This is a genomic window from Kocuria sp. GQ42 (assembly GCF_059758435.1).
This window is the reverse complement of record NZ_JCAXEN010000005.1, coordinates 165968-223036: the sequence shown is the minus strand read 5'-3', so window position 1 is coordinate 223036 and position 57069 is coordinate 165968. Positions and strand designations below refer to the sequence as shown.

The following is a 57069-nucleotide window of genomic DNA, read 5'->3' as shown; positions in this document are numbered from 1 at the left end:
CCGAGAAGGCGAAGGAGGCGAGGAAGACGGCGCTGAACACGCCGGTGGCCACCGTGGTGACGGTCCACCGGGTGCGCCCGGCGATCAGCCCGCACAGCGCGAGGAGCAGGGGCCACAGCAGGAACACCTGGCCCTGCACGGACAGGGACCAGAAGTGCTGGAACGGGCTGGCCCCGGAGGTGTCCGCGGCGTAGTAGTCGACCGCGTTGAGGGCGAGCACCCAGTTCTGGGAGTACAGCACCGTGGCCGCCGCCTCCTCGATCGCGGCGTACCAGCGGTCGGACGGGAACAGCAGCCGCACCACGACGAGGGTGCCCAGGACCGTGACGACGACGGGGGGCAGCAGCCGCGAGAACGTCCTGGTCCAGTAGCGGCCCAGCTGCGGCCCCTTCCCGGCCTCGAGCCGCCGGACGAAGGAGAGCGTCATGAGGAACGCCGAGATGAACAGGAAGACGTCCACTCCGCCCGAGACCCCGCCGATCCACACGTGGTAGACGGCGACCAGGAGGACGGCCACGGTGCGCAGCCCCTGGACCTCGGGGCGGAAGCGGTGGGCGGGGGCGGAGGCGCCCGCCGGGGGCGCGGTGCTGTTCGCGACCCCGGGGGAAGGGTCGGCGGGGAGGAGGCGGCTCATGGAGTTCTCTCGTCGGGCGGGGGTCGGACGACTGGCTCGGCACCATTGTCACACCGGACGGTGGCGTCTTCCGGTCACACCAGCAGGGACGCGGCCATGAACCGCAGCGGGGCCTCGCGGTGCAGGACCCTGCGCAGGTCGCGGGTGAGCAGCGTGCTGGGCCGGCCGAAGCGGCGGCGGGCGTCGTCGACCCGGAGCACGGCCTCCGCTGTGGCCCCCGGCCGGACCGCGAGGTCCAGGACCTCCCGGTCCGCGCGGGAGAGCACGGTGAGCGCGCGGGGGGCGCGCGTGTCGACCAGTGCGAGCAGGCCGCGCACCTGGTCCACGTCCTCCGGGGTCCAGCGCCCGGCCGCCGTCCGGGCGCGCACGGCGCCGAAGACCTGGACCCGGAGGATCTTGGCGGCGATTGCCGTCCGCTGCTCCGGGGCCAGCCCGGCGCACCAGGGACCGCCGAGCAGGTCGGTCGCCGCGGCGAGGTCGTCCGTCAGGGGGCGGGGCTCCGCACTGATCCGGTCGGCCGCCCCCTCCCGCAGCCGGTAGTGGGCGCCGCGGGGCGCGAGGTCGACCCGCCCCTCGCCGAACCAGGTGCGGGCCACCAGCTCCTGGTCCTCCCCGGTGGCGTACCGGCCGTTGAAGCGGGCCCCGTGGTCCACCAGCAGCTCCCGGCGGAGCAGCCCGAAGACGTGGGTGCGGTAGGCGAGCCGGTCCTTGACCGGCTCGAGGTCCGCGCGGCGGAAGGGCCGCGGCACGGGGGTGCGCACCGGCCGGCCGGAGTCCTTGACCAGGCGCGGGAGCACCGCCGCCGAGCCGTGGCGCTCGGCGGTCGCCGTCCAGGCCGCGAGGGCTCCCGGGGCGAGGGTGTCGTCGCTGTCCACGAAGGACACGTACCGGGCGCGGGAGCGCTCCAGGGCCAGGTTGCGGGGCCCGGCCGGGTTGGCGGTGCCGTCGAAGCACTCCACCAGCTCCACGAGCGGCCGGTGCTCGGCGGCGAGGCGGTCGCGGATCAGCGCGGCCCCGACGTTGTGGCACACCACCGTGATGTGCACCCCGCCGTGGTCGCCGACCGGGAGCCCGCCGGCCAGCACGGAGCCGACGGCCCGGTCCACGGGCCGGGCGGGGGTGTGCACCGGGATGATGACGTCGACGAGCGGCGTGGGGGCAGAGGACACGCAGGCCAGCGTACAAGACCGCGCCGGGGCGGCCCGCCCGGCGCGGTCCGCGCCTCAGCCCTGGGAGGCCAGGACGAACGGCAGCACGGGCCCGGAGCCGGCCCGGCGCAGCGCGCGGGCGGCCACGGCGAGCGTCCAGCGGCTGTCCACGAGGTCGTCGACCAGCAGCACCGGGCGTCCCCCGAGCCGGTCCAGCCCCTCCGCGAGCTCGGGGGGCACCCGGAACTTCTCCCACAGGGCCGCGAGGCGGTACGCGCTGTTGCCGCCGTGCCCGCCGGAGGGGAAGCCCTCGGGGACGTCGAGCTCCCCCAGATAGGGCAGGTGCCCGACCTCGGCCATGCCCTCCGCCAGGGAGCGCACGAGCCGGGGGCGCGAGCGGGACGGGATCGAGACGACGGCCGCGGGCCGGTCCGACCAGCGCCACTCGGCGAGCACCTGGACGCACGCCCGGCCGAGGGCGGGGTCCACCGGTCCGTCGACCGGCGCGCCCTCCTCGTCGGTGCGGAACACCTCGCGCAGCCGGTTGCCCCAGCCGAGGTCCGTGAGCCGGGCGAGCGCCCGGCCCTCGGCGCAGCGCTCCTCCTCGGGGATCCGGCCCTTGACCTCGACCCCGAGGCGCGGCATCCCGGTGGGCCACTGGGCGCGCGGCTCCACCACGACGCCCACGCGGGTCAGGGCGGCTCCCGCGGAGTCGGTGGCGGACTCGTCGACGGTCGTGGGGTACCAGGGGCCGGCGCAGCTGTCGCAGCGCCCGCAGGGCTCGGCCGTGGCGTCGTCGAGCTGCCGGGCGAGGAACTCCATGCGGCACCCGGTGGTGCGCTCGTACTCGAGCATGGCGTTCTGCTCGGCCACCCGCGCCGCGGCGATCCGGCCGTAGCGCTCGGCGTCGTAGCGCCACGGCACGCCCGTGCTCTGCCAGCCGCCCTGCACGCGCTCCACCGCGCCCTCGACGGCGAGCACCTTCAGGAGCAGCTCGAGCGGGCTGCGCCGGACGTCCACGCGGGACTCCAGCACGGCCACGGACAGGGCTCCGCCCGCGGCCCCCAGCTCGCCCAGGACGGCGGCGGCCTTCTGCTCGGTGGGCATCGACGAGGTGGCGAAGTACTCCCAGATCCGGCGGTCCTCGGTGCCCGGCAGCAGCAGGACGTCCGCGTTGTCCGTGGCGCGGCCCGCACGGCCCACCTGCTGGTAGTAGGCCACGGGCGAGGACGGCGCCCCCAGGTGCACCACGAAGCCGAGGTCCGGCTTGTCGAAGCCCATGCCGAGCGCGGAGGTGGCCACGAGGGCCTTGACCTTGTTCTCCTTGAGGGCGGACTCGAGCTCCTCGCGCTCGCCCTGGTCGGTGCGCCCGGTGTAGGCGCGCACGGGGATCCCGGCGTCGGCGAGCGCCTGGGCGGTGTCCTCGGCGGCCCCCACGGTCAGCGCGTAGATGATCCCGCTGCCCGGGAGGGACTCGACGTGCTCGAGCAGCCAGGCGAGGCGGGCCGTGGCCGAGGGCAGGTCCAGCACGCCGAGGCGCAGGGACGCCCGGGAGAGCGGGCCGCGGAGGGTGAAGACCTCCCCCGTGCTGCTGCCGCCGGGTCGCACGCCCAGCTGCTCCTCGACGTCGGCGACCACGCGCTCGTTCGCGGTGGCGGTCGTGGCCAGGACGGGGACCTGCTCCGGGAGCCGGGCGATGAGGTCGCGGATGCGCCGGTAGTCGGGGCGGAAGTCGTGGCCCCAGTCGGAGATGCAGTGCGCCTCGTCCACCACGAGCAGCCCGAGCCGGGCGACCAGCTGCGGCAGCTGCTGCTCGCGGAACACGGGGTTGTTGAGCCGCTCCGGGGAGACCAGCAGGACGTCGAGCTCGTCTGCCTCCAGCTGCGCGGCGATCTGCCCCCACTCGGTGGCGTTGGCGGAGTTGATGGCCGCCGCCCGGACCCCCGCGCGGGCGGCGGCGGAGACCTGGTCCCGCATGAGGGCCAGCAGCGGGGAGACGATCAGGGTGGGCCCGCGGCCCCGGGCGCGCAGGAGCAGGGCGGAGAGGAAGTAGACCGCGGACTTGCCCCAGCCGGTCCGCTGCACCACCAGGGCCCGCCGGCCGCGTCCCACGAGGGCCTCGACCGCCTCGAACTGCCCGGGGTGGAAGGCGGCGTCCGGCCGGCCCGTGAGCGCGCGCAGCAGGTGGAGCGCGTCCTCGTGCAGGGCCGGGTCCGGCGCGGTGTCGTGGGCGGCGATGTCGTGGGCCGGGGAAGTCGTCATGGCCCCAGTCTTCCAGGGCCCCCCGACGCCGCCCGACCCGAGGGTGGGGCGTGCAGTGGCGACGGGGCCCGGACAGAGCGATGCGCCCGCTGCCCATCCGTCGAACGGATGGCCCCCGCAGCGGGCGCATCGACCGGCCTGACGGCCGGTGGCGAGCAGAGACTCGCCTGGCGGGAGTACCGCCCCCCAGCGGTGCTCCCATTCGGTTCACCCCCCGATGAACCGGTTGCACCGGCACCCCCCGATGCCTGCGTGCACGCGGCCCATCCCCCGATGAACCGCAGTCGATCCGCCCCCCGGCGGATCGGTTGGTTCCGCCCCATCGGGTGAACCAATTGCCACCATGGTGGCAGGGTTTCTGTGACCTGTCACGGCCAGTGAAGTCACATTCGATCTGGGGGACACCCAGGCAAATTCATCTGTTTGCACTAGTCAACGAGGGGTCCCGTGGCGGCTTTTCGCTACCGGTGGGTATTCGACGGCGGCGGGCGTGGCACGAAGTGGGGACATCCGGGACCCTTGGCGTCCCCCGTTGGGCGCACGCCGGGCGCCGTGCGCGGCGTCACATTGCGGGCGCTCAGCCGCGCAGCCCCGGGAAGTCGGCCTCCGTGTACTCGACGCCGTACCCGTCGGCCCCGGGAGCCGCGGGGCCGGAGCGGTCCGCGGCCTCCTCCCGCTCGCGCAGCACCACCCGGCGGATCTTGCCGGAGATCGTCTTGGGCAGGTCCGTGAACTCCACCCGGCGCACCCGCTTGTAGGGGGCGAGGTTCTCCCGGGCGAAGCGCAGGATCTCCCCGGCGAGCTCCCGGGTGGGCTCCGCGCCGGCGGCGAGCACCAGGTAGGCCTTCGGCACCGCGTGCCGGACCGGGTCCGGCGCCGGGACCACGGCGGCCTCGGCCACCGCGGGGTGCTCGATGAGCACGGACTCCAGCTCGAACGGGGAGATCCGGTAGTCGGAGGCCTTGAACACGTCGTCGGTGCGGCCCACGTACGTGTAGACGCCGTGCTCGTCGCGGCGGGCGATGTCGCGTGTGTGGTACCAGCCGTCCTTGACGACCTCGGCCGTGCGCTCGGGCTCGTCGATGTAGCCGGCCATGATGCCGGGCGGGTCGTCGTCGACCCTCAGGCAGATCTCCCCCTCCTCGGCGGGCGCGCCCGTCTGCGGGTCGAAGAGGTCGACGACGAAGCCCGGCAGGGGCCGGCCCATGGCCCCCGGCACCACCGGCTGCCCCGGGGTGTTGGCGATCTGCAGCGTGGTCTCCGTCTGCCCGTAGCCGTCCCGGATGGTCACGCCCCACGCGTCCTGCACCCGGCGGATCACCTCGGGGTTGAGGGGCTCGCCGGCGGAGACGGCGGACGTCGGCGGGTCCTGCACGCGGTGCAGGTCCGCCTGGATGAGCATCCGCCACACCGTGGGCGGCGCGCAGAAGCTCGTCACCCCGGCCCGGCCCATCTGCTCCAGGAGACCCGCCGCGTCGAAGCGGGACTGGTTGTGGATGAACACGGTGGCCTCCGCGATCCACGGGGCGAAGAAGTTGGACCACGAGTGCTTGCCCCACCCCGGCGAGGCGATGTTCAGGTGGACGTCCCCGGGGCGCAGGCCCATCCAGTAGACCGTGGACAGGTGCCCGAAGGAGTAGGAGGCGTGGGTGTGCTCCACGAGCTTGGCCTGGGACGTGGTGCCGGAGGTGAAGTACAGCAGCAGGGGGTCCCGGGAGCGCGTGACGCCCTCCGGGACGAAGACGGGGTCCGCGGCCGCGGCCTGCTCGTACGGGTGCACGGGACGGCCGGGCAGCTGCGCGCGCGCCGCCTCGACCTCCGCGGCGGCGCCGACGACGACGAGCTCGTAGTCGCCGTCGACGCCCGCGAACTTGGGGGCGTTGGCGGCGTCCGTGACGACCCACGAGACCTTGCCGCGCTGCACCCGGTCCAGCAGGTCGGCCGGCGGCATCATCACGGCGGTCGGGATCAGGGGCGCGCCCAGCTTCATGCCGGCGAGCTGGGTCTCCCACAGCTCGAGCTGGTTGCCGAGCATGAGCAGCACGCGGTCGCCGCGCCGCACCCCCAGGCCCCGCAGCCAGTTCGCGGTGCGGGCCGAGGACCCGGCGAGCTCCCGGAAGGTCCGCCGGAGCTCCGTGCCGTCCTCCTCGACGATCCACAGCGCGTCCCGGGCCCCGCGCTCCGGGTCCCGGGCGACGTGGTCGAACCAGTCCAGGGCGTAGTTGAAGTGCTCCATCCGGGGCCAGCGGAACTCCTCGCGGGCCCGGTCGTAGTCCTCGCGCAGCGCCAGGACGCGGTCCCGTGCCGCCTCGTACTGCTCGGAGACGCCGGGGGCGGCGTCGGACGTCGCACTGGTGGGGACCGGCTCGGCCATCGGGGACCTCCATGGTTGTCGCTGCGGGCCGGACGGAACCGTCCGGCGGGCCATCCCGTGCAGTCTAGTGCGGCGCTCCTCCCGCCGTCCGGGGCGGGCCCGGTGCCGGCTCTGGAAGGATGGGGGCCGCACCCCCGCCCGGAAGGAGCCCGTCCGCCATGCTGTCCCCGGCACCCGACGTCCCGGTCCGCGCCGGCGCCCGCGAGTGGGCCGCTCTCGTGGTCCTGATGCTGCCGGTGCTGCTGATCTCGGTGGACAACACGGTGCTGAACTTCGCGCTGCCGGAGATCTCCCGCGAGCTGCGCCCCACCGGCACGCAGCTGCTGTGGATGGTGGACGCCTATCCGCTGGTGCTCGCCGGGCTGCTCGTGCCCATGGGCGCCCTCGGGGACCGGGTGGGCCGCCGCCGGCTGCTGCTGGTGGGCAGCACGGGCTTCGCGGCGGTGTCCGCGCTCGCCGCGTTCGCCCCGACCGGGGAGGCGCTCGTCGCCGCGCGGGCGCTGCTGGGCCTCTTCGGCTCGATGCTGATGCCCGCGACCCTGTCCCTGCTGCGCAACATCTTCCACGACCCGACGCAGCGGCGGACGGCCATCGCGGTGTGGGCCACGGGCTTCTCGGCGGGCGGGATCCTGGGGCCGGTCGTGGGCGGGTTCCTGCTCCAGCACTTCTGGTGGGGCTCCGTGTTCCTCCTGGCGGTCCCGGTGCTGCTGCCGCTGCTGGTCCTGGCGCCGGTGCTGGTGCCGGAGTCCCGCAACCCGGCGCCGGGCCCGGTGGACGTGCCCAGCGCCGCCCTGATCATGACCGCCATGGTGGCGCTGGTCCACGGCATCAAGGACCTCGGCGGCCACGGCCCGTCCGCCGGCGTGCTGGCCGCCGCGGTGCTGGCCGTGGCCGCCGGGGCGCTGTTCGTGCGCCGCCAGCTGCGCAGCCCGGTGCCGATGCTGGACCTGCGGCTGTTCCGCCACGCCCCGTTCACCGGCGGGCTGCTCAACAACCTGGTGGCCTCCACCACCTTCATCGGCTTCCTGTTCTTCGTCTCCCAGTACCTGCAGCTGGTGGAGGGCCTGCCGCCCCTGGAGGCGGGCCTGGCCCTGCTGCCGGGGGCCGTGGTCACGATCGTCTCGGGGCTGCTGGTGGTGCACGTGGTCGGCTTCGTGCCCCCTGCGCTCGTGCTAGGCGGCGGGCTGCTGGTCATGGCCTCGGGCTTCCTGCTCGTCCTGCTCGGGGACCTCTCCGGCGGGCTCGTGCTCGTGGTGGCCCTCGTGGTCATCGGGCTGGGCTCCGGCGCGGCCCAGACGATCGCGGGGGACCTGATCCTCACCGAGGTGGCCCCCGAGCAGGCCGGCGCCGCCTCCGCGATCTCGGAGACAGCCTACGAGCTGGGGGCCGGGCTGGGCGTGGCCGTCCTGGGCACGGCCGTGACCGCGACCTACGCCGCCCGGGTGGCGGTGCCGCCGGGCCTGGACCCCGGGCAGGCCGCCACCGCGTCCGAGACCCTCGGCGGGGCGGTCGACGTCGCCGCGGCCCTCGGCCCGGACGCGTCCGGGGAGCTGCTGGCCTCGTCCGTCGCGGCCTTCGAGGCCGGCGTGCACCTGTCGGCCGGGATCGGCGCGGTCCTGCTGGCAGGGACCGCCGTGGCCGTGGGCCTGCTGCTGCGCCGGGTCCCGCGGCTCCGGCGCCGGTAGCGGACCCGCTCAGTCGGCCGAGCGCATCCTGACGTGCTGCTCCACCCGGGCGAGGTCCCGGGGGTGGGGTGCGCTGTCGCGGAACCGGGCGAGCAGGACGTCGACGTGCTCGCGCGCCTGCCGCCGCACGGACGGGTGGACGCTCGCCGCCTCGATCCGGGCGGCGAGGTCCACGAGGGCCAGCAGGACGCTGACGTGCCCGGTGGCGTGCGGGCCGATCTGGTCGAACGGCATGTCCACGATCTCCTCGACCCCCACCGTCCCGTAGCGCAGCCGGTGCACACCGTCGACCACCACCGTGTTCCCCGGGAGCGGGCGGGCCACGGCGGCGACGATCCCGGACGCGACCTCCTCGACGGCGTTGACCGCGGTGTAGGGGTCGTTGGTGCTCGGGGAGAGGGCGCGCACGGCGAGCTCCACGACCTGCTGCTCCGCGAAGCGGACGTCCTGGAGCGCCGAGCGCGAGTCGCCCACCCGCACGCAGCGCCGCAGCCGGTCCTCCAGCTCCCCGGCCCGGTGCTCGGGCCACACCCGGACCAGCGGCTCCTCCGCCAGGACGTGGTCGCCCACCCGCGGCACGAGCTCGAGGACGACGTCACCGGCCGCGGCGTGGTCCCGGAGCCGCTCGTAGTCGACGCCGACGACGTAGCCCACGCTGCCCGCCCGGACCTCTCCCCCGCCGCTGCGGCGCCCCGCGGTCCGGACCAGCTCCTCCGGCGTCTCCTCCGGGTGCCACCGCTCGATCACGTCCAGCAGGCGCCGGCGCGCGCCGTGGACGAGGGTGTCCACCTGCACGGAGTCCGCGATGTGGTGGATGAAGTAGACGATCAGGGCGACGTCCGCGACCGCCAGCAGCACGCCGAGGTTGACCGCCAGGTGCGGGACGAACGGCTGGGCGAGGTCGTCGGAGGCCGAGCGGATCGTGCGCAGGACCAGCAGCGAGTAGATGAAGGTGGACACGAGCACGCCCAGCACCACCTGGTTGCCGCGGTCCGCCATGAAGTTGCGCACCAGCCGGGGCCCGTACGTGGAGCTGGCCGTGGCGATCACCGAGATGGTGATGGAGAAGGCGGTCGCGGCCACGCCCAGCATCGATCCGCCGATCGCGGAGAGCATCGACCGGGACCCGTCGATGCCGACGGCATAGACCCACGCGATCCACGGGGAGTCCAGGTCCTCGGGCAGCCACCGGTCCACGGCCACCACGGACTGGGCCAGGACGACGGCGGCGAGCACGCACACGGCGGGCACGAACCAGAACTTGTCGAACACCCGGCGCCACGAGCCGGAGAGCTTGTCCATGCGCCCACCCTAGACCTGCCCCTCCCGGCGGTGGCGGTAGGCTGGGCGCCCGGACCCGCGCACCCGCGGATGCGCCACCTCCCTGACGCCCCACCTGACCGCCCTCGAGGAGATCTCGCCATGCTCAACGCTTCGCGACCGCGCCGACGGACCGCCGAGGCGCAGGCCGCCCTCGACTCGGTCACCCTCCGCTGACCGGCCGGGACGGGAGCACGGACGTGGACGAGGTCCTCGACGTCGCGGTGGTGGGCGCCGGGCAGGCCGGACTGGCCGTGGGCTACCACCTCCGGCGCACGGGCCTGTCGTTCGCGCTGCTCGACGAGCAGGAGGCGCCGGGCGGGGCGTGGCGGCACGTCTGGCCGTCGCTGCGGCTGTTCTCCCCCGCGGCGTACTCGTCCCTGCCCGGGCACCCGATGCCGGACACGGCCGGGGCGGCCCCGGACGCCGCGCACGTGGTCGAGTACCTGTCCCGGTACGAGGAGCGCTACGGGCTGCCCGTCCGGCGGCCGGTCCGGGTGCGGGCCGTGCACCGTGACGGGGCGGGGTTCCGCCTGGTGACGGACGACGGCGAGCTGCGGGCGCGCGCCGTCGTGAGCGCCACCGGCACGTGGTCGCAGCCGTTCCGGCCCGCCCTCCCCGGGCAGCGGGAGTACCGCGGCGAGCAGGTGCACAGCGCCCACTACGAGGGGCCGGCGCGGTACCGCGGCCGCCGCGTGCTCGTGGTCGGCGGGGCGAACTCGGGGGCGCAGATCGCCGCCGAGCTCGCCGAGGTGTGCGAGCTGACGTGGTGCACCAACGCCCCGCCCCGCTACCTCCCCGACGAGGTCGACGGGCGCGAGCTGTTCCGCGTGGCCACGCTGCGCGCCCAGGCCCTCGCCGCGGGCCGGCCGGATCCCGGCGGGGTGGCGAGCCTCGGGGACGTGGTGGCCGTTCCCTCCGTGCGCCGCGCCCGCGACGCCGGGGTGCTCCACCCGCGGCCGATGTTCACGCGCTTCACCGCGCACGGCGTGGTCATGGCGGACGGCCGGGAGCAGCCCGTGGACGCCGTCGTCTGGTGCACCGGGTTCCGCCCGGCCCTCCGGCACCTGCGGTCCCTGCACCTGCGGGAGGACGACGGGCGGATCCGCACCGAGGGCACGGCCTCCACCCGGGTGCCGGGCCTTTACCTCGTGGGGTACGGGGACTGGACGGGCCCGGGATCGGCGACCCTCGTCGGTGTCGGCCGCTCGGCGCGGGACACGGTCGCGGCGGTGCGGAAGCGGCTCGCCGGCGGCTGGGACCAGCGCGCGGCCGCGCCCTAGACCGGGTCGTCGGGGCCGGTGTCCTCCGGGCGCCGGTCGCGCCGGACGAAGCGGACCACCCGGACGGCGATCACCCCGGCCCAGAGCAGCAGCAGCACGAACACGAAGGCGCTGAACACCCCGTCCTCCGAGGACCAGGTGAGCAGCTGGCCCGCGAGCAGCAGCACCGCGGTCGCGGAGAGCAGGATCAGCGCGGTGCGCTCGCTGCTTCGCTCGGGCATGGCGGCTCCTGCCGGTCGGCGTCCTGGTCCCCGGATCCTCGCACATCCCGGACGGGTGCGTCCTGCCGGGCGCCGGTCCGGGAACGTCATCCGCCGCTCTTCCCTCGACGCGGCGGGCCGCCGGGCTACCGTGGAGAGGTCCCCGACAGAGAGGCTCCCCCCGATGCGCCGCACCCTTCCCGCCGTGGCCCTGCTCGCGCTGACACTGACCGGGTGCGACGACCGGCCGGAGGAGGTGGCGAGCACCCCCGGTGCCTCCCCCACCTCCTTCAGTCCTCCTCCCCCGGTCACCGCCACGCCGACCCCGACGCCCGACGGTCTGCCCACGGACCCCGGGACCGGGTCCGCGGCTCCCGCCCCGGACCAGCCCGGTCCCGAGTCGGTCCCCACCCCCTCCGAGCAGCTCGACGGGCAGTAGCGCGGCCCGGGCGGGAGGACGCCGGCGTCCGGCCGGACAAAAGTGCAGGGGATGCCGACGGATGTCCACACCTCGATCCCTCGGCGACACGCGAGGGTCGCGGGCACCCCGGGGCGCTCACATGCATAAACATGGGCATACCCCCTCTCCCTGGAAGGTTCCCCCATGTACGAGAACACCGCTCTCGTTCCCCGCCCCCGCTGGGCGACCCATCAGGAGCTGACCGACCCCGAGACGGTCACCAACTCGCGGGAGCTGCCCGCCCGGTCCCTCGCCGGCCCGTCGGCGGTCGCGCTCCTGGAGACCTGGGAGGTCATCACCACCGCGGACGGCTCCTACGCCCACCGTGACGGGCTCGTCCTGCACATCGGCCACGAGGCGTGGACCGTGGAGCAGGCCAGGGCCCTGCACGACCGCATCGGCGAGGCCCTCGCCCTGCTCGACCGGTAGCACCACCGGCGCCGCCGGGCGCCCCCGCACACCGGGTCGCCCGCCGCGGGAGAGCAGAGAACCCCACCGGCCCCGGGCGCACCGGGAGCGATGGGGTTCTGTCGCGGGTGGGCCCCGTGGGGCTCGAACCCACGACCCATGGATTAAAAGTCCACTGCTCTACCAGCTGAGCTAGAGGCCCGTGCTCCACCGGCGAGCGCGCAGCGCGGCCGGTCCGGAGCGGGCACCACTCTACCGCACGGTCCCCCCAGGAGCCGGACGCCTAGAGTGGTGGGCAGTCCCGTGCCACCCATGCCGATTCGACCGGAGGACCGACCGTGCCGCACCCGAGCACCGAGGAAGAAGCACGCACGGAGACGGAGCTCTTCGGTCCGTCGGCCGTCACCGAGTACCTCGAGCAGGTGGTGGAGCAGCTGCGGGACGTCCGCGGCGGCGAGCCCAGCTCCTCCATCCCCGCCCTGGCCCAGGCCGACACCGAGCGCTTCGGCGTCGTCATCGCCACCGCGGACGGCCACGTGTACGAGGCCGGCAGCACCCGGGACGAGTTCAGCATCCAGTCGATCTCCAAGGCGTTCACCTACGCGCTCGCCGTGTCCGACCTCGGGGCGGAGGCGGTGCACGCGAAGATGGACGTGGAGCCGAGCGGGGACGCCTACAACGAGATCTCCCTCCAGCCCGGCACCGGGCGCCCCGCCAACCCGATGATCAACGCCGGTGCGATCGCCTCCACGTGGCTCGTCCCCGACAGCGACCGCGACCTGCGCCGGGACCGGATCCGCGAGGCCTACTCGCGGTGCGCGGGCCGGGACCTGGCGATCAGTCCCGAGGTCCTCGCCCAGGAGCACGCCGCCGGGGACCGCAACCGCGCCCTCGGCTACCTCCTGGCCTCCGCCGGGATCATCGAGGGGGACCCGACCCAGGCCCTCGAGGACTACTTCGCCCAGTGCTCGGTGCTGATCACGTGCCGCGACCTCGCCCTGATGGGCGCGACCCTCGCCAACGCCGGCACCAACCCGCTGACCGGGGACGAGGTCTTCGACGTCGACACGGTCTCCCGGGTGCTGTCCGTGATGAGCTCCTGCGGCATGTACGACGACGCCGGCGAGTGGATGGTCCGGGTGGGCCTGCCCGCGAAGTCCGGGGTGGGCGGCGGCATCATCGCCGTCCTGCCCGGGGAGCTGGCCGTGGCGACCTTCTCCCCGGCGCTGGACCGGCACGGCAACAGCGTGCGCGGGGTGCTCGCCTGCGAGCGGCTCTCCCAGGACCTCGACCTGCACTTCACGCACACCGCCCGGGTGGCCCGCTCCACGGTGCGCGCCAGCTACCCGATCGACCAGTCCCCCTCCCTGGTGCGCCGCAACGCCGAGGCCGAGGCGGTGCTGGCCGACCACGGCAAGGACGCCGTCGTCGTGGAGCTCCAGGGCGACCTGCTGTTCACGGGCACGGAGACCGCGATCCGCACCGTCCGCGACGTCGCCTACGAGGCCTCGTACGTGGTGGTGGACATGCGCCGGGTGGACGTGATCGCGGAGTACGCGATGCCGCTCCTGGCCAAGACCCGGGCCGAGCTGCAGGCGGCGGGCCGCACCGTGGTGGCGGTGGCCACGGACCCGGGCTTCGCCGGCTCCTTCGGGGGCGAGCCGCCGCTCGAGGTGTTCCCCAGCCGGGCCGCGGCCATCAAGTGGGTCGAGGACCGGCTGCTCGAGGAGCACGGCGGCCCGGAGTGCACCCCGTCCCGGGTGAAGCCCGTGGAGTCCGAGCTGTTCTCCCGGCTGGACCCCGAGGACGCCCGGGACCTCCGCGCCCGGACCGTCGAGCGGACGTGGGCGGCCGGGGAGAACATCCTGCGCACGGGGCAGAACTTCGCCGGCATCCACCTCATCGTCAGCGGCAGCGTGTCGATGTCCCTGCGCACGCCCACCGGCGAGCGCATCGAGCTGCAGGTCCTCGGCCCGGGGATGAGCTTCGGGGAGCTGGCCCTCGGCACCGGGAACAAGCAGCACGCGACCCTGAGCGCCGTCACCGACGTCACCGCGCGGGTGCTGCTCCCGCAGGCGCTCGCGGAGCTCGAGCAGGAGGAGCCCGCCCTGGGGCTGCGGCTGTGGAAGGCGCTGGCCCGGGACGGCTTCGAGCAGACCGACCAGCAGTGGCGGGACACGGCGGTGCACGCCTCGACCAGCGACTGGTGAGCGCTCCGTGGCCCGCCGCGGGCCACGGCCGTACGCTGGACGCATGAGCGACGCGCCCCGCCACCACAAGCCGGTGAAGTTCTCCCCGGAGCAGTTCGAAGCGCACGAGGGCGGCCCCGACCCGGCCCGCGTCTCCGAGGCGGCCCACCTCGCCGCCCACGCCCTGGTCTCCCGCGGGCGCGCCAGCGACGATCCCGAGATCAGCCGGCGGCTCATCGAGCTGACCGACGAGCAGGGCCTGGAGGGGATCGCCGAGATGTGGGCCGAGGCCCCGGCGGTGTCCCTGCCCGGGGCCCTGTGGCGGCTCTACGCCCTGCGGGCGGGGGTGCGCAAGGACCCGGTGCGGATGGGCCGCTACTTCACGGCGGGACGGGGCACCGCGCAGGTCTCGCACGTGGTGGCCGGCGTCGCGGAGCCCCCCGGGGCGGACGAGATCACCTCGATGGCGGACGCGATCCTCTCCGGCGCGTTCAACGGGGAGTTCGACGTCGCCCTGGACCGGTTCGCGGCCTTCTGCCGCGTGATCGCCCTCGGCCGGATCCGGCTGGCGGACACCGGGCAGATGCCGGTCGTGGACCCGGACGCGGCCCGGGCGCCGAGCACCGTGGCCCTCACCCAGCGGCTCGAGCGGACCGCGGAGGAGCTCGAGGCCGCGGCGCACCAGTGGCGCCGCGGCCACCTCGACTGAGCCCCGCGGTCCGGGCGTGCGGAGGTCCCGCCGTGCGGGAGCCCACAGCCGCAGGACTTGGCCCCACGAGCACGTCGACTACCATGGAACCCAGGTGCCGGGCCGCGGCAGCCCCGGGCTCCATCACATAGCCGCCACGAGCGGCCTTCCGCCGAGAGGCGCTCCCGGTCCGGCACCGCCCCCCTCCTCCTTCCGGGACCACGGGCCGCCCCCGGGCCACCCGACGGCCCCATGTACAGTGGGATCCGCCGTGCTCCGCGGCGCAGGTCACGACGCCCAGGACGGTCAACACATGGCGCTTCGCATCTTCCCGGAGGACGAGCTGGTCCTGGACCTGCTGGCCGACATGTCGGGACAGGTGACGGAGACCGTGCGGCTCCTGTCCGAGCTGATGGGCTCCCCCGAGGCCGACACCGCGACCCTCGACGCGATCCGCGAGTGCGAGGCCCGCTCCACCGACCTGTACTTCTCCGTGATGACCACGGTGCGCTCCACGTTCGTGATCCCCATCCCCCGGCAGGACGTCTACATCCTGGGCCACTGGCTCAACAAGGCCGCGGAGGAGCTGCTGGCGGTCGCGGAGGCGCACGTCGCCTACGCCCTCAGCCGGCCGCCCTCCTACGCCACGGACCAGCTCGGGGTGATCGAGCGGATGTCCGAGCTGACCACCCGGGCGATGCGCGACCTCGGCAGCCTCCAGGGCCTGGACGACTACTGGTACGAGATGCTCCGGCTGGGCAAGCAGTCCGAGCGCATCTACCAGCTGCACATGGGCCACCTGCTCGAGAACCACAAGGCGATCCCCGCGATGCGGCGCGAGCGCGCCGTCCGGCGCTTCGCCGGGGCCGCCCGGGCCCTGGTGCGGGTCTCGACCGAGGTGGGCCGCATCGTCGTGGCGGAGTCCTGAGCCCGTGCTGACGGCCCTGACCGTCCTCGGGATCGTCCTGGCCGTGACCCACACCGTCGTCAACGGTTTCCACGACGCCCCCAACGCCCTCGCCCTGCCGGTGCGCTTCCGCGCGCTCACGCCCCGGGTGGGCCTGGTGTTCACCGCCCTCGTCAACGTCGCCGGCGTGTGGGCCGCCGCGTACCTGCTCGCGGACTGGGTCATCACGGGCGTCCCCGTGCCGCACAGCGTGGTGGGCTCCGCGACGATCGTCTGCGCCCTGGTGACCACGATCGGCTGGAACCTGCTCACGTGGCGGTGGGGCATGCCCAGCTCCTCGACCACGGCACTGGCCGGCGGGCTGCTCGGCGCCCTGCTGGGGGCCCGCGCCGTGGGGCTCACGGCGGTGAACCCGCTCACGGCAACGGCCTTCTACCAGGTCGTCGTGCCCCTGGTGCTGGCGCCGCTGGTCGCCTACGCCGCGGCCTGGGTGCTCGTGGTCCCCCTGCTGCACCTGCTGCGGCACTCGGAGCCGGACGCCACCACGTTCCGCTCCCGGCTCGTCCTGGCCATCGGGGCGGCGGCCGTCTCCTTCGGGCACGGCATCCACCACGGCCGCCGGGCCGTCTGGGTCCTCGCCACGCTGCTGCTGTGCGCCGGCCTCCAGGACCCGCTGGCGGGCGGGGCCGGCCCGTGGCTGTTCCTGGTCGTGGCGGCCGGACTGGCCGTGGGCACCCTGTTCGGGGCCTGGCGGATCGCCTACACCCTGTCCTCCCGGATGATCACGATCGACCCGTTCCGCGGCGCGGTGGCCCAGGGCGTGGCCGGGTCCCTGCTGTTCCTGGGCGGGACGCTGATCCCCGTGCCGATGTCCACGTCCCAGACCACGGCCGCCGCGATCCTGGGCGCGGGACGGCAGCAGCGCTTCCACACGGTCAACGTCCGGGTGGTGCGGCGGGTCCTGCTGGTGTGGGCCCTCACCGTCCCGGCCTGCGGCGTGATCTCCGGGACGCTCCTGCTCGCCCTCTCGCCGCTGCTCTAGACGCCGCAGCGGCACCGTTGCGGGCTCCGCCGCCGAGCGTGCTGCCGGGGCGGGCTCTCCGCGGACGACGACGGGCACCGGTCGCCCCCCGCGGAGGTGACCGGCGCCCGTCGTCGTCGGTGCCGGGACGGCTCAGCCGAAGCGGCCGGAGACGTAGTCCTCCGTCTGCTTCTCCGTGGGGTTGCTGAAGATCTCGGTCGTGGGGCCGTACTCGATGAGCTTGCCCGGCTTGCCGGTGCCGGCGATGTTGAAGAAGGCGGTCCGGTCCGACACGCGCGAGGCCTGCTGCATGTTGTGGGTCACGATGACCACGGTGTACTCCTCCTTGAGCTCGCTGATCAGGTCCTCGATCGCCAACGTGGAGATCGGGTCCAGGGCGGAGCAGGGCTCGTCCATGAGGATGACCTCGGGCTTCACGGCGATCGCCCGGGCGATGCACAGACGCTGCTGCTGGCCGCCGGACAGACCGGAACCGGGCTTGTCGAGGCGGTCCTTGACCTCGTTCCAGAGGTTCGCCCCTCGGAGCGAGCCCTCCGTGAGGTCGTCGGCGTCGGAGCGGGAGATCCGCTTGCTGTTGAGCTTCACGCCTGCGAGCACGTTGTCGCGGATGGACATGGTGGGGAACGGGTTGGGCCGCTGGAAGACCATCCCGATCATGGAGCGCACCAGGACGGGGTCCACGCCGGGACCGTAGAGGTTCTCGCCGTCCAGGAGGACCTTGCCCTCGGCCCGGGCACCGGGGATCACCTCGTGCATCCGGTTGAGGGTGCGCAGGAGGGTCGACTTGCCGCAGCCGGACGGGCCGATGAACGCGGTCACCGACCGGGCGTCGATCCCCATGCTGACGTCGTCGACGGCCAGGAAGTCGCCGTAGTAGACATTGAGGTTCTCGACGTCAATTCGCTTGGACATGTGTGTTCCTTGCTTCTTTCTCGCGGAGATGCGTGCGGGAGGTCCGGTGGGAGGAGGGCGGCGCGTCAGCGGCCGGCGGTCTTGGGCGCGAAAGCCCGCGCGACGAGCCGGGCGAGGAGGTTGAGCAGCATCACGATCAGGATGAGGATCAGCGCCGCCGCCCACGCGCGCTGCTGCGAGGGATCCGGGTTGGTGGGTGAGGTGGGAGTGAGGATCTGGTAGTAGATGAACGTGGGCAGCGTGGTCATCCACCCGGAGAACGAGTTCCAGTTGATGGCGGTCGCGAAGCCGGCGGTGACGAGCAGCGGAGCGGTCTCCCCGATCACGCGGGCGATCGCCAGGGTCACGCCGGAGGCGATCCCGGAGATCGCCGTGGGAATCACCACCTTGAGGATGGTCCGCCACTTGCGCACGCCCAGGGCGTAGGCCGCCTCGCGCAGCTCGTTGGGGACGATCTTCAGCATCTCCTCGGTGTTCTTCACGACCGTGGGGATCATCAGCACGGTCAGCGCGACCGCCGCCACGAAGCCGAAGCGCGCGGAGGGACCGAGGAGCAGACCGAAGAGGGCCGCCGCGAACAGGCCCGCCACGATCGAGGGGATGCCCGTCATGACGTCCACGAAGAACGTGATCGACTTCCCGAGCCAGCCGCCCTTCGAGTACTCCACGAGGTAGATGGCCGTGAGCAGGCCGATGGGGACCGACATGAGCGTGGCCCAGAAGGTGATCGACACGGTGCCCACGATCGCGTGGTAGGCACCGCCGAGCACGGGGCCCTCACCTGCCGCCGCCGCGTTGTCGGTGGCACCGGTGACGCCGTTCATCGAGGTGAGCAGCAGGTTCGAGTTCAGACCCGGAACACCGTTGGCGAGCACCGTCCAGATCACGGAGATCAGCGGGATCACCGCCAGGACGAACGCCGCGTAGACGAGGTAGGTCATCAGGGAGTCGGCTCCCTTGCGCCCGCCCTCGACAGCGGTCACGGCGACCGGGGCGGCCACCAGGAAGACCACGGCGGCGAAGACCGCCCACAGACCCGTGGAGAAGCCCACCAGGGCGGCCAGAGCAGCTCCCACCACGACGGCGGCGACCGCGATCGCGGGAACGAGCCACTTCGGTCTCTGGTTGCGCGTCAGGGTGGGTCGACGGCTCGCGGGGCTCGGCGACGAGGTCGGCTGACGGAGGGATGCGGTCGACATCAGTTGGCTCCCGAGAATTCCTTGTAGCGGGCGATGATGGCGCGGGCGATCATGTTCACGATCAGGGTGATGAGGAACAGGATCAGGCCGGCCGCGATGAGCTCGGACAGCCGCAGCCCGTAGGCCTCCGGGAAGTTGAGCGCGATCTCGGCCGCGATGGTCTGGTTGCCGGACTGCACGAGCGAGGCCGTCAGCGGACCGCCCGAGAGCACGAGCGCCACGGCCATGGTCTCGCCGAGGGCCCGGCCGAGGGCCAGCATCACCGAGGAGATGATGCCGGGCCGGGCGAAGGGCAGCACCGTCATCCGGATCATCTCCCACCGGGTGGCGCCGAGGGCCAGGGCCGCCTCCTCGTGCAGCTTGGGCGTCTGGATGAAGATCTCCCGGGACATCGCCGTGATGATCGGCAGGATCATGATGGCCAGCACGATGCCGACCGTGAGCATGGTCTTGCCGGTCTGTGAGGCGGGGCCGGAGAACATCGGGATGAAGCCGAGGTTCGTGGTGAGCCACGCGTAGAAGGGCACGAGCGACGCCGCGAGGACCGTGGTGCCCCAGGCTCCGTAGATGACGGACGGGATGGCTGCCAGCAGGTCGATGATGTAGCCGACCGGCTTCGCGATGCGCGCGGGTGCGTAGTGGGAGATGTACAGGGCCACCAGCACGCCGATGGGGGTGGCGATCACGATGGCGATGACCGCGGCGATCACCGTGCCGATGACCAGTGGCCAGATGTAGGACCAGAAGCCGGCCCCTCCGGTGATCTCCTCGGCGGACGCCTGGAAGGTGGGCAGGGCCTCCAGGAAGAGGAACAGTGCCACGGCCGCCAGCGACGCGAGGATCAGGATGCCCGCGCCGAGGCTGAACCCGGCGAAGATAGAGTCTCCCGCTCGGCCGTCGGCCGCTGGGTCCTCGGCGAGCGCGGTGGGCTCCTGGGTGGTGACGGTGGTGGACATGTCGTGCGCCCCTTCGATGGCCTGGAACGAGCTGCGCCGGACGGGATCGGTCCCGGCGCCGGAATCCGGTGATGCGTCTCACGGCGAGGACGCCTCACACAGAAAGGTCCCGTTCGGTGCGGGCTCGGGCACGGGGCCCGCACCCGCACCGAACGGGATCAGCAGAACGAGATCAGCCGGCGACCGTGATCTGGTCGAGAGCTTCCTGAGCCTGGGTGCGCAGGCTCTCGGACATGGGAGCCGAGCCGGCGGCGTCGGCGGCGACCTGCTGCCCCTCCTCGCTCACCATGTACTCGCCGAAGGCCTTGACCAGGTCTGCGGTCTCCTGGGAGTCGTACTGCGGGCAGAAGATCTCGTAGGACACGAGCACGACCGGGTAGGACCCGGACTCGGTGGTGTCCCGGGCGAGGTCCATCGCCATGTCGTACTCGGCACGACCCTCGATGGGGGTGGAGGCCTCCACAGCGGCAGACGCGGCCTCCGGAGAGTAGTTCACGAACTCCTCGCCCACGCGCACGGCCGCGGTGCCGAGGTCCCCAACGACCGAGGCGTCGGCGTAGGTGATGGCGCCCTCGGTGGAGGTCGTCGACTGCACGACGCCTGCGTTGCCCTTGTTGTTCTCCGCGGCCCACTGGGACGGCCAGTTGCCGGAGACCTCCTCGGTCCACACCTCGGGGGCGGCCGCGGCCAGGTACTCCTGGAAGTTCTCGGTGGTGCCGGACTCGTCGTTGCGGTGCACCACGGTGATCTGGGTGTCCGGCAGCTCGGCCTCGGGGTTGAGCTCGGCAAGCGCGGGGTCGTTCCACTCGGTGATCTCGCCGGTGAAGATCTGGGCGATGGTCTCGCCGTCCATGTTGAGGGTGTCCACGCCGGGGAGGTTGAAGGCCACGGCGATCGGCGAGATGTACGCCGGGACGTGGAAGCCGCCGTCGGGACCGCAGACCTCCTTGGACGCCTCGAACTCCTCGTCGTCGAGGTAGGCGTCGGAGCCCGCGAAGTCCGTGCCCCCGGCGGTGAAGGCCTCGCGGCCGGCGCCGGAGCCGTCCGGGGAGTACTGCACCGTCACGTCCGGGTTCGCCTCCTGGAAGCCGTTGATCCAGGCCGTCATGGCGGCGTTCTGCGCCGAGGACCCGCTGCCGGTCAGGGTTCCGGACAGGCTCGACCCGGAGGTGTCCTCCGACCCGGCACCCCCGCCCGTGGCGTTGTCCGAACCGCACGCGGTGAGTGCGAGCGAGCCGATGGCCAGAACAGCCGCGGAACGGCCGAGGTGGGAAACCTTCACTTGAATAGCCCCTTCAGATCACGGTGGTGCCCCGTCGAAGGGGCCGTCGTTCGATGTGGCGCCGGAAGAGTTCCGGGCCGGTGCGAGAGGCGGATCTGCGGTGCGACCGCGGACCTCTCACCCAGAGACGCTAGGGAGCGCAGGTGGCCAGATTGACGTGTGAAGGTGAACGGAGGGTGAACACGGGCGGCGTCTCCGTGGCAGAGTCGCACATCTCACACCACGTTCGGTCGGCTCCGGGGCCGGCGCAGGGCTCCGGCCCCGCGCCGGCGGTCCCGTGCTACTCGCCTAGGATGGCCCCATGCAGCCAGGCAACCGTGCGCGAGCCGCGGCCCGCGCGGTGCGCAGCCGCACCCGGATCGGTGTGACGCGGGTCCGGACGGGCCTGCTCCAGAGCTTCCAGATCACGGTCGCCAGCGTCGGCGCCTACCTGATCGCGGAGCAGCTGCTGGGCCACTCCGGGCCCATCTTCGCGGCCACCGCGGCCCTGGTGGCCCTGGGCTTCGCGAAGGACGGGCTGCGCTACCGGCGGGTCCTCGAGGTCTCGATCGGCTGCACCCTCGGCATCGCCGTGGGGGACACGCTGATCCACGTCCTGGGCACGGGCGTCTGGCAGGCCGGCGTGGTCCTGATGACCTCGATCCTGCTGGCCCGATTCCTGGACAACGGCACGCTGTTCACCACCCAGATGGGGCTGCAGTCGGTGCTCGTGGTCCTGCTGCCGCCGTCCCAGGACGGGGTCTTCGCGCGGTCCACGGACGCGGTCGTGGGCGGGCTGTGCGCCCTCGCCATGGCCTACTTCGTGCCCACGGACCCGCGGAGCCAGCCGCGCCAGGGCCTGCGGGCGCTCGTCGACGAGTTCTCCGGGGTGCTCCGGGAGGCGAGCCGGGCCATGGAGGACTACGACGCCACCGCCGCCTGGCACGCCCTCGTGCGTGCCCGGCAGACCCAGCCGCTGGTGGACTCGGTGACGTCCGGGCTGAAGTCCGCCCTCGAGATCGCCACGGCCTCGCCGCTCTACCGCGGCCGCCGCGCGGAGATCGAGGGGATCGCCCACTCCATCCGCTACCTGGACCTCGCCGTGCGCAACGCCCGGGTGCTCGCCCGCCGCCTCGCCTCCGTGCTCAACCACGTGACGCTCTCCGACGAGGCCGTGGCCGCCATGAGCGCCGCCCTCGAGGACCTCGCGGACGCCGTCGTCACCCTGGGCAACGCGCTCGCGGTGGCCTCCCCCGGCTCCCGGGAGAGCTACCTGCGCCAGGCCCGCAACGAGCTGGCGAACGTGGCCGGGCGCCTGCACCCCGGGCAGATGGGAGTGCGCACCATGGAGGGCGAGACCTTGGTGCTGGACATGCGCCCGATGGTCGTGGACCTGCTGGAGGCGGCCGGGATGACGCACGACGAGGCACGGGACCAGCTCCCCCGGCTCGAGGGCTGGGACCGCGCCTGAGCGCGGCCCCGGCCACCCCCGCAGGGCAGACCGGTCACGGACGGAGCTGGTCCCAGAGGGCCCGCACGCGCGCGTCGACGGCGTCGACGATCTCCCGGACCCCCTCCGGGCTCTCCCGGGAGGGGTCGGCGATGCCCCAGTCCAGGTACCGCTTGCCCGGGTACACCGGGCAGGCGTCCCCGCAGCCCATGGTGATCACGTAGTCGGCCGCCCGCACCACGTCGTCGGTCAGCGGCTTGGGGTACGCCCCGGACAGGTCGATCCCGCGCTCCGCGAGCTCCGCCACCACGAGGGGGTGGATCTCGGAGCCCGGCAGGGAGCCGGCCGAGCGGACCTCCACGCCGTCCCCTGCGTAGTGCCCCAGCAGGGCCGCGGCGATCTGGGAGCGGCCGATGTTGTGCACGCACACGAACAGCACCTGCGGGACCGGGGAGTCGATCCTGCCCTGGGACTGGGCGAGGGCCCGGAGCCGGTCGTCGGCGAAGTGCCCGGCCAGGGTGGCCAGGTGGGTGCGGAGCCGCGCGGTGCGCGAGAGCGTCGTGTAGGACTCGAACACGTAGCGCTCGACCGTCTCCGGGGAGAAGATGCCCTCGTAGCGCCCGGCCAGGTGCACGGCGGTGCGCTGGAGGACGTGGGTGTCCAGGTTCTCGGCGGGCTGGGTCATGACCGGCCCTCCTGCTGGGTGTTCTCGCCGGGCAGCAGATCCGCGATCAGCTGCTGGATCCGGGCCCTGATCTCGTCCCGGATGGGGCGCACGGCCTCCACGCCCTTCCCCGCCGGGTCCGCCAGCGCCCAGTCCTCGTACCGCTTGCCGGGGTAGAACGGGCACGCGTCCCCGCAGCCCATGGTGATGACCACGTCGGAGTCCTGCACGGCCTCGTCGGTGAGGACCTTGGGGATCTCGGCGCTCATGTCGATGCCCTCCTCGGCCATCGCCGCCACGGCGGCCGTGTTCACGGAGTCCGCCGGCGCGGAGCCGGCGGAGCGCACCTCGATGCGCCCCCGGGAGAGGTGGGTGAGGTAGGCGGCGGCCATCTGGGAGCGCCCGGCGTTGTGCACGCACACGAACAGGACGCTGGGCTTGGTGGTCTCGGGGCTCATGGGGCGGGTGTCCGTTCTGTCGGTGGGAGGACGGGGGTCGGGTGCGTCAGGTCCGGACCGGGGCGGGGCCGGCGAGCCGGGCCAGGGCGGTCTCGCCCACGGGCTCCTCGGCCAGCAGCGGGATCACGGCGGTCCGCGGGGACCGGTCCTGTACGGCGCGGATCTGCTCGAGCTCGGCGCGGGCCCGCTCCTGCAGGAACGCGGAGCCGGGGGCGGCGGCGGCCACGGAGTGGTTGACCACCCACGCCCAGGGGTGCAGGTCGGCCCGCTCCAGGTCCTCCTGCAGCCGGGTCGCCTCCAGCACGGGCGTGGTCTCCGCCAGGGTGACCAGCACCAGCTTGGTCAGCTCCGGGTCCTGCAGCCGCATCAGCGGGGTGGCGTAGGAGAACCCCTCGCCCATGCTGCGGGCGATCTCCCGGTGGTAGGAGCCGGTGGCGTCCAGCAGCAGGAGGGTGTGCCCGGTGGGGGCGGTGTCCATGACCACGAAGCGGCGGCGGGACTCGTTGACCGCCTGGGAGAACTCGTGGAAGACCGCGACCTCCTCGGTGCACGGGGACAGCAGGTCCTCGGCCAGCTGCGCCCGCCCGGTCTCGTCCAGGTTCCTGCCCTTGGACGCCAGGACCCGGCCGCGGTAGGCGGCGACGGCCTGCTCGGGGTCGATCCGCGAGACGGTGAGGTGCTCGACCTCCCCGGCCAGGGTCTCGGAGAGGTGTGCCGCCGGATCGGTGGTGGTCAGGTGGACGTCGTGACCGCGGTGGGCCAGGGCCACGGCGACGGCCGCGGCGACAGTGGTCTTGCCGACCCCGCCCTTGCCCATGCACATCACCAGCCCGTGGTCCTGGGCGGCGAGCTCGTCCACCAGGCGGTCCAGCCCCGGCAGGTCGAGCTCCGCGGGCGGGGCGGACGGCGCCGGCTCCGGGGCGTCGTGGTCGAGCAGGGACCGCAGGGCGTCCAGCCCCACCATGTTCTGCGGGCGCAGGGCCACCTCGTCCCGCGGCAGGCCGGCGAGGACCGGGGGCAGCCCGGCGAGGGCGGCCTGCTCCCGGGCCCGCACCGCGACGACGAGGGGGTCCTCGCCGGCCGGCATCAGGCCGTTGAGCACGAGGTGCTGCTCGGTCATCCCGATCCGCGCGAGCTCCTCGTGCGTGCGGGCCACCTCCGCCAGGCCGGACTCCTGGGCGCGGGCCACCAGCACCAGCCGGGTGCGGGCGGGGTCGGCCAGGGCCGCCACGGCGGCGGCGTACGTGCTGCGCTGCTTCTCCAGCCCCGAGAGCGGGCCCAGGCAGGAGGCGTCGCCCTTGCCGGCGTCGAGGAAGGAGGTCCAGTCCCCGGGCAGCTGCAGGAGCCGGATGGTGTGGCCGGTGGGGGCGGTGTCGAACAGGACGTGGTCGTGGCGCTCGCCGATCGTGCCGTCGGCCAGGATCCCCGTGAACTCGTTGAAGGACGCGATCTCGGTGGTGCACGACCCGGAGAGCTGCTCGGTGATCGAGACGATCTCCGCCTCGGGCAGCAGCCCGCGGACCGGGCCGACGATCTTCTCCCGGTAGGCCGCCGCGGCCTGCTCCGGGTCGATCTCCAGCGCCTCCAGGCCGGGGACCCCGGGAACGGGGGTGATCGTGTTGCCGATGCGCACCCCGAACACCTGGCCCACGTTGGAGGCCGGGTCCGTGCTCACCAGCAGCACCCTCCGGCCCGCAGCGGCCAGGTGCACGGCGGCGGCGCAGGCGATCGAGGTCTTGCCCACGCCGCCCTTGCCCGTGAAGAACAGGAACCGTGGGGCGTGGTCGAGGAAGTTCATGGTGCTCGCTTTCCGCAGGAGGGCGTGGCCGGTCGTCGCGGGCTCAGCAGCAGCCGGTGGGGCCGCAGCACCCGGTGTCGTCCGGGGCGGTCGCGGCGCTCAGCCCCAGGTCCGGACGCGGTCCGGCCGCCGGGACCGCGGTGCTCAGACCGGCCAGGGACTCCAGGCGGGACCGGTCCGGGTAGGCGCCGGTGGCCACGGTGACCCCGTCCACCAGCACCAGGGGCAGTCCGGCGGAGCCGGCCACGCGCAGGAAGTCGCTGACCACCGGTGTGCCGGCGAACGCCTGGGGGTCGTTGGCGAGGTTGTGCCGGGTGATGTCCACCCCGCGGGAGCGCAGGTGCTCGAGGTCCGCGGTGAACTCGACCAGGGCCTGGTCCACGTCGGGACCGCACACGCCGGTGCTGCAGCACAGGGCCGGTTCGAACACCTCGATCCGGGGCCCGGGGGCGGCCGTCAGCTCGTCCAGCAGCCGCCGGACCCGGGCGTCGATGTCGTCGCGGACCAGGCGCATCCGCTCCGCGCCCTCGATGCCGCGGGCGGACGGCTCGTCGGTGTGCCAGGTCTCGATCGTGCCGGTCATCCCCTCGACCGGCTCGACCCTCGCCTCGTCGCCCAGCACGACAACCCGGTCGACGGAGCGCAGCAGCTCGGGGTCGATGGGCTTCGGGTGCCCGGAGGACATGTCCGCACCGACCTCGGCGACCACCTCGGCGGACAGGGCGTTGATCTTGGTGCCCGGCGTGGTGCCGGCGGAGTGGACCTCCACGGCACCTGCGGCGTGGAGGTCCATGAGGGCGGCGGCCATCTGGGACTTGCCGCCGTTCTTGGCGCACACGAACAGGACGGAGGGCTTCGCGGTCTCGGTGCTCATCGGATACTCCTCGGAAATCACAGGGTCAGCGGGTGGGGACGGTGGCATCACCGGGGAAGAGCGTGCGCCCGGCCCACAGGGACACGTACACGAGGCCGACCAGGACGGGGACCTCGATGAGCGGGCCGACCACCCCGGCCAGGGCCTGTCCGGAGGTGACCCCGAAGGTGCCGATGGCCACGGCGATGGCGAGCTCGAAGTTGTTGCCGGCGGCGGTGAACGCCACGGTGGTGGACTTCGCGTAGTTCAGTCCCAGCGCCCGGGAGGCCAGCAGGGCCACCCCGAACATGAGGAAGAAGTAGACGACCAGGGGCAGGGCGATCCGGGCCACGTCCCAGGGGTTCGAGGTGATGGCCTCGCCCTGCAGGGCGAAGAGCAGCACGATGGTGAACAGCAGGCCGTACAGGGCCCAGGGCCCCAGCTTCGGCAGGAACGTGCCCTCGTACCACTCCCTGCCCCTGGCCTTCTCGCCGAGGGTGCGGGTGAGGAACCCGGCCACCAGCGGGATGCCCAGGAACACCAGCACCGAGACGACGATGGACCACACGGAGAACTCCGCGCTGGTGGTCGGCAGCCCCAGCCAGGCGGGCAGGACCTGGAGGTAGAACCAGCCCAGGGCGCCGAAGGCGATCACCTGGAACACGGAGTTGATCGCCACCAGCACGGCGGCCGCCTCGCGGTCGCCGCAGGCGAGGTCGTTCCAGATCAGGACCATCGCGATGCAGCGGGCCAGGCCCACGATGATCAGCCCGGTCCGGTACTCCGGCAGATCGGGGAGGAAGATCCAGGCCAGGGCGAACATCAGGGCCGGGCCCACGATCCAGTTCAGCGCCAGGGACGCGCCCATCAGGCGCCGGTCGGCGGCGATGCGGCGGGTCTCGTCGTAGCGGACCTTGGCCAGCACCGGGTACATCATCACCAGCAGCCCGATCGCGATCGGCAGAGAGACCTCGCCGATCCGCACGGCCTCCAGGGCGGTGTTCAGGCCCGGGACGAAGCGGCCGAGCAGGAGGCCGACGACCATGGCGATGAGGATCCAGACGGGCAGCCAGCGGTCGAGGAAGGACAGGTCCTTCATCACGCCCGGGGCGGCGGGGGCGGTGGTGGTGCTCATGGGCGGGCGGACCTCTTCACATCGACGGGCATCTATCCCGCACAGTACGGGTCACATCGACAGCCGTCAATGTAGGATGGGGGGATGACTCTCGCTCCGGACCTCGACAGCACGGCCGACGCCGGGACCGCCGGCCGGTGCGCCCCCGGCGCACCGGCCACGGAGTGCTGCTCGCTCTCGGGCGGGCCCATGGGCCACGACGACGCCCGGCGCGTGGCGGGCCTGCTCAAGGCCCTGGCCGACCCCACCCGGCTGCGCCTGCTCTCCCACGTGGCCGCCCAGGGCTGCGACACCGTGTGCGTGTGCAGCCTCACGGACGACCTCGGCATCAGCCAGCCCACGGTCAGCCACCACATGAAGAAGCTCGTCGAGGCCGGGCTGCTCACCCGCGAGCAGCGGGGCAAGTGGGCGCACTACTCCGTGGTGCCCGGGGCGTTCGCGGAGCTGCGCGCCTTCCTCGACCTGCGCTGAGCCGGCCGCGGCGCTTGGGCCGTCCGAGGCGGCGGCTAGCCTGGACGCCATGAGCACCCGCACCCGCCGCAACTCCCCCGCCTACCGCTGCACCGAGTGCGGCTGGAGCACCGCCAAGTGGGTGGGCCGCTGCGGGGAGTGCCAGGCGTGGGGCACGGTCGAGGAGATCGGCGAGCACAAGGCCCGCACCACGGCCGCCCGGTCGATCGCCGAGCCCGCCCGTCCCATCGCCCAGGTGGACGCCACGGTGGCGGCCTCCGCGCCCACCGGGGTGCCCGAGCTGGACCGGGTCCTCGGCGGCGGACTGGTCCCCGGCGCGGTCGTGCTGATGGCGGGCGAGCCCGGGGTCGGGAAGTCGACCCTGCTGCTCGACGTCGCCGCCCGCTTCGCGGAGGGCGCGGGCGAGGGCACCCGCGACGTCCTCTACGTCACGGGCGAGGAGTCCGCGGCGCAGGTCAAGCTGCGCGCGGACCGGATCGACGCCGTGGCGCCCAGCCTGTACCTCACCGCCGAGACGGACCTGGCCACGGCGCTGGGCCACATCGAGAAGATCTCCCCCCGCCTGCTCGTGGTCGACTCCGTGCAGACGCTGGCCAGCGCCGAGGTCGAGGGCTCCGCGGGCGGGGTGACGCAGGTCCGGGAGGTCGCCGCCTCCCTGATCGCCGCGGCCAAGAAGCGGAACATGACCACGCTGCTGGTGGGGCACGTGACCAAGGACGGCTCCATCGCCGGGCCGCGGCTGCTCGAGCACCTGGTGGACGTCGTGTGCCAGTTCGAGGGCGAGAAGCACTCCCGGATCCGGCTGCTGCGGGCCGTCAAGAACCGCTACGGCCCCACGGACGAGGTCGGCTGCTTCGACCTCACCGAGACCGGGATCACGAGCGTGGAGGACCCCTCGGGCCTGTTCGTCTCCCGCACGGCCCTGCCCGTCTCCGGCACGTGCCTCACGGTGACCCTGGAGGGCCGCCGGCCCCTGCTCGCCGAGGTGCAGGCGCTGCTGGACCGCTCCTCCACCGCCCAGCCCCGGCGGGCCACCGCCGGCCTGGACTCCCAGCGGGTCGCCATGCTGCTCGCCGTGCTGCAGCGGCGGGCCGGCGTGAACCTGGCCGGGCTGGACTGCTACGTCTCCACGGTCGGCGGGGTGAAGCTCACGGAGCCGTCCACCGACCTCGCCGTGGCCATGGCGCTGGCCTCGGCCGCGCAGGACCGGCCCCTGCCGCAGCGCCTGGTGTGCTTCGGGGAGGTGGGCCTGGCCGGCGAGGTGCGGCCCGTCCCGGGCATCGGGCGCCGCATCCAGGAGGTCGCCCGGCTGGGCTTCACCCACGCGGTCGTGCCCGCGAGCCCCACCGGCCCGAGCCCCGTCCCGGCGGGGTTCACCGTCCGGGAGGTGACCACCATCAGCGACGCCATGGAGCTGCTCTTCCCCCGGTCCGCCGCCGCGCCCGCCCGGAACCGGCAGACCGCCGCGGCCGTATGATGTGACCGTGGCGAAGACCCCTGAGAACGCACTGCGCAAGACGCTGGCCCGCATCGCACCCGGCACCGAACTGCGCACCGGTCTCGAGCGGATCCTGCGCGGGCGCACGGGCGGGCTGCTCGTGCTCGGCTTCGACCGCTCCGTCGAGGCCATCTGCTCCGGCGGCTTCGACATCGACACCGACTGCACCGCGCCCAGGCTGCGGGAGCTGGCCAAGATGGACGGCGCCATCATCTGCGACCGGGACGCCACCCGCATCCTCAAGGCCGGGGTGCAGCTCGTCCCCGACGCCTCGATCGGCACCACGGAGTCCGGCACCCGGCACCGCTCCGCGGAGCGCACCGCCAAGGAGACCGGGGTGCCGGTGATCTCCGTGAGCCAGTCCATGAGCGTCATCACGATCTACGTGGGCGAGACCCGGTACGCCATCGAGGGCTCCCAGTCGATCATGGCCCGCGCCAACCAGGCCCTGCAGACCCTCGAGCACTACAGCCACCGGATGGAGCAGGTGCTCGGCAACCTGTCCTCGCTCGAGATCGAGGCGTCCGTGACGGTGCGGGACGTGGCCCTGACCCTCCAGCGCATGGAGATGGTCCGGCGGATCTCCTCCGAGATCGGCTGGTACGTGCTCGAGCTCGGCGTGGACGGGCGGCTCATCGCGCTGCAGCTCGAGGAGCTCACCGCGGGCACCGGCCCGGGGCCGGACGTGGTGCTGCGCGACTACCTGCCCGACGGCACCCCCGCGGAGGGCATCGAGGAGGGCCTGGGGCGGCTCGCCGAGCTCACCCCCGCGGAGCTCATCGACCTGCAGCGGATCGCGGTGTCGGTGGGTCTCGTCGAGCCGCAGGGCAGCCTCGAGACGGACCTGCACCCGCACGGCTACCGGCTGCTGGAGGGCATCAAGTCGATGCCGCGGGCGGTCGCCAACCGGCTGGTGCGCCAGTTCGACGGCCTGCAGTCGCTGATGGCCGCCAACCTGGAGGACCTCAAGGCGGTCGAGGGCATCGGCGAGCAGCGGGCCCGCACGGTGCGCGAGTCGCTCTCCCGGATGGCCGAGACCAGCCTGCTCGAACGCTTCATGTGAGCCGCGCGCGGCGCGCTCACTCCAGGACGAACGGCACGGGCTCCGCGGTGCGCTCCCCGAGGGACGTCACGAGACGGTAGTACCCGGCCTGGGCCTCGCCCCCCGCCTCCGCGCAGCCCTCGGCGGTGCGCAGGCGGTTCCACGTCAGCCGGGCGACCTCCTCCTGTCCGGGCTCGACCGTCACCTCCGCGTCCTCGGCGCCGGCCTGGCAGTGCCTGCTGTCGAAGACGGTGTCCGCCCCCGAGGTCACCTCGTAGACCATCCGGGACGTGCCCGCGTTGACGCGGCAGGGGTCCTCCCCGGTGTTCTCCAGGGTCAGCTCGAGGACCGGCTCGGCGTCCTCCGGGTAGCTCTCCCGGTCCGTCGACGCCCGCACGGCGAGGTCGGGGCCGCACTCCTCGACCGGCCCCTCCGTGGCGGACGCGGACGCGGACCCGGAGGCCGACGCGCTCTCGTCCGGCCGCGGCGTGAAGTCCGCGAAGGGCTCCTCCGAGGCCGCGGCGGCAGAGGCGGTGGCCGCGTCCGGCGCCGGGACGTCCTCCGTCTCCCCGGAGCCGAGCATGCCCGCGACGGCGGAGACCAGGCCCACCGCCACGAGGACGAGCAGCACGCCCGCCGCGAGGGCCGCCACGAGCCGGCGGCGCCGGTACACCTCGGGGCTCAAGCGCCGGGATCCGGGGTCGCGGGGAGCTCGTCCGTCGTCGTCGTGACCGTTCCCCGACCGTCCGTGGGGGGTGCTCCCGGAACCCTTCTGCGCCATGCTCCCAGGCTACAGTGGACTCCGATGAGCTCCCCGCACACTGCCCCGACCGCCGCCGCGGAGCCCGCTCCGCCGGGCCTGCACCGGGCCGTGACCGACTGGTTCGACGCCGCCGCCCGGGACCTGCCGTGGCGGGACCCGTCCTGCTCCCCGTGGGGGGTCATGGTCAGCGAGTTCATGCTCCAGCAGACGCCCGTGGTGCGCGTGCTGCCCGTGTGGCGGGCGTGGATGCAGCGCTGGCCGCGGCCCGCGGACCTCGCGGCGGAGAGCGCCGGGGAGGCCGTGCGCGCCTGGGGCCGGCTCGGCTATCCGCGGCGGGCCCTGCGGCTGCACGCGGCCGCCGTCGAGATCACCGAGCACCACGGGGGCCGGGTGCCGTCCGCGCACGAGCTGCTGCTGGCCCTGCCCGGGGTGGGCGCCTACACGGCCGCCGCGATCGCGGTCTTCGCCTTCGGCGACCGGCAGACCGTGGTGGACACGAACATCCGCCGCGTGCACGCCCGGATGGTCACGGGGCGGGCCCTGCCCTCGCGGTCGCTGACCGCCGCGGAGCTGCGCCTCGCGGAGGAGCTGATGCCCGCCGACGACGCCCTGGCCGTGCGCTGGAACCAGGCCGTGATGGAGCTCGGCGCCCTCGTCTGCACGGCCCGCTCCCCCCGCTGCGAGCAGTGCCCGGTGCGGGACGCGTGCGCGTGGGTCGCCGCGGGCCGGCCCGAGCCCGACGAGGCGCCCCGCGGCCAGGCCTGGCACGGCACGGACCGCCAGGTCCGCGGGGCGATCATGGCCGTGCTGCGGGCCGGGTCCGTGCCGGTGCCGGCACCCTCCCTCACGGGGCCCGTGGACGTCGCCACGGGCGCGGGCCTGGCGCCGGAGGCCCTCCGGGCCCTGGACGCCCTGCACGGGCTGGGCGCCCCGGAGGAGCAGCGCCGGCGCGCCCTGGACGGGCTGGTGCGGGACGGGCTGGCCGCCGCGGGACCGGCCGGGGTCAGTCTTCCGGGCTGAGCTCGAGCAGCATCCGGGTGTTGCCGAGGGTGTTGGGCTTCACCCGGGCGAGGTCCAGGTACTCGGCGACGCCCTCGTCGTGCGAGCGCAGCAGCTCGGCGAACACGTCGGGGTGCACCTGGTTTTGGTTGGGCATGACCTGGAAGCCGTGCCGGCTGAAGAAGTCGACCTCGAAGGTCAGGCAGAACACGCGCGAGACCCCCACGGCGCGGGCCCGCTCGATGAGCCCGGCCAGCAGGGTGCGTCCCACCCCGCGGCCCCGCCACTCGTCGGAGGTGGCCAGGGTGCGGACCTCGCCCAGGTCCTCCCACATCACGTGCAGGGCGCCGCAGCCGACGAGTCCGGCCTGCTCGTCGCCGACCGCCTCCACCACAAGGAACTCCTGGATGCCCTCGTAGTAGGCGACCGTGTCCTTGTTGATCAGCACTCCGGCGCGCGCCAGCGGGGCCACGAGGTCCTTGATGGCGGGGACGTCGGAGGTGCGGGCGGGTCGCAGGCGCAGGTCGGTCACGGCCCCCAGTGTACGCTTGCGAACTCCGCGGCCCCGCCGAGGTTGCCCTCCGTGACCGTCCCCACTTGGGCGGACGCCGAGGGGCCCGCCGCGCGGATGCGCGACGGGCCCCTCGGCGGGTTCCGGGCGGACTCAGCCCTCGGTGCGGTTCTCACCGTCGCCGCGGGCGACGTCGACGTCCTCGAGGCCGCCCATCGGGTCGACCATGCCGTCGCCCGTGAGGTCGGACATCGGGGTGGAGGAGAAGGTCAGCTTCTCCGCGTCCCCCTCGCCCTCGGTGTCCACGAAGATCTTCTCCCCGGTGCTGATCTCCCCGAAGAGGATCTTCTCGGACAGCTGGTCCTCGATCTCCCGCTGCATGGTGCGGCGCAGCGGGCGGGCGCCCATGGACGGGTCGTAGCCCTTGCGGCTGACCCACCGCTTCGCGGCGTCGGAGAGCTCGATCGACATGCCCTGGTCGCGCAGCCGCTCCTGCAGCCGGGCCACGAACAGGTCCACGATCTGCACGATCTCGTTCTCGGTGAGCTGCGGGAAGACGATGATCTCGTCCACGCGGTTGAGGAACTCGGGCCGGAAGTGCTCCTTGAGCTCGTCCTGCACCTTGGCCTGCATGCGCTCGTAGTTGGACGCGGGGTCCACGCCGGTCTGGAAGCCGACGGGGACGGCACGGGAGATGTCCTTGGTGCCCAGGTTCGTGGTCATGATGATCACGGTGTTCTTGAAGTCCACCACGCGGCCCTGCGAGTCGGTCAGGCGACCGTCCTCGAGGATCTGCAGCAGCGAGTTGAACAGATCCTGGTGCGCCTTCTCGACCTCGTCGAAGAGCACCACCGAGAACGGCTTGCGGCGCACCTTCTCGGTGAGCTGGCCGCCCTCCTCGTAGCCCACGTAGCCCGGAGGGGCGCCGAAGAGCCGGGAGACGGTGTGCTTCTCCTGGTACTCGGACATGTCCAGGGTGATGAGGGCGTCCTCGTCCCCGAACAGGAACTCCGCCAGCGCCTTCGCGAGCTCGGTCTTGCCGACGCCCGTGGGCCCGGCGAAGATGAACGACCCGCCCGGGCGCTTGGGGTCCTTCAGGCCCGCACGGGTGCGGCGCATCGACCGGGAGAGCGCCTTGATGGCGTCGTCCTGGCCGATGATGCGCTTGTGGAGCTCGTCCTCCATGTGCAGGAGACGTCCCGTCTCCTCCTCGGTGAGCTTGTAGACGGGCACACCGGTGGAGGCGGAGAGGACGTCGGAGATGACCTCGGGGGTCACCTCGGCGAGCTCGTCGCCGCCCTCGCGCCAGGCACGGTCCTTGTCGTCCCGCTCGGCGATGAGCTTCTGCTCCGTGTCGCGCAGCGAGGCGGCCTTCTCGTAGTCCTGGCCGTCGATCGCGGCCTCCTTGAGCCGCTTGACCTCGACGATGCGGTCGTCGAGCTCCTTGATCTCCGGCGGGGCGGTCATCCGCTTGATGCGCAGGCGCGCACCGGCCTCGTCGATCAGGTCGATCGCCTTGTCCGGCAGGAACCGGTCGGAGACGTACCGGGCGGCCAGGTGCACCGCGGCCTCGAGGGCGTCGTCCGAGATCGAGACGCGGTGGTGCGCCTCGTACTTGTCGCGCAGGCCCTTGAGGATCTCCACGGCGTGCGCCTCGGAGGGCTCGTCCACCTGGATCGGCTGGAAGCGGCGCTCGAGGGCCGCGTCCTTCTCGATGTGCTTGCGGTACTCGTCGAGGGTCGTGGCGCCGATCGTCTGCAGCTCGCCCCGGGCCAGCATCGGCTTGAGGATCGAGGCGGCGTCGATCGCGCCCTCGGCCGCGCCGGCGCCCACGAGGGTGTGGATCTCGTCGATGAACAGGATGATGTCCCCGCGGGTGCGGATCTCCTTGAGCACCTTCTTGAGCCGCTCCTCGAAGTCGCCGCGGTAGCGGGAGCCCGCCACCAGGGACCCGAGGTCCAGGGTGTAGAGGTGCTTGTCCTTCAGCGTCTCCGGGACATCGCCGCGCACGATGGCCTGGGCCAGGCCCTCGACCACCGCGGTCTTGCCGACGCCCGGCTCACCGATCAGCACCGGGTTGTTCTTGGTGCGCCGGGAGAGGATCTGCATGACCCGCTCCATCTCCTTGAACCGCCCGATGACGGGGTCCAGCTTGCCCTCGCGGGCCGCCGCGGTGAGGTTGCGGCCGAACTGGTCCAGCACGGCCGAGCCCGCGGGCGTACCCTCGGACTGGCCGGCCGAGCGCACGCCGGCGCCCTCCTTCTCGGGGGTGCCCCCGCCCTGGTAGCCGGAGATCAGCTCCAGCACGGTGGAGCGCACCTTCTGGGGCTCCGCGCCGAGCTTGGTCAGCACCTGCGCCGCCACGCCCTCGCCCGCGCGGATGATGCCCAGCAGGATGTGCTCGGTGCCGATGTAGTTGTGGCCGAGCTGGAGGGCCTCGCGCAACGAGAGCTCGAGGACCTTCTTGGCCCGGGGGGTGAAGGGGATGTGCCCGGACGGGGCCTGCTGGCCCGGTCCGATGATGTCCTGGACCTGCTCGCGGGCGCCGGTGAGGGTGATGCCCATCGAGTCGAGCGCCTTGGCGGCCACTCCCTCGCCCTCGTGGATCAGCCCGAGCAGCAGGTGCTCGGTGCCGATGTAGTTGTGGTTGAGCATCCTGGCCTCTTCCTGGGCCAGCACCACGACCCGGCGGGCGCGGTCGGTGAAGCGTTCGAACATGGATACTCCTCAGTCGATGTCTGCACCCGATGCTACGCACCCGAGGGGGTGATCGGGGGGCTGTTCGCCACCGGCGAGAAGACCGGGGGGCCGGGGCGCGGGCCGTCCCCGGAACAGCCCGGGGGAAATGCCGGTGTTCGCGTCCGCACCGGCAAAGGCGCAGGTCATCAAAAGAATGCCGGGGCATTTTGTGCCCGGGCCCCGCGGCGGCCGATAGGGACCCGGACCCGGCGCAAGGAATAGGAAAGGAGGGACCGGCGGACCGGTCCCTCCTCTATTCCGCCGGACGCGGAACGCGCGCTCTTATTTGTGGGCGTCGTAGTACGCCTTCTGCACGTCCTGGTGAATACGGCCGCGGTCGGAGACCGGGTGGCCGTTCTCGCGGGCCCACTGCCGGATGGCGGCGGTGTCCGGGTTGGACTTCCCGGTGGGCCGGGCCTGCTTGGGCGTCTGCTTGCCCTGCTGGGCGCGCCGGGCCTTGGCGATGAAGGGCCGCACGGCGTCGCGCAGCTTGGCGGCGTTCTCCTCGGAGAGATCGATCTCGTACTGCGCGCCGTCGAGGCCGAAGCGCACGGTCTCCTCCGCGGGCCCGCCGTCGAGGTCGTCCTCGAGAATGATCTGCACGGTCTGTGCCATAACTGGAACTCTCCTCCGCCTTTCGGCGCTCGTCTCTGCCCGGCCGCGCCGAGAGCGGCGCTTCCTGAGGCGGTGCTGATTCCCCCGTGTGATACCGGATGATCCTGATCGTGAATTCCGCAGAACTCCGACGGACCCGAACACCCGGCGTCATCGAGTTTATCCTACAATTACCGGGCGGAATTCAACAGCACGAAAAGGCGGACAAACAGGGCGCCAATTCGAATTCATCCGAAAGACGGTGCGGCAGGGGCCGGGAGCTCAGCGCTCCGTCCGGCGGCCGCGGCGCGGGGAGGGGCCGAACGGCAGGTTTTCGCCGTCGCGCTGCTTGAGCTCCTCGTACCAGCGCTCGGCGTCCTCCTGCGAGCGGGACTCGACGGCGCGCTCCGTGCGGTCGCCGCGGAAGATCCAGCGGAGGATGAACCAGAAGATGATGCCGATGCTGATCGAGGGCAGCAGGACAGCGATGTATTCCATGGGTGCGATTCTCCCGGGGAGATCTGGGCGGAGGCTGGGGACGGCGGGGGGCCGCGGCACGGCCGCGACCCGGGCTCAGTCCTGCTCGGGCTTCATGAGGGGGAACAGGATGGTCTCCCGGATCCCCAGGTCGGTGAAGAGCATGATGAGCCGGTCCAGGCCCAGGCCCAGCCCGCCCATGGGCGGGGCGCCGTGCTCGAGGGCGCGCAGGAAGTCCTCGTCCAGCCGCATGGCCTCGTCGTCGCCGGCCGCGGCCCGGTGGGACTGCTCGGTGAGCCGCTCGCGCTGGACCACGGGGTCGATCAGCTCGGAGAACGCCGTGCCGCGCTCCATCCCCCCGATGATCAGGTCCCACGCCTCGATCAGGCCGTGCTCGGAGCGGTGCTGGCGGGCGAGCGGCTGCGCCGAGGGCGGGTAGTCGCACACGAAGGTCGGCTGGACCAGGGTGGGCTCCACGATCTCGCCGAACAGCTCGAGCACGTACTTCTCCGCGTCCCACATCGGGCCGACGGGGACCTCGTGCTCCTCGGCGATCCGGTGCAGGGTCTCCACGGGGGTCTCCGGGGTGATCCGCTGCCCCACGGCCTCGGAGAGGGCGGGGTAGACGGACAGCCAGCGCCACTCCCCGCGCAGGTCGATCGTGCCCTTGTCCGTCTCGATGGTGTCGACGCCCAGGGCGTCGGCGCACGCGAGGATGATCTCCTTGATCCGCTCGGCCATCGTGAACTGGTCGGCGTAGGCCTCGTAGGCCTCCAGGGTGGTGAACTCGGGGCTGTGCGAGGAGTCGACGCCCTCGTTGCGGAAGACCCGCCCGATCTCGAAGACCCGCTCGATCCCGCCGACCACGGCGCGCTTGAGGTAGAGCTCCGTGGCGATGCGCAGGGTCATGTCCTGGTCGAACGCGTTGAGGTGGGTCTCGAACGGCCGGGCCGTGGCCCCGCCGTGCACGAGCTGCAGGATCGGCGTCTCGATCTCCACGTAGCCGCGCTCCACCAGGACGTTGCGCACCGTCTGGATGATCCGCGCCCGCTGCACGACGACGTCACGGGCCTCGGGCCGGACGATGAGGTCGAGGTAGCGCCGGCGCACCCGGGTCTCCTCGCTGAGCTCGTTGTGCAGCGTGGGCAGGGGCCGGAGCGCCTTGGACGCCATGGACCAGGCGTCGGCCATCACCGAGAGCTCGCCGCGGCGGGAGGCGATCACCTCGCCGTGCACGGCCACGAAGTCGCCGAGGTCCACGAGGGACTTCCACTCGCCCAGGGACTCCTCCCCCACCTTCGCCAGGGAGAGCATCACCTGCAGGCGGGTGCCGTCCCCCTCCTGGAGGGTGGCGAAGCACAGCTTGCCGGTGTTGCGCACGAAGACCACGCGCCCGGCCACGCCGACGAACTGCCCGGTCTCCTCGCCGGGCTCGAGGTGGCCGTGGGCCTCCCGCACCTCGGCGAGGGTGTGCGTGCGCTCCACGCCCACGGGGTAGGCCTCCCGGCCCGACTCGAGGAGCCGGGCGCGCTTGGCGAGGCGGAACTGCATCTGGTCCGAGAGCTCGGCCTGCTCGGCCTCTGCCTGGGCGGTCGGGGAGGTGTTCTGCGCGTTGGTCACAGTTGTCCAGGATAACGGGGAGGGTCAAATCCCGGCCGGGGCGCTCACAGCACGAGGTTGTCGATCAGCCGGGTGCCGCCCACGTGGGCGGCCACGAGGGCGAGGGCGCCGGGCGCCGGCTCGACCGGCGCCAGGGTGCGGGGGTCGACGACGACGAGGTAGTCGAGCCGGACCCGGTCCTCGGCGTCGATCCGCCGCCGGGCGGCCTCGAGCTCCAGCTCCCCGGCGGCGAGCGCCCGCAGGGTGCGCGGGAGCACGAGCGCGGAGCGGCGCTGCGCGGCGTCGAGGTAGCGGTTGCGGGAGGACAGGGCCAGTCCGTCGTCGTCGCGCACGATGGGCACGGGCCGGACGGTGACGGGCAGGTCGAAGTCGGCGACCATCCGGCGCACGAGGAGCAGCTGCTGGGCGTCCTTCTCCCCGAAGTACGCCCGGAACGCGGCCGGCCCGGGCGGGGCGGTGATGTTGAGGAGCTTGTTGACCACGGTCAGGGCGCCGTCGAAGTGGCCGGGGCGGCTCGCGCCGTCGAGCACGGCGCCGAGCCGGCCGGAGGTGACGCGCACGAGGGGCTCCCCGTCCGGGTACATCTCCGCCGTCGACGGGGCGAAGACCAGGTCGGCGCCGAACCGGCCGAGCAGCTCGACGTCGGCCTCGAGGGTGCGCGGATAGCGCTCGAAGTCCTCGTCCGGGCCGAACTGCAGCGGATTCACGAAGACCGAGACCGCGACCACGGTGTTCTCCTGCCGGGCGAGGCGCACCAGGTGGCCGTGCCCCTCGTGCAGGGCGCCCATGGTGGGCACGAGGCCCAGCGACGCCCGCTCCCCGGGCGCCCCGTCCCGGGCCGCGCCGAGCCGGTCGGCCAGCGCGGCCCGGAACTCCTCGATGCCCCGGCAGACGCGGGGGACGCCGGTGGGGGCGCCGGTGGGATCGCTCACGGGGTGTCCTCTCCGCCGGTGCCGCGGGTGCCGTCGGTGTCCCGGGTGAGCTCGAGGGCGGCGAGCACGGCGTCGTAGCGCGGGCGGTCGAGCAGGCCACGGTCCAGGGCGCGGCGGGCGGTGACGCGGGCGAGGTCCAGGTAGGCGAGCAGGACGTCGTCGCCCCCGTGGCCGTGGGCGTACTCGTCGAGGGCGTCCCGGTGGGCGGCCACGGTCCCGGCGTCGCCGCGGGCCACGGGTCCCGTGAGCGCCGACTCCCCCGCGGCCAGGGCGTTGTCCAGGGTCGCGCGCAGCAGGGGCCCCACGATCCGGTCGGGGCGCTCGACGCCGATGTCGCGGAGCACCTGCATGGACTGTCCGGCGACGGTCATCAGGTGGTTGGCGCCGTGGGCGAGGGCCGCGTGGTAGAGCGGGCGGTCGGCCTCCGCGACGACCACCGGCTCGGCGCCCATCTCGACCACCAGCGCCTGGGCGATGGGCAGCACCGGCCCCGGGGCCGTGATCCCGAACGAACAGTCGCTCAGCCGGGCCAGGTCCAGGCTCATGCCCGTGAAGGTCATGGCCGGGTGGATCGCGAGCGGGATCGCCCCGAGCCGGCGGGCCGGGTCCAGGACGCCGGTGCCCCAGCGGCCCGCGGTGTGCACCACGAGCTGCCCGGCCTGCCACAGCCCGGCGTCGGCGAGGCCCTGCACGAGCCCGGGCAGCTCGTCGTCGGGCACGGCGAGCAGCACGAGCTCGGCGCGCTCGAGCACGGACGGGACCTCGAGGACGGGCACCCCTGGCAGGAGGGCCTCGGCCCGGTCCCGGCTGGCCTCGGAGACGGCGTTGACGCCGACGACGGCGTGGCCGGCGGCGCGCAGCGCGGCGCCCAGGACGGAGCCCACCTTCCCGGCGCTGACGACCCCGACCCCGAGGCGTCCCGGGCGGTCGGACGGGTGGCTCATGGTCTCTCCTGGCGGGGGGTCTGGGGGTGGCTCGGGCCGTCGGCCAGTCTACGGGCCCCGGCCGCGTGCACCGCCTGGGCCGCGGCGAGCGCCCGGGCGTCCCCGGCGTCGAGGTGCGGGACCGCCACGCTCACGGGCCCAGGCGTGGAGTGCAGCTGGACGTCGGCGAGCCCCAGGGCCCGCTCGAGCGGGCCCTGGCTCACGGCCACCGACTGGGTCTTCTCGTGCGGCAGCACGGCGGTGCGCCGGCTCAGCCGCCCGGAGCGGACCGCGAGGACGTCCTCGGTCGCGGCGAAGCCGGTCCGGCGGTGCACGAGGGGGTCGAGCCACCGGGCCCGGCGCGGGGAGGTGGTGAACCGGCCCTGCGCGCCCAGGCCGTGCAGGCCCTCCCGCAGCAGCGCGGCGAGGTCCCCGTCCCGGGTGCCGGGCAGCGCGAGGTGCAGGACCTGGTGCACCTGGGGCAGGGTGCCGACGGGCAGCAGGGTCGAGCGCATGGCGTCGCCCTCCCCCACCCCGGGCCCGTAGCCGGCCACGTTGACCCGCACCCGGTACCAGCCGAAGGGCCGCCAGAGCAGCGGCTGGTCCACGCCCACCGCCTGGATCCGCCCCGCCGGGACGGTCTGGGAGCGGACGCTGAACAGCCCGTAGCGGACGCGCATGCCCTCGGGGACGCGCAGCAGCCGGAAGTGGTAGCCCTGCTCGACCCGGCGGTAGGAGACGGCCCCGAAGCTGATCAGCCCGGGCAGCCAGGCGGCGAGCATCGCCGGGGCGGCACGGGCGTCCACCAGCAGGGCGGCCGGTGCTGCGGCCAGCAGCACGGCCAGGGCGACCGACGAGCCCGAGGCGAGCACGGAGCCGATCAGCCGCGGCACCGGCACGCCGAGCACCGGCCGCTCCTGGTCCCCGGTGACCGCCCAGGGGGCCGGTCGCCGCACGGGGGCGCCGGGCGCCGGGGCGGTGCGGTCCTGGGCCGGGGCGGCCAGGCCGAGCCGGCCCAGCAGCTCCCCGCGCAGCACGCGGGCCTGGGGGTGGGTGAGGTAGGACAGGGACACCGCGGACTGCCCGGCGTCGGCCACCTCGAACTTCAGCTCCGCCAGCCCCAGCAGCCGGGGCAGGAACGGGCGGTGGATGTCGATGGCCTGCACCCGGTCCAGCCGGGCCTGGCGCTCCTGCCGGAAGAGCACCCCGGAGCGGATCCGCACGTGCTCCGGGGTCACCTGGTAGCGGGTGAACCACCAGGAGACCAGCACGGCCGCGGCGAACACGAGGAGCACGACCGTCACGAGCCCGGCCAGCGCCCACCAGAAGACGGCGCCCATCCGGGCCGGGTCGAAGTCCTGGGGCGGCACGGCGTCCCCGCGGCCGAGGAAGGCGTTGAGGAAGTCGTCGAGGAGGATGTTGACGAAGGCGCCCGCGATCACGACCATTGCGAGCCATCCCTTGACCACCGGGGTCAGCGGGTGGACACGGTGCCACTGCGGGGCCGCCGCGGGGGCGGGGGCAGCGCTCACAGGCCCGCCAGGAGGGCCTCGCCGCGCGCGGTGAGGCGCTCGCGCAGCCGGGACGCCTCGGCGTGCTCCACCCCGGGGATCTCGGCGTGGCTGCCCACGGCGGCGGTGTGCAGCTTCACGGTGGCCAGGCCGAAGCTGCGCTGCAGCGGGGAGACCGACACGTCCACGTACTGCATCCGGCCGTAGGGGATGACCGTGACCCGCTGGTAGAGCAGGCCGCGCCGCACGAGCAGGTCCTCGCCGCGCTCGGCGTAGCCGATCGCCCGGACCCGCCGCGGGGCCAGGAGCACGGAGAGCAGCCCGGCCGCCAGGACGGCCGCGGGCGGCAGCAGCAGCAGGCCCAGGGGGGCGCCGGACCATACGCCCGTGGCCGCCAGCACCGCCGGCCAGCCGAGGGCGGCGAGCCAGAAGAGGGTGCTGAGGAGGGTGGAGAGCACCACCACGGAGAGGTGTTTGGGCGAGACCCGGGTCCAGGCCAGTCCCTCGGGGTCGATCGCGGGGTTGCTCAGGGGCACCCGGTCACCGGGCGTCCCCGCCGCGGGGCCGCCGACGGGCTCGTGGGCGGATCTCTCGGGCATAACCACCTTCTCCCTCGGGAAGCTCCTTCTGCCGCCCCCTACGGTACTCGGCGCCCTCCTCCGCGTCGGGATCGTCCGGCGGCAGCTTGCAGAAGCCCTCCACGATCCAGCCCACCACCACGAGCACGAGACCGGCCCCGGCGTGCACCAGGCTGGCCCACAGCGGGCCCTGCTCGGAGCGCACGGAGACCAGCGCGAGCTGCTCGACGGCCACGGCGGCGTGCCAGCCGGTCAGCATCGCCCCCGCCCAGGCCACCGCCTGCGCGCCGGCCGCGGTGCGGGCGGCCACGAGCGGGTCGAAGCGCTCCGGGTGCGCCCCGTCCTGGTGCCGCTTGACCCGCACGCCCAGCACCAGCAGGGCCGCGGCCACGGCGGCGAGCGCCGCGAGCGAGGCCCACGGCAGGATCAGCAGCGGCCCGCCTGCGCCCGTGGACAGCCGGTTGGCGGTCCAGCCGACGGCGCCGGCGGCGGCGGCGCACATCAGCAGCGCCGGGACCGTGAGCACGTGCACGGCGGCTCCCCTCAGTCCCCGTCCCCGCCGGGGGCGGGGTCCTCGGGCAGCAGGGGGATCGTGTCCGGCCCCAGGCCGCCGAGGTCCGCCGCCCGGCGGGCCAGCTCGGCGACGCTGCGCCCCTCGAGCGTCGCGCCGGGGTCCATGAGGGCCCAGGGCACGAGCACGAACGCGCGGGTGCCGGCGCGCAGGTGGGGCACGGTGAGGTCCGGCTCGTCCAGGCGCAGGTCCCCGTAGACCACGATGTCGACGTCGAGGGTGCGCGGGCCCCAGCGCTGCGTCCGGGTCCGGTGGTGGCGCTCCTCCACCTCCTGGCACGCCCGCAGCAGCCCGAAGGGGCTCAGCTCGGTCTCCACCTCGACGACCGCGTTCAGGTAGTCCCCCTGGCCGGCCGGTCCGCCGACCGGCCGGGAGCGCACGATGGGCGAGGCGCGGACCAGCGTGATCCGCGGGTGGGCGGCCAGCTCGAGGGCGGCGCCGCGGAGGGTGGCCTCCCGGTCGCCGAGGTTGGCGCCGAGGGCGAGGACGGCCCGGGTGCCCACCTCAGCGCTCCCGGTAGATCGTGACGGAGACGTCGGAGAACGTCACCTCGATGGGCGCCTTGGGCTTGTGCACGGTGACCTCCACCGCGTCGAGCGGGAAGCGGGCGAGCAGCCGCCGGGCGACCTGGTCGGCGAGGGTCTCGAGCAGGTTGACGCTGGGACCGATGACGATGTCCCGCACCTCCTCGGCGACCTCGCCGTAGTGGGCGGTCAGGGCGACGTCGTCCGAGGCTCCCGCCGCGGCCAGGTCCAGGTACATGACGAGGTCCACGAAGAAGGGCTGGCCGCTGCGCTTCTCCTGGTCGAAGACCCCGTGGTAGCCCACCGCGCCGATGCCCAGGAGGTTGATCCGGTCCCGGCGGTCGGGGGCCCTGGTGGTGGACACCGGGACGTGCTGGCGGCCCGCCCGGTCCCCGGCGCGCATCCGGGCGGCGTCCGCGTCCTCGCGCGGCACGCGGTTCACCGGTCCGCTCCGGAGGACGCCGGCAGCACGCCGGCGGCGGCGGGGCGCAGCAGGGGCGGCTCCACACCGCGCCAGGCGTGCGCGGCGGCCACGGCGTCGGCGCTCGGGCGCACGGCGTGGACGCGCACGCACCACGCGCCCGCGTGGGCGGACAGCGCGCTGATCGCGGCCGTCGCCGCGTCCCGCCCGGCCGCCGGGCGCGGCGCGCCGTCCTGCTCGAGCAGGGTGCCGAGGAAGCGCTTGCGGGACGCCGCCACGAGCACCTTGTGGCCGGTGGCCGTGAAGCGCGGCAGCGCCCGGAGCAAATCCCAGTTCTGCGCCCCGCGCTTGTCGAAGCCCAGCCCGGGGTCCAGGACCAGCTTCTCGGGGGCCAGGCCGGCGGTCAGGCAGCGCTCCGTCAGCGCCTCGAGCTCCCCGAGCACCTCCCCGGCCACGTCGTCGTAGACGGCCCGGGAGTCCTGCACGTCGGGCAGGCCGCGGGCGTGCATGAGGACGTAGGGGGCCTGCCGCTCGGCGACCAGGTCGATCATGTCCTGGCTCGCGCGCAGCCCCGAGACGTCGTTGACGATGTGCGCCCCGGCGTCCAGGACGGCCTCGGCGGTCGCGGCGTGGAGGGTGTCGACGCTGAGCACCGCGCCCGCGGCGGCGAGGGCCTCGACCACGGGCAGGATCCGGCGCCGCTCCTCGGCGGGGGCGATCCGCTCGGAGCCGGGCCGGGTGGACTCGCCCCCGACGTCGACGATGTCGGCGCCCTCGGCGAGCATGCGCAGCCCGTGCGCGATCGCGGCCTCGTGCCCGGCGTGCTCGCCGCCGTCGCTGAAGGAGTCGGGGGTGACGTTGAGGATGCCCATGACCAGCGTGCGCCCGGTGGGCAGGTTCTCGAAGGAGCCCCAGCCGGAGGGCCGGTGCGCGGGGTCGGTGCGGAGGGGGGTCGTCATGTGCTCAGCGCCCCAGGATGAGGCTCATCGCCTCGGCGCGGGTGGCGGGCTCGCGCAGCTGTCCGCGCACGGCCGAGGTGACGGTCCTGGCGCCCGGCTTGCGCACCCCGCGCATGGACATGCACAGGTGCTCGCACTCGACCACCACGATCACCCCGGCCGGCTGGAGGTGCTCCACGATCGCCTCCACCACCTGGGTGGTCAGCCGCTCCTGGACCTGCGGCCGGCGGGCGAAGAGGTCCACGAGGCGGGCGAGCTTGCTCAGGCCGGTGACCATCCCGTCGTGGCCGGGGATGTAGCCCACGTGGGCGTGCCCGTGGAACGGGACGAGGTGGTGCTCGCAGGTCGAGTAGAAGGGGATGTCCTTGACGAGGACCATCTCGGAGTGGCCGATGTCGAAGGTCGTCCCGAGGATCTCGGCGGGGTCCTGGTGCAGGCCCGCGAACATCTCCGCGTACGCCCGCGCCACGCGCCCCGGGGTGCCCTGCAGGCCGTCCCGGTCCGGGTCCTCGCCGATCGCCAGCAGCAGCTCGCGCACGGCCGCCGCGACGCGCGGCTGGTCGACCGCCCCGGCGCCGGCCTCCAGCGCGGGGGCGGGGTCGGGGTACGGCGGGTCGAACGCCTCCGCGCGCAGGTCGTGCGCGCTCGTCTGCTTCGTGCGGGCCTCGTGGGGCAACGCGCCCTCCTTCGGGATCTGCCGGTGCGGCGGGGTCTGCCGGACGGGACGGGAGTCGGCGGACGCGACCGGCTGTCGCTCCATCCTAGGCCCGGCTCAATCCGTGCCGGCCCCCGGGGCGCGCTCCGCGGAGGGCCCGGTGGTGCTCGAGGAGCCCGCCCCCTCCCCCGGCGGCACCGAGTGCCCGCGCTCCGGGACCTCGAGGGGGTGCTCCGGCTTCGCGGCGGCCGCCTGGTCCTGCGGGGCCAGGGTCGCGGGGTCCTGGGCGTGCAGCCGCCGGGCCTCCTCGCGCTCGGCCTGGGTGACCACGGGCGGGTCCTCGGAGAGCGGCCGGGTGTCCTTGGACAGCCACACGGGCCGCAGGTCCCGCTTGCGGATGTCGTGGAAGAGGTCCGCGATCTGCGCCTCGTTGAGCGTCTCCTTCTCGAGCAGCTCGAGGGCGAGCCGGTCGAGGACGGGACGGTTGTCCATGAGGATCGCGTGCGCCTCGTCGTGGGCCTGGTCCAGCAGGGCCCGCACCTCCTCGTCGACGATCGCGGCGGTGCGCTCGGAGTACTCCCGGCCCGAGCCCGCGGCGTCCCGGCCGAGGAACGGCTCGGAGCTGTCCCCGCCCAGCTTGATCGAGCCCACGCGGGCGCTCATGCCGTACTGGGTGACCATCTTGCGGGCCGTGTCGGTGGCCTTCTGGATGTCGTTGGACGCGCCGGTGGACGGGTCCCGGAACACGATCTCCTCCGCCGCGCGCCCGCCCATGGCGTAGGCCATCTGGTCGAGCAGCTCGTTGCGGGTGGTCGAGTACTTGTCGTCCATGGGCATGACCATGGTGTAGCCCAGGGCCCGGCCGCGGGGCAGGATGGTGATCTTCGTGACCGGGTCCGTGTTGCGCAGGGCCGCGGCCACGAGCGCGTGCCCGCCCTCGTGGTAGGCGGTGACCTTGCGCTCGAGCTCCTTCATGATCCGGCTGCGCTTCTGCGGACCGGCGATGACCCGGTCGATCGCCTCGTCCACGGCGCGGTCGTCGATGAGCTGGGCGTGGGAGCGGGCCGTCAGCAGCGCCGCCTCGTTCATCACGTTGGCGAGCTCGGCGCCCGTGAAGCCGGGGGTGCGCTTGGCCACGGCGGCGAGGTCCACGTTGTCCGCGAGCGGCTTGCCCTGGGAGTGCACCCGGAGGATCTGCAGGCGGCCCTTCATGTCCGGGGCGTCCACGCCGATCTGCCGGTCGAAGCGCCCCGGGCGCAGCAGCGCCGGGTCCAGGACGTCGGGGCGGTTGGTCGCGGCGATCAGGATGACGTTGGTGGTGGCGTCGAAGCCGTCCATCTCGACGAGCAGCTGGTTGAGGGTCTGCTCGCGCTCGTCGTTGCCGCCGCCCATGCCCGCGCCGCGCTGGCGGCCCACCGCGTCGATCTCGTCCACGAAGATGATGGCCGGCGCGTTCTCCTTGGCCTGCTGGAACAGGTCTCGGACCCGGGAGGCGCCCACGCCCACGAACATCTCGACGAAGTCGGAGCCGGAGATCGAGAAGAAGGGCACACCGGCCTCGCCGGCCACCGCCCGCGCGAGCAGGGTCTTGCCGGTGCCGGGCGGGCCGTAGAGCAGCACGCCCTTGGGCACCTTCGCGCCGAGGGCGGTGAAGCGCTCGCGCTCCACCAGGAACTGCTTGATCTCGTCGAGCTCCTGCACGGCCTCGTCGGCGCCGGCGACGTCGGCGAAGGTCACCGTGGGGTTGTCCTTGTCGAACATCTTGGCCTTCGAGCGGCCGAAGCGCATGACCTGGGACCCGCCCCCCTGCATCCGGGAGAACACGAACCAGAAGATGGCGAGGATGATCAGGAACGGCAGCATGAAGCCGAGGAGGCTGGTGAACCAGTTCGACTCGACGGGCTGGTCCGTGAACCCCTGGAGGTCCGCCGCGTTCATCGCGTCGACGACCTCTTCCCCGCGCGGGGTGACGTAGTAGAACTCCACGCTGCGCCCGAGGTCGCGGCCGTCGAGGGAGAGGTCCTCCTCCAGCTGGAGCTCGACCTTCTGCTGGCCGTCGTAGATCTTGGCCTCGGCGACCTGGCCCTCGCGGAGCAGCTGCAGGCCGACGTTGGTGTCCACGCGCCCGGAGGAGCCCGTGGTGAGCGTGCCCACCAGGGGGAAGAGGATCAGAGCGGCCAGCAGGACCCAGAACCAGGGTCCTCTGAAGAAGTTGTTGGGTTTTTTCGCCGTGGCCAAGCCGCTGATCCTCCCGTGGATGGTTGTCCGGGCCCCCTCGAGCCCGTGCCCGCCCAGGGCCGGAGGTCCAGGGGACGCAGACCTACAATGTACAGCCCGGACTCGGGGTCGAGCCCCGGACGGGCCGGGAGTTCCCTGTCAGCGGACACCCGGCCCGGCAACCGCCGCGGCGCACGCCCGCCCGGGGCGCCGGCTCACTCGTAGACGTGCGGCGCCAGAGTCGCGATGCAGTCGAGGTTGCGGTACTTCTCGGCGTAGTCGAGCCCGTAGCCCACCACGAACTCGTTGGGGATGTCCCAGCCCACGTACTTGACGTCGATGGAGGTCTTCGCAGCCTCGGGCTTGCGCAGCAGGGCGCAGATCTCCACCGAGGCCGTGCCGCGGGACTCGAGGTTGGCGCGCAGCCAGGACAGGGTCAGGCCCGAGTCGATGATGTCCTCGACGATGAGCACGTCCCGCCCCGTGAGGTCCGTGTCCAGGTCCTTCAGGATGCGAACCACGCCCGAGGACTTGGTCCCCGAGCCGTAGGAGGACACGGCCATCCAGTCCATGGGGTACTGGCCCTGGAGCGCCCGGCACAGGTCGGCCATGACCATCACCGCGCCCTTGAGCACGCCCACGAGCAGGACGTCCCGGCCCCGGTAGTCGGCGTCCACGGCGGCCGCCAGCTCGGCGATCCTCGTGTCGATGTCTTCCTTGCTGTACAGGACCTCGGTGAGATCCCCCTGGACGTCCTCAGCCTTCACGGCGCTCCTCGGGTGATGCGGATGCGGGTCGGGTGGCGCTCGCGGGCCGCGGGCGGACGAGCTCCAGGTGCCCCGGGCCACGGGTGCCCGCCGTCGGGCGGCGGCGCCACACCGACACCTTACCCGCCATCTGCACGGGCCCCGCGGCCCCGTGCCCCGCGGCGAACTCGTCCAGCGCGCCGAGCCGCTCGTAGGCCGGGGTCTGCCCGCCGGCGGCGACCACGGCCGCCGACAGGGCGCGGCGGCGCAGCGCGGGGTGCGCGGCCCGCACCGTGGCGAGGTCCAGGGCCAGGGAGCCGGGCAGCTCCGGGGCGGCGGCGCGGGCGCGCTCGAGCAGCTCCCCCGCGGCGCCGTCGAGGTAGTCCGCGTCGGGGCCGAGGATCGCGGCGGACCGGGCCAGGGCACGGGCCAGACCGGGTCCGAGCTCGTCCTCCAGCAGCGGGAGCACGCGGTGGCGGACCCGGGAGCGCATCAGGGTGGTGTCCCGGTTCGTGGGGTCGTGCCAGGGCTCGAGCTGCTCGGCGGCGCAGATCTCCAGGGTCTGCGCGCGGGAGAGGTCGAGGAACGGGCGGAGGTAGGTGACGCCGTCGAGCTCGCGCACGGGGGGCATCCCGGCCAGCGAGCGGGTGCCGGAGCCGCGGGCGAGGCCCAGCAGGACGGACTCCGCCTGGTCGTCCAGGGTGTGCCCGAGCAGCACGGCGTCGGCGCCCGTGCGCCCCACGACCTCCGCGATGCCCGCGTAGCGGGCGGTGCGGGCCGCCATCTCGGGACCGCCCGCGTCCCGGCGCACGGTCACGGCCGTGACGACGACGGGCGCCAGCCCGGTCTGCTCGAGCGTGCGGGCGGCGCGGGCCGCGACCGCCGCGGAGTCCTCCTGGAGGCCGTGGTCGACCACCACGGCGCCCACGCGCAGCGTGCCGCGCCGGGCGAAGTGGGCCGCGGCGGCGGCCAGCGCGAGGGAGTCGGGCCCGCCGCTGCAGGCCACCAGCACGAGCGGGGGCTCCGCGGAGGTCCGGGGGACGTGCTGCCGGACGGAGTCGAGCACACGGCGCCGCCCCGCGGCGACGTCCGGGGACAGTCGGCCGCGGCGGGCGAACTGGGTCACCGGCGGGCGTCCTCGCGGTCGCTCGCGGCCTGCTGGTTCTGCGACTCCCGCACGGCCAGGCGCACGACCTTGGCGAGGGTCGGGGCGGTCTCGCCGAGCAGGTCCAGGGCGGCCTCGAGCTCCTGCCGCGGGACCACGTGGGCGAGGGCCGCCACGGCGTTGGTCTCGCTGTGGATGCCGGCCTGGATCTGCGTGGTCGACAGCACGGGCTGCGAGGCCTCGACCGCGGCGAGGACCTCTTCGATGTCCGGGGTGCCGATGCGCTGCTCCAGCATCACCAGGCGCTCGTAGACCGCCGGGTTGCCGATCTTGATCCGGCGGCCGCTGTTGAGCTGCGACAGCATGGGGGCGGAGAGGCCGAGGACCTCGGCCAGCCGCCGCTGCGTGATGCCGTAGGCCTGGACGACCGTGCCGAAGCGCTCCGACAGGGGCTGGCCGTACAGCTTGACCTGCTGTTCGATATTCTCTGTGCTCACGTAAAGATTTTGTCACACAAAGGTGATCCGACCTACCGCGTGTCGCGCTGTGACCGAGGTCTCCGGGGCGGGGCGCCCCACCCCTAATGTGTATGAATCTGCATGTCAAACGGGGGTGCGTGGTGTCTACCACATTCCGGGCGCCTCCGGGGCGGGGAGGGGCCGGCGGGGCGGTGCGCCCGGTCCCAGCACGCGCTCGATCCAGCGCTCCGGGGCGTGGATCTCGGCCTCCGTGGGCAGGTGCTCCGGGGCCTCCCAGATCCGGTTGAACGACTCCAGCCCCACGGTCCCCACCACGGTCGTGACGAACCGCTGGCCGTCGCTGTACTGGCGCATCTTCGCGTCCATCCCGAGCAGGCGCCGGACGAAGCGGTCGAGGTTGCCCTGGAGCTCGGAGCGCCGCTCGAAGCGCCGCCGGATCGTCTTCACGGAGGGCACCACGGAGGCGTCCACCCCGTCCATCACGAAGTTCGCGTGCCCCTCGAGCAGGCTCATCACGGCGGTGAGGTGGGAGAGCACCTCCCGCTCCCGCCGTCCCATGAGCAGGCCCACCACGCCGAGGGAGGCCCGGGGCTCCTCCGCCCCCGCGCCGCGCCCGGGCAGGGAGCGGACCGCCTCCGTGAGCCGCGCCCCGAGGGTCTCGGCGTGACCCATGAGGGAGTCGGCGAGCTCGTTGATCTGCTCGATCATGTGCTCGCGCAGCCACGGGGCCGCGGCGAACTGGACGCGGTGGGTCTGCTCGTGGAGGCAGACCCACAGCCGGAAGTCCTCCGGCTCGACGTTGAGCTCCCGCTCGACCGTGAGGATGTTGGGCGCGACGAGCATCAGCCGCCCGCCGGGGTGCCGCTGCGCGGCCACGGCGGAGACCAGCCCGGCGTACGGGTCGTACTGGCCCAGGACCTTCGCGGAGAGGAACCCGAGCACCGCGGCCATCTCCATGGCGGTGGCCGTGCCGCCGAGGGCGGTGGCGGCCGCGCCGAACTGCTCCGGGCGGCGCCGGCGCAGGGCCTCGACCGCCGGCTCCATGAGCACCTCGAAGGCCTGGGCGTTGGCCTTCGACCACCCGGCGCGGTCCACGACCAGCACGGTGGAGTCCCGCAGGTCCCGCGCCGCCTCGAGCCCGGTGATCCGGTGGACGTGGTCCACGGACGCCTCGGCGTGGCGGCGCATGGAGGCCACGGCCGTCTGCATGGCCCGGGCGGACATCCTCGGCCCCGGCGGCGTGAGCCGGGCGGCGGCGGAGGCCGCGAGGTCCCACCGGACGATCCCGGGCGCGTCCGTCTCCGGCGGTCGTTGTGCTGCGCTCATGGCCTCATGCAACCACACGCGCCTGGGAGCACCCGGCGCGGGCCGTCACAGGAGGGCCAGGGCCGCCACCGCGCGGTCCACGGCGTCCCGGGCGGCGGCGGGGTCGGCGACCTCGTTGAGCACCACGGAGAACGTCAGCAGCCGCCCCCCGTCCGTGCTGACGTGCCCGCTGAGGGCGACCACGGAGTTCAGCGTGCCCGTCTTCGCCCGCGCCAGGCCCCGCCCGGGGCGCTCGGCGTCGTCGTCGAACCGGCCGGCGAGGGTCCCGCTGCCGCCGGCCACCGGGAGCGCCCGGGCGCCGGGGGTCAGCGCCCCCGTGGGGTCGGTGACCATGGCCCGCACGACCTGCTCGAGCGCGCGGGCGGGGATCCGGTTGCGCAGGGACATCCCGGACGCGTCGGAGAGCACGGTGCCCGGCGCCGGGACGCCGTGCGCCTCGAGCGCCGCGGCCGCGGCGGCACGGCCGCCGGCGATGCTCGCGGGCCGGTCCGCGGCCCGGGCCGCGAGCCGCGAGAGGACCTCGGCGAGGTGGTTGTCGGAGTCCTGCAGCATGAGCTCGGCCTGCTCGGCGAGGGTCGCGGACTCGACGGCGGCCAGCTCGGCCGCGCCCTCGGGCGCCCGGCCGGGCGCGACCCCGGGGACGGAGGGCGCCCCGCCCCCGGGGAGCCGGGCCGCGAGCTCGGCCGCGAAGACCTCGGCGACGTCCTGCGCGGCGTCCACGGGCCGCTCCGCCGACGGCCCCTCCCCCGCGGGCACGCGGTGGGACCAGAACGCCATGGGCGCGACCGGCCCGATCTGCCCCGCCGCGACGTCCCCCGCGGCCCAGTCCTCGTTGACGTCCGGTCCGGCGAACAGGCTCGCGTCCCACCGCACGGCGGTGGGCCCGGCCGCCCCGCGCTCGGCGAGCGCCTCGGCCGTCGCCTGCGCCAGGGTCCGGATCCCGGCCCGGCCCAGCACGGCGTCCGGGTCGGAGCCGCCCGGGCTCAGCAGGGTGTCCCCGCCGGCCACCAGCACCACCGTGCCCGGCTCCGGCCCCTCGACCACCGTGGTGCGCAGGCGCCGGCCGGGGTCGGCGTGGGTGAGCAGGGACAGCGCCGTGACGAGCTTCTGGTTGGAGGCCGGGACCAGGGGCGCGTCCGCGTCCCGCTCGAGCAGCGGCACCCCGGTGAGGGCGTCGGCCACGAGGACGGAGCGCCGTCCGGCGGCGGCGCCGGCGAGCACGGGCTCCACCGCCGCGGCCACCTCGTCGGCGCCGGGCACGGGGGCGGCCGGGTCGGGGGGCACGGCCCCGGCGGGGGCGGGCGCCTCCGCGGGGAGGACGCGGGCCGCCGGGAGGTCGTCCCCGCCCAGGCCCAGCGCGGGGGCCCAGTGGGGGTGCAGCCAGCCCGCCATGCCCACGCAGCCGGCGGCGAGCAGCGCCGTCAGGGCGCGGTGACCGGGGCCCGGACGGGCCCGCGGCCGCCGTCGCCCGGCGGGGGGACCGTGGCGTCGGGGACTGCTCATGCCCCCATTGTGGCCCGGTCCGCGGCGTCGCGGCGGCTCCGGCGCCGGCCCCGGGGCGGCGCCGCGGCGGGCCGGGCGCGGCCCCGTGGCGGGCCGGACGGTTACCGCCGCCCGCGGGGCCGCCGCTATCGTGGGTGTCGGATCTGCCCCACCCCGCCCGGGTGGTGCGGCCGCGCTCGGCCGCTGTCAGCCCTTTCCGGCCCTTCCGGGCCCATCCAGCACGAGGAGAAGCACCATGGAGTTGGACGTCACCATCGAGATCCCCCGGGGATCGCGCGTCAAGTACGAGATCGACCACGAGACCGGCCGCCTCCGCCTGGACCGCGTCCTGTTCACGTCGATGCAGTACCCCGCGCACTACGGCTACTTCGAGGACAGCCTGGGCGAGGACGGCGACCCCCTGGACGCCCTCGTGCTCCTGGACTTCGAGATCGTCCCCGGCGTGCTCGTGGAGTCGCGCCCCATCGCCGTGTTCAACATGAACGACGAGGCCGGCGGGGACGCGAAGATCCTGTGCGTGTCCACGGACAAGCGCTACGACCACATCCAGGGTCTCGACGACATCGACGAGTACAAGCTCAAGGAGATCCAGCACTTCTTCGAGCGCTACAAGGACCTCGAGCCCAACAAGTGGGTCAAGGGCGAGGGCTGGGAGGGCCGGGAGACCGCCGAGCGCCTCGTCGAGGAGGCCCGCGAGCGCTTCGAGCAGTCCCACTACGACTCGGCCGCCGAGGCCGAGGAGAAGGCCGCGTCCACCGACTGAGCGGACGGGCACGCGCGGGGGCCGGGGACCGGAGGGGTCCCCGGCCCCCCGCGCGTTCGGGGCCCCGGGCCCGCCCCGGGTCGGCGCGTGACGTGCGCCCTACAGGGATTCCATGAATTTCGTTATATTGGGATCGGCCGGCTCAGCCGGCCCGACGGCCCCAGGATGCATCCCCCCATCGGCATCCGGGCCGCCGACCGGGATCGAGGTCGCCGGAGCGCACCCGCGAGGTGCCCGGTGGCGGCGGGGGTCCCCCCACCCGCGCCGCATCCCATCGATCTCTCCCGGTCCATCCCGGCGGGCCGGTCACCGGCCCCCGGGAGTCGGCCGGCAGGTCCGAGGACCTGCCGGCCGATCCCCGTCCTGCGCCGCCGGTCCCGCCCTCCTTGTGACGTCCGGTCCCTGTGGTTCGATGGACGCGGACCCGGGACGGACCCGGCGCCGTCGGAAGGATGCGCATGTTCCTGCTGGGCCCCGAGGCGGACCTCGTCTTCTCCGCGAGCGACCTGGTGCGCGCGGCCGAGTGCCCCTACGCGAGCCTGTGCGTCCTGGACGAGAAGCTGGGGCGGGCGCCCCGCCGGGCCCCGGAGCGGGACGCGATGCTCGCCCGCACGGCCGAGCTGGGCGACGCCCACGAGCACCGGGTCCTGGCCGCGCACCTGGCGGCGTTCGGCCCGTGGGACGCGGCGACCGGACGGGGCGTGCACGAGGTCGAGCCGGCCCGGCGGATGGACCGGGACGAGCTGACCGCCAAGCACGCCGAGTCCCTGGACGCCCTGCGCGCGGGCGCCGACGTGGTCTTCCAGGCCTCCTTCTTCGACGGTGCCTTCCACGGCCGCGCCGACTTCCTCGTCCGCCGCCCGGACGGCGCGTACGCGGTGCACGACACCAAGCTCGCCCGGCACGCCAAGGTCACCGCCCTGCTCCAGCTCGCCGCCTACGCCGACCAGCTCGAGCGGGCCGGGGTGGATGTGGCCCCCGAGGTCACCCTGGTCCTCGGCGACCAGCGGGAGGCGGTCTTCCCCGTCTCCGAGCACCTGGCGGTCTACCGCGAGCGCCGGGAGCGGTTCGTCGCGGCCGCCGCCGCGCACCGGGCGCGGACCGGGCCCGTGGACTGGCAGGACGACGACGTCGCCCGCTGCGGCCGGTGCGAGCACTGCGCCCGGGCCGTCGCCGAGCACCGGGACCTGCTGCTGACGGGGGGGCTGTCCGTGCGGGTGCGCCGCACCCTGCGCGACCGGCACGGCGTGCGCACCGTCGACGAGCTCGCGCTGCTGGAGGACCGGCGGCTCCCCGCCGCGCTGCGACGGCTGCGGGACCAGGCGGCCATGCAGACCGGCCGGGGCGGGGAGGACGGCTCGGTCGAGTACCGGAAGGACGGGGGGACCCGCCGGGTCGCCTACCGGGTCACGGCCACGGACCCCGTGCGGCGGCTGCCCGCCCCGGACGCCGGGGACGTGTTCTTCGACTTCGAGGGCGACCCGCTGTGGCAGGACCCGGGGGACCCGACGTCCTGGGGGCTCGAGTACCTGTTCGGCGTCGTGGAGCAGCCCCCGGAGCCCGGCGCCGCCCCCGTCTTCCGGCCGTTCTGGGCGCACTCCCGGGTCCAGGAGCGGGACGCGCTCCGGGCGTTCCTCGACTACGTGGCCGAACGGCGCCGGCGCTTCCCCGGCATGCACGTCTACCACTACGCGAACTATGAGAAGGCGGCCCTGCGCCGGCTCTCGCTCGTGCACGCGGTGGGCGAGGACGCCGTGGACGAGCTGCTGCGCGAGAACGTCCTGGTGGACCTCTACGACACCGTGCGGGGAAGCCTGCGGCTGTCGGAGAGCTCCTACTCCATCAAGAAGCTGGAGCCGCTCTACATGGGCGAGAACCTGCGCACCGGGGACGTCGTGGACGCCGGTGCGTCGGTGGTCGCCTACGCCGACTGGTGCACGGCCCGGGCGGCCGGGCGGGAGGAGGACGCGGCGCGGCTGCTGGCCGGGATCGCCGACTACAACGCCTACGACTGCCTCTCGACCCTGCGCCTGCGGGACTGGCTGCTGGGCCTCGCCGGGATCTCCCCGGACCCGGCCGACCACCCGCCGCGCCCCGCCCAGGAGCGGCTCGAGCTGCCCGAGGAGCTGCCGGACGCCGGGATGACCGGTGCCGAGCAGCGCCTGCACGAGCACCTGGACGACCCGTCCGCGCGGGACGCCCTGACCGAGGAGCAGCGCACGGCCGTCGCGATGGTCGCCTCCGCCACCGGCTACCACCGGCGCGAGCGCAAGCAGTACTGGTGGTCCCACTTCGACCGCCTCGAGGGCCCCGTGGAGGACTGGGAGGACACCCGCGACGTGTTCGTGGTCCGGCGCGCGGAGGTCCTGGAGGACTGGGCGAAGGACCCGGGCAAACGCAGCAGCGCCGCACCCACCCGGCTCCTGCGCCTCGCGGGCCGGTTCGGCGAGGGCTCCACCCCCAGACCCGGCACCGCCGGGCTGTTCCTGATGTACGGGGTCCCCGTGCCAGCGCACCTGGCCGAGGACGCCGCCCCGCGCGGCAGCGGCCGCGCCGGGGACTGGACCGCCGCCCTCGAGGACGTCGAGGAGCACGAGGACGGCACGGCGGTGCTCACCGTGCGCGAACGGCTCAAGAAGCCGCGGGACGCCCCGGCCCCCGAGCCCTGGGCGGAGCTGCCGATCGCGCTGGGTCCGGCCCAGCCGATCGCCACCCGCTCCCTCGAGGAGTCCCTGCAGACCCTCGCCGCCCGCACGGCCGACGCCCTGCCGGAGCTCCCGCGGCAGCCCGGCCTCGAGCTGCTGCAGCGCCGGGCGCCGCGGCCCGCGGACGGGAGCCCCCTGCCCCGCCCGCACGACGGCCCCGACGGCACGATCGACGCCGTGGTGCGGGCCCTGCGCTCCCTCGACCGCAGCTTCCTCGCCGTCCAGGGCCCCCCGGGCAGCGGCAAGACGTTCCTCGGCTCCCACGTGATCGGCCGGCTCGTGGAGGCCGGCTGGCGGATCGGCGTGGTGGCGCAGTCCCACGCCGTCGTCGAGAACCTCCTCACCGGGGTGCTCGAGAAGGGCGGGGTCGCCGCCGAGCGCGTCGGCAAGAAGCCGCCCTCGGGCCGGCCCGCGGACCGGGAGGCGCCGTGGCGCGACGTCCCGGGGAAGGACTTCGCCGCGTTCCTGGCGGACGGCGGCGCCGTGGTGGGCGGCACCGCGTGGGACTTCTCCAACGCCAAGCACCTCGAGGACGAGGCCCTGGACCTGCTCGTGGTCGACGAGGCCGGGCAGTACTCGCTGGCCAACACCCTGGCCGTGTCCCGGGCCGCGCGGCGTCTGCTGCTGCTGGGCGACCCGCAGCAGCTGCCGCAGGTCTCGCAGGGCACCCACCCCCTGCCCGTGGACGAGTCAGCGCTGGGCTGGCTCTCCCACGGCTCGCCCACCCTGCCCGCCGAGCACGGCTACTTCCTGGACCGGACCTGGCGGATGCACCCGGCCCTGTGCGAACCGGTCTCCGAGCTCTCCTACGCCGGGCGGCTCGGGTCCGCCCCGGCCGCGGGCCGCCGCGAGCTCACCGGCGTGGCCCCGGGCCTGCGCACCTGCTACGTCGAGCACACCGGCAACCGCACGGCCTCCCCCGAGGAGGCCCGGCGCGTCGTGGAGCTGGTGCACGAGTTCGCCGGGACGCCGTGGCGCTCCGGCCCGGGGGCGCCCCCCGTGCCGCTGGCGCCCGAGGACGTGCTCGTGGTGGCCGCGTACAACGCCCAGGTCGAGCTGATCGGCCGGGAGCTCGCCGCCGCGGGCCTGCGGGACGAGGACTGCGGCGGGGTGCGGGTGGGCACCGTCGACCGGTTCCAGGGCCAGGAAGC

Annotated in this window: 51 protein-coding genes, 1 tRNA gene and 1 pseudogene (2 of these 53 only partly in view); 15 read left to right on the top strand and 38 right to left on the bottom strand. The window is 73.9% G+C overall.

Features of this window, described 5'->3' with window-relative positions:
- The 4 genes from AC6CH6_RS12365 to AC6CH6_RS12350 form a co-directional block, all read right to left on the bottom strand.
- On the bottom strand, positions 1-634 hold the 5' end (the start) of the coding sequence (locus AC6CH6_RS12365) for an acyltransferase family protein (protein WP_498255342.1). Its footprint begins 1457 nt before the window's first position; 634 of the gene's 2091 nt are visible here — the first part of the coding sequence; its start codon is at positions 632-634; its stop codon lies off the left edge, out of view.
- Positions 635-708: 74 nt separating this feature from the next.
- Positions 709-1803: a glycosyltransferase gene (locus tag AC6CH6_RS12360; protein WP_498255341.1), complete on the bottom strand. Its 1095-nt coding sequence runs from the start codon at positions 1801-1803 to the stop codon at positions 709-711.
- 54 nt (positions 1804-1857) lie between these two features.
- On the bottom strand, positions 1858-4044 hold the full coding sequence (locus tag AC6CH6_RS12355; protein WP_498255340.1) for a RecQ family ATP-dependent DNA helicase: 2187 nt from the start codon (positions 4042-4044) through the stop codon (positions 1858-1860).
- 577 nt (positions 4045-4621) lie between these two features.
- Complete coding sequence (locus AC6CH6_RS12350; protein ID WP_419968395.1) at positions 4622-6418, bottom strand: AMP-binding protein; 1797 nt, start codon at positions 6416-6418, stop codon at positions 4622-4624.
- A 158-nt stretch (positions 6419-6576) separates the two neighbouring features.
- On the opposite strand from AC6CH6_RS12350, the gene AC6CH6_RS12345 reads away from it, so the two are divergent.
- A complete protein-coding gene (locus AC6CH6_RS12345) occupies positions 6577-8103 on the top strand; it encodes an MFS transporter (RefSeq protein ID WP_498255339.1) in 1527 nt (508 codons plus the stop codon).
- 9 nt (positions 8104-8112) lie between these two features.
- Here AC6CH6_RS12345 and AC6CH6_RS12340 read toward each other — a convergent pair whose 3' ends face one another.
- Positions 8113-9405, bottom strand: a complete 1293-nt coding sequence (locus AC6CH6_RS12340) for a DUF2254 domain-containing protein (RefSeq protein ID WP_498255338.1) — start codon at positions 9403-9405, stop codon at positions 8113-8115.
- A 218-nt stretch (positions 9406-9623) separates the two neighbouring features.
- Here AC6CH6_RS12340 and AC6CH6_RS12335 point away from each other — a divergent pair, with 218 nt between their 5' ends.
- Positions 9624-10706, top strand: a complete 1083-nt coding sequence (locus tag AC6CH6_RS12335) for an ArsO family NAD(P)H-dependent flavin-containing monooxygenase (protein ID WP_498255337.1) — start codon at positions 9624-9626, stop codon at positions 10704-10706.
- Here the strand turns inward: AC6CH6_RS12335 and AC6CH6_RS12330 are convergent.
- Entirely contained in the window at positions 10703-10927 is a 225-nt protein-coding gene (locus tag AC6CH6_RS12330; protein ID WP_498255336.1) for a hypothetical protein, read from the bottom strand. The genes AC6CH6_RS12335 and AC6CH6_RS12330 overlap by 4 nt on opposite strands.
- 163 nt (positions 10928-11090) lie before the next feature.
- Here AC6CH6_RS12330 and AC6CH6_RS12325 point away from each other — a divergent pair, with 163 nt between their 5' ends.
- Both AC6CH6_RS12325 and AC6CH6_RS12320 read left to right on the top strand, forming a co-directional pair.
- On the top strand, positions 11091-11345 hold the full coding sequence (locus tag AC6CH6_RS12325; protein WP_419968400.1) for a hypothetical protein: 255 nt from the start codon (positions 11091-11093) through the stop codon (positions 11343-11345).
- A gap of 165 nt (positions 11346-11510) precedes the next feature.
- Positions 11511-11795 (top strand): hypothetical protein, encoded by a 285-nt coding sequence (locus AC6CH6_RS12320; RefSeq protein WP_035926082.1) that lies wholly within the window; start codon positions 11511-11513, stop codon positions 11793-11795.
- 108 nt (positions 11796-11903) lie between these two features.
- On the opposite strand, the gene AC6CH6_RS12315 is transcribed toward AC6CH6_RS12320, so the two are convergent.
- A tRNA-Lys gene (locus tag AC6CH6_RS12315) sits at positions 11904-11976 on the bottom strand.
- A 136-nt stretch (positions 11977-12112) separates the two neighbouring features.
- Here AC6CH6_RS12315 and glsA point away from each other — a divergent pair.
- The 4 genes from glsA (at position 12113) to AC6CH6_RS12295 (ending at position 16600) form a co-directional block, all read left to right on the top strand.
- Complete coding sequence (gene glsA, locus AC6CH6_RS12310) at positions 12113-13984, top strand: glutaminase A (protein ID WP_498255335.1); 1872 nt, start codon at positions 12113-12115, stop codon at positions 13982-13984.
- A 43-nt stretch (positions 13985-14027) separates the two neighbouring features.
- Positions 14028-14672 carry a hypothetical protein gene (locus tag AC6CH6_RS12305; protein ID WP_017832008.1) on the top strand — a complete coding sequence of 215 codons (645 nt, stop codon included), beginning with the start codon at positions 14028-14030 and terminating at the stop codon, positions 14670-14672.
- Positions 14673-14964: 292 nt separating this feature from the next.
- Positions 14965-15579, top strand: coding sequence for a DUF47 domain-containing protein (locus tag AC6CH6_RS12300; protein WP_368796916.1), 615 nt, complete (start codon positions 14965-14967; stop codon positions 15577-15579).
- Positions 15580-15583: 4 nt separating this feature from the next.
- Entirely contained in the window at positions 15584-16600 is a 1017-nt protein-coding gene (locus AC6CH6_RS12295) for an inorganic phosphate transporter (RefSeq protein ID WP_498255334.1), read from the top strand.
- 132 nt (positions 16601-16732) lie between these two features.
- Here AC6CH6_RS12295 and pstB read toward each other — a convergent pair whose 3' ends face one another.
- The 4 genes from pstB to pstS all read right to left on the bottom strand — a co-directional run bounded on the left by pstB (position 16733) and on the right by pstS (position 20949).
- Positions 16733-17512 (bottom strand): phosphate ABC transporter ATP-binding protein PstB, encoded by a 780-nt coding sequence (gene pstB, locus AC6CH6_RS12290; RefSeq protein ID WP_133411165.1) that lies wholly within the window; start codon positions 17510-17512, stop codon positions 16733-16735.
- 65 nt (positions 17513-17577) lie between these two features.
- A complete protein-coding gene (gene pstA, locus AC6CH6_RS12285; RefSeq protein ID WP_498255333.1) occupies positions 17578-18711 on the bottom strand; it encodes a phosphate ABC transporter permease PstA in 1134 nt (377 codons plus the stop codon).
- Complete coding sequence (pstC, locus tag AC6CH6_RS12280) at positions 18711-19667, bottom strand: phosphate ABC transporter permease subunit PstC (protein ID WP_133411167.1); 957 nt, start codon at positions 19665-19667, stop codon at positions 18711-18713. The genes pstA and pstC overlap by 1 nt, the downstream gene beginning before the upstream one ends.
- Positions 19668-19839: 172 nt before the next feature.
- Positions 19840-20949, bottom strand: a complete 1110-nt coding sequence (gene pstS / locus AC6CH6_RS12275) for a phosphate ABC transporter substrate-binding protein PstS (protein ID WP_498255332.1) — start codon at positions 20947-20949, stop codon at positions 19840-19842.
- Positions 20950-21250: 301 nt separating this feature from the next.
- Here pstS and AC6CH6_RS12270 point away from each other — a divergent pair, with 301 nt between their 5' ends.
- Complete coding sequence (locus AC6CH6_RS12270) at positions 21251-22399, top strand: FUSC family protein (RefSeq protein WP_133411169.1); 1149 nt, start codon at positions 21251-21253, stop codon at positions 22397-22399.
- Positions 22400-22433: 34 nt separating this feature from the next.
- Here the strand turns inward: AC6CH6_RS12270 and AC6CH6_RS12265 are convergent, their stop codons facing one another.
- The 6 genes and pseudogenes from AC6CH6_RS12265 to arsB all read right to left on the bottom strand — a co-directional run bounded on the left by AC6CH6_RS12265 (position 22434) and on the right by arsB (position 27286).
- Positions 22434-23063 (bottom strand): arsenate-mycothiol transferase ArsC, encoded by a 630-nt coding sequence (locus AC6CH6_RS12265; RefSeq protein WP_133411170.1) that lies wholly within the window; start codon positions 23061-23063, stop codon positions 22434-22436.
- Complete coding sequence (locus tag AC6CH6_RS12260; protein ID WP_498255331.1) at positions 23060-23500, bottom strand: arsenate reductase ArsC; 441 nt, start codon at positions 23498-23500, stop codon at positions 23060-23062. Before AC6CH6_RS12260 ends, AC6CH6_RS12265 begins: the two co-directional genes overlap by 4 nt.
- A 46-nt stretch (positions 23501-23546) precedes the next feature.
- Entirely contained in the window at positions 23547-25298 is a 1752-nt protein-coding gene (gene arsA, locus AC6CH6_RS12255; RefSeq protein WP_498255330.1) for an arsenical pump-driving ATPase, read from the bottom strand.
- Between the two features lie 43 nt (positions 25299-25341).
- Entirely contained in the window at positions 25342-25728 is a 387-nt protein-coding gene (arsD, locus tag AC6CH6_RS12250) for an arsenite efflux transporter metallochaperone ArsD (protein WP_498255390.1), read from the bottom strand.
- 24 nt (positions 25729-25752) lie between these two features.
- Positions 25753-26172: pseudogene (locus AC6CH6_RS12245) on the bottom strand (arsenate-mycothiol transferase ArsC); the annotation flags it as partial.
- A 25-nt stretch (positions 26173-26197) separates the two neighbouring features.
- Positions 26198-27286, bottom strand: a complete 1089-nt coding sequence (gene arsB, locus AC6CH6_RS12240; protein WP_498255329.1) for an ACR3 family arsenite efflux transporter — start codon at positions 27284-27286, stop codon at positions 26198-26200.
- Positions 27287-27370: 84 nt separating this feature from the next.
- Between arsB and AC6CH6_RS12235 the strand changes: the two genes are divergently transcribed.
- The 3 genes from AC6CH6_RS12235 to disA are packed head-to-tail and all read left to right on the top strand — an operon-like array spanning position 27371 to position 30318.
- Positions 27371-27757, top strand: a complete 387-nt coding sequence (locus tag AC6CH6_RS12235; RefSeq protein ID WP_133411175.1) for an ArsR/SmtB family transcription factor — start codon at positions 27371-27373, stop codon at positions 27755-27757.
- Positions 27758-27806: 49 nt separating this feature from the next.
- On the top strand, positions 27807-29234 hold the full coding sequence (radA, locus tag AC6CH6_RS12230; RefSeq protein WP_498255328.1) for a DNA repair protein RadA: 1428 nt from the start codon (positions 27807-27809) through the stop codon (positions 29232-29234).
- Positions 29235-29241: 7 nt separating this feature from the next.
- Positions 29242-30318 (top strand): DNA integrity scanning diadenylate cyclase DisA, encoded by a 1077-nt coding sequence (gene disA / locus AC6CH6_RS12225; RefSeq protein ID WP_133411176.1) that lies wholly within the window; start codon positions 29242-29244, stop codon positions 30316-30318.
- A 16-nt stretch (positions 30319-30334) separates the two neighbouring features.
- Here the strand turns inward: disA and AC6CH6_RS12220 are convergent, their stop codons facing one another.
- Positions 30335-30982, bottom strand: a complete 648-nt coding sequence (locus AC6CH6_RS12220; protein WP_498255327.1) for a hypothetical protein — start codon at positions 30980-30982, stop codon at positions 30335-30337.
- A gap of 120 nt (positions 30983-31102) precedes the next feature.
- Here AC6CH6_RS12220 and AC6CH6_RS12215 point away from each other — a divergent pair, with 120 nt between their 5' ends.
- Positions 31103-32080: an iron-sulfur binding domain-containing protein gene (locus tag AC6CH6_RS12215; RefSeq protein WP_498255326.1), complete on the top strand. Its 978-nt coding sequence runs from the start codon at positions 31103-31105 to the stop codon at positions 32078-32080.
- Here the strand turns inward: AC6CH6_RS12215 and AC6CH6_RS12210 are convergent.
- The 20 genes from AC6CH6_RS12210 to dacB all read right to left on the bottom strand — a co-directional run bounded on the left by AC6CH6_RS12210 (position 32064) and on the right by dacB (position 52450).
- Entirely contained in the window at positions 32064-32591 is a 528-nt protein-coding gene (locus AC6CH6_RS12210; RefSeq protein ID WP_498255325.1) for an amino-acid N-acetyltransferase, read from the bottom strand. The genes AC6CH6_RS12215 and AC6CH6_RS12210 overlap by 17 nt on opposite strands.
- Before the next feature lie 132 nt (positions 32592-32723).
- Positions 32724-35288, bottom strand: coding sequence for an ATP-dependent Clp protease ATP-binding subunit (locus AC6CH6_RS12205; protein ID WP_498255324.1), 2565 nt, complete (start codon positions 35286-35288; stop codon positions 32724-32726).
- 303 nt (positions 35289-35591) lie between these two features.
- Positions 35592-35924: a histone-like nucleoid-structuring protein Lsr2 gene (locus AC6CH6_RS12200; RefSeq protein ID WP_368796924.1), complete on the bottom strand. Its 333-nt coding sequence runs from the start codon at positions 35922-35924 to the stop codon at positions 35592-35594.
- 261 nt (positions 35925-36185) lie between these two features.
- Entirely contained in the window at positions 36186-36401 is a 216-nt protein-coding gene (locus tag AC6CH6_RS12195; protein ID WP_498255323.1) for a hypothetical protein, read from the bottom strand.
- Between the two features lie 75 nt (positions 36402-36476).
- A complete protein-coding gene (gene lysS / locus AC6CH6_RS12190; RefSeq protein WP_498255322.1) occupies positions 36477-38000 on the bottom strand; it encodes a lysine--tRNA ligase in 1524 nt (507 codons plus the stop codon).
- A 44-nt stretch (positions 38001-38044) separates the two neighbouring features.
- A complete protein-coding gene (panC, locus tag AC6CH6_RS12185; protein ID WP_498255321.1) occupies positions 38045-38932 on the bottom strand; it encodes a pantoate--beta-alanine ligase in 888 nt (295 codons plus the stop codon).
- The gene (locus AC6CH6_RS12180) at positions 38929-39876 is read right to left on the bottom strand and encodes a Rossmann-like and DUF2520 domain-containing protein (RefSeq protein ID WP_498255320.1); all 948 of its coding nucleotides are present in this window, start codon (positions 39874-39876) and stop codon (positions 38929-38931) included. The genes panC and AC6CH6_RS12180 overlap by 4 nt, the downstream gene beginning before the upstream one ends.
- The gene (locus AC6CH6_RS12175) at positions 39873-41387 is read right to left on the bottom strand and encodes a PH domain-containing protein (protein ID WP_498255319.1); all 1515 of its coding nucleotides are present in this window, start codon (positions 41385-41387) and stop codon (positions 39873-39875) included. Before AC6CH6_RS12175 ends, AC6CH6_RS12180 begins: the two co-directional genes overlap by 4 nt.
- Positions 41384-41896: a PH domain-containing protein gene (locus AC6CH6_RS12170; protein ID WP_031282261.1), complete on the bottom strand. Its 513-nt coding sequence runs from the start codon at positions 41894-41896 to the stop codon at positions 41384-41386. The genes AC6CH6_RS12175 and AC6CH6_RS12170 overlap by 4 nt, the downstream gene beginning before the upstream one ends.
- A 10-nt stretch (positions 41897-41906) precedes the next feature.
- On the bottom strand, positions 41907-42476 hold the full coding sequence (locus tag AC6CH6_RS12165; RefSeq protein WP_133411186.1) for a DUF3180 domain-containing protein: 570 nt from the start codon (positions 42474-42476) through the stop codon (positions 41907-41909).
- 11 nt (positions 42477-42487) lie between these two features.
- A complete protein-coding gene (folK, locus tag AC6CH6_RS12160) occupies positions 42488-43018 on the bottom strand; it encodes a 2-amino-4-hydroxy-6-hydroxymethyldihydropteridine diphosphokinase (RefSeq protein WP_498255318.1) in 531 nt (176 codons plus the stop codon).
- Between the two features lies 1 nt (position 43019).
- Positions 43020-43481: a dihydroneopterin aldolase gene (gene folB / locus AC6CH6_RS12155; RefSeq protein ID WP_017832034.1), complete on the bottom strand. Its 462-nt coding sequence runs from the start codon at positions 43479-43481 to the stop codon at positions 43020-43022.
- Positions 43478-44419, bottom strand: coding sequence for a dihydropteroate synthase (gene folP / locus AC6CH6_RS12150; RefSeq protein ID WP_498255317.1), 942 nt, complete (start codon positions 44417-44419; stop codon positions 43478-43480). The genes folB and folP overlap by 4 nt, the downstream gene beginning before the upstream one ends.
- Before the next feature lie 4 nt (positions 44420-44423).
- Positions 44424-45179: a GTP cyclohydrolase I FolE gene (gene folE / locus AC6CH6_RS12145; RefSeq protein ID WP_498255316.1), complete on the bottom strand. Its 756-nt coding sequence runs from the start codon at positions 45177-45179 to the stop codon at positions 44424-44426.
- A 12-nt stretch (positions 45180-45191) separates the two neighbouring features.
- Entirely contained in the window at positions 45192-47312 is a 2121-nt protein-coding gene (gene ftsH / locus AC6CH6_RS12140; RefSeq protein WP_498255315.1) for an ATP-dependent zinc metalloprotease FtsH, read from the bottom strand.
- Positions 47313-47506: 194 nt separating this feature from the next.
- Positions 47507-48058: a hypoxanthine phosphoribosyltransferase gene (gene hpt / locus AC6CH6_RS12135; protein ID WP_017832038.1), complete on the bottom strand. Its 552-nt coding sequence runs from the start codon at positions 48056-48058 to the stop codon at positions 47507-47509.
- Positions 48048-49163, bottom strand: a complete 1116-nt coding sequence (gene tilS, locus AC6CH6_RS12130; RefSeq protein ID WP_095650868.1) for a tRNA lysidine(34) synthetase TilS — start codon at positions 49161-49163, stop codon at positions 48048-48050. Before tilS ends, hpt begins: the two co-directional genes overlap by 11 nt.
- Positions 49160-49639, bottom strand: a complete 480-nt coding sequence (locus AC6CH6_RS12125) for a hypothetical protein (RefSeq protein ID WP_035926022.1) — start codon at positions 49637-49639, stop codon at positions 49160-49162. Before AC6CH6_RS12125 ends, tilS begins: the two co-directional genes overlap by 4 nt.
- Positions 49640-49765: 126 nt before the next feature.
- The gene (locus AC6CH6_RS12120) at positions 49766-50947 is read right to left on the bottom strand and encodes a zinc-dependent metalloprotease (RefSeq protein WP_498255314.1); all 1182 of its coding nucleotides are present in this window, start codon (positions 50945-50947) and stop codon (positions 49766-49768) included.
- Between the two features lie 45 nt (positions 50948-50992).
- Positions 50993-52450, bottom strand: a complete 1458-nt coding sequence (dacB, locus tag AC6CH6_RS12115; RefSeq protein ID WP_498255313.1) for a D-alanyl-D-alanine carboxypeptidase/D-alanyl-D-alanine endopeptidase — start codon at positions 52448-52450, stop codon at positions 50993-50995.
- Positions 52451-52685: 235 nt separating this feature from the next.
- Between dacB and AC6CH6_RS12110 the strand changes: the two genes are divergently transcribed.
- Together AC6CH6_RS12110 and AC6CH6_RS12105 are read left to right on the top strand one after the other, a co-directional pair.
- Positions 52686-53213 (top strand): inorganic diphosphatase, encoded by a 528-nt coding sequence (locus tag AC6CH6_RS12110; RefSeq protein ID WP_133411193.1) that lies wholly within the window; start codon positions 52686-52688, stop codon positions 53211-53213.
- 458 nt (positions 53214-53671) lie between these two features.
- A protein-coding gene (locus tag AC6CH6_RS12105) for a TM0106 family RecB-like putative nuclease (RefSeq protein ID WP_498255312.1) crosses the window boundary here: on the top strand, positions 53672-57069 show its 5' portion. The gene runs 232 nt beyond the window's last position; the window shows 3398 of its 3630 coding nt (coding positions 1-3398); it begins with the start codon at positions 53672-53674; its stop codon lies off the right edge, out of view.

Bases quoted from the DNA above. Each gene is read 5' to 3' on its own strand.
- AC6CH6_RS12205 (WP_498255324.1), bottom strand. From the start codon at position 35,288: ATGTTCGAACGCTTCACCGACCGCGCCCGCCGGGTCGTGGTGCTGGCC.
- AC6CH6_RS12270 (WP_133411169.1), top strand. From the start codon at position 21,251: ATGCAGCCAGGCAACCGTGCGCGAGCCGCGGCCCGCGCGGTGCGCAGC.
- AC6CH6_RS12330 (WP_498255336.1), bottom strand. From the start codon at position 10,927: ATGCCCGAGCGAAGCAGCGAGCGCACCGCGCTGATCCTGCTCTCCGCG.
- AC6CH6_RS12235 (WP_133411175.1), top strand. From the start codon at position 27,371: ATGACTCTCGCTCCGGACCTCGACAGCACGGCCGACGCCGGGACCGCC.
- AC6CH6_RS12305 (WP_017832008.1), top strand. From the start codon at position 14,028: ATGAGCGACGCGCCCCGCCACCACAAGCCGGTGAAGTTCTCCCCGGAG.
- pstB (WP_133411165.1), bottom strand. From the start codon at position 17,512: ATGTCCAAGCGAATTGACGTCGAGAACCTCAATGTCTACTACGGCGAC.
- arsB (WP_498255329.1), bottom strand. From the start codon at position 27,286: ATGAGCACCACCACCGCCCCCGCCGCCCCGGGCGTGATGAAGGACCTG.
- AC6CH6_RS12320 (WP_035926082.1), top strand. From the start codon at position 11,511: ATGTACGAGAACACCGCTCTCGTTCCCCGCCCCCGCTGGGCGACCCAT.
- AC6CH6_RS12260 (WP_498255331.1), bottom strand. From the start codon at position 23,500: ATGAGCCCCGAGACCACCAAGCCCAGCGTCCTGTTCGTGTGCGTGCAC.
- folP (WP_498255317.1), bottom strand. From the start codon at position 44,419: ATGACGACCCCCCTCCGCACCGACCCCGCGCACCGGCCCTCCGGCTGG.
- AC6CH6_RS12180 (WP_498255320.1), bottom strand. From the start codon at position 39,876: ATGAGCCACCCGTCCGACCGCCCGGGACGCCTCGGGGTCGGGGTCGTC.
- folE (WP_498255316.1), bottom strand. From the start codon at position 45,179: ATGGAGCGACAGCCGGTCGCGTCCGCCGACTCCCGTCCCGTCCGGCAG.
- AC6CH6_RS12110 (WP_133411193.1), top strand. From the start codon at position 52,686: ATGGAGTTGGACGTCACCATCGAGATCCCCCGGGGATCGCGCGTCAAG.
- dacB (WP_498255313.1), bottom strand. From the start codon at position 52,450: ATGAGCAGTCCCCGACGCCACGGTCCCCCCGCCGGGCGACGGCGGCCG.
- AC6CH6_RS12325 (WP_419968400.1), top strand. From the start codon at position 11,091: ATGCGCCGCACCCTTCCCGCCGTGGCCCTGCTCGCGCTGACACTGACC.
- AC6CH6_RS12350 (WP_419968395.1), bottom strand. From the start codon at position 6,418: ATGGCCGAGCCGGTCCCCACCAGTGCGACGTCCGACGCCGCCCCCGGC.
- AC6CH6_RS12120 (WP_498255314.1), bottom strand. From the start codon at position 50,947: ATGAGCGCAGCACAACGACCGCCGGAGACGGACGCGCCCGGGATCGTC.
- AC6CH6_RS12200 (WP_368796924.1), bottom strand. From the start codon at position 35,924: ATGGCACAGACCGTGCAGATCATTCTCGAGGACGACCTCGACGGCGGG.
- radA (WP_498255328.1), top strand. From the start codon at position 27,807: ATGAGCACCCGCACCCGCCGCAACTCCCCCGCCTACCGCTGCACCGAG.
- AC6CH6_RS12195 (WP_498255323.1), bottom strand. From the start codon at position 36,401: ATGGAATACATCGCTGTCCTGCTGCCCTCGATCAGCATCGGCATCATC.
- pstA (WP_498255333.1), bottom strand. From the start codon at position 18,711: ATGTCGACCGCATCCCTCCGTCAGCCGACCTCGTCGCCGAGCCCCGCG.
- AC6CH6_RS12345 (WP_498255339.1), top strand. From the start codon at position 6,577: ATGCTGTCCCCGGCACCCGACGTCCCGGTCCGCGCCGGCGCCCGCGAG.
- AC6CH6_RS12215 (WP_498255326.1), top strand. From the start codon at position 31,103: ATGAGCTCCCCGCACACTGCCCCGACCGCCGCCGCGGAGCCCGCTCCG.
- AC6CH6_RS12355 (WP_498255340.1), bottom strand. From the start codon at position 4,044: ATGACGACTTCCCCGGCCCACGACATCGCCGCCCACGACACCGCGCCG.
- AC6CH6_RS12300 (WP_368796916.1), top strand. From the start codon at position 14,965: ATGGCGCTTCGCATCTTCCCGGAGGACGAGCTGGTCCTGGACCTGCTG.
- pstC (WP_133411167.1), bottom strand. From the start codon at position 19,667: ATGTCCACCACCGTCACCACCCAGGAGCCCACCGCGCTCGCCGAGGAC.
- AC6CH6_RS12265 (WP_133411170.1), bottom strand. From the start codon at position 23,063: ATGACCCAGCCCGCCGAGAACCTGGACACCCACGTCCTCCAGCGCACC.
- arsA (WP_498255330.1), bottom strand. From the start codon at position 25,298: ATGAACTTCCTCGACCACGCCCCACGGTTCCTGTTCTTCACGGGCAAG.
- AC6CH6_RS12340 (WP_498255338.1), bottom strand. From the start codon at position 9,405: ATGGACAAGCTCTCCGGCTCGTGGCGCCGGGTGTTCGACAAGTTCTGG.